54 protein-coding genes (2 of these 54 running past the window's edge) are annotated in these 56,302 nt (G+C 72.0%); 25 read left to right on the top strand and 29 right to left on the bottom strand.

Translation table 11 applies throughout. From position 1 onward, the window contains the following. From Adu01nite_RS08265 to Adu01nite_RS08255, 3 genes are all read left to right on the top strand, one after another. Positions 1–369: the end of a cellulase family glycosylhydrolase gene (locus Adu01nite_RS08265; protein ID WP_203725932.1), read on the top strand. It extends 1,086 nt beyond the left edge of the window; 369 of the gene's 1,455 nt are visible here — the last part of the coding sequence; the start codon falls outside the window, past its left edge; it ends in the stop codon at positions 367–369. Positions 370–417: 48 nt separating this feature from the next. Then, positions 418–954 (top strand): hypothetical protein, encoded by a 537-nt coding sequence (locus Adu01nite_RS08260; RefSeq protein ID WP_239132229.1) that lies wholly within the window; start codon positions 418–420, stop codon positions 952–954. Positions 955–1,029: 75 nt separating this feature from the next. After that, positions 1,030–2,451 carry a sigma-70 family RNA polymerase sigma factor gene (locus Adu01nite_RS08255; protein ID WP_239132228.1) on the top strand — a complete coding sequence of 474 codons (1,422 nt, stop codon included), beginning with the start codon at positions 1,030–1,032 and terminating at the stop codon, positions 2,449–2,451. Between the two features lie 61 nt (positions 2,452–2,512). On the opposite strand, the gene Adu01nite_RS08250 is transcribed toward Adu01nite_RS08255, so the two are convergent. Next, a complete protein-coding gene (locus Adu01nite_RS08250; protein ID WP_239132238.1) occupies positions 2,513–3,955 on the bottom strand; it encodes a non-reducing end alpha-L-arabinofuranosidase family hydrolase in 1,443 nt (480 codons plus the stop codon). Positions 3,956–4,135: 180 nt separating this feature from the next. Here Adu01nite_RS08250 and Adu01nite_RS08245 point away from each other — a divergent pair, with 180 nt between their 5' ends. Both Adu01nite_RS08245 and Adu01nite_RS08240 read left to right on the top strand, forming a co-directional pair. Continuing rightward, positions 4,136–4,612 (top strand): GNAT family N-acetyltransferase, encoded by a 477-nt coding sequence (locus tag Adu01nite_RS08245; protein ID WP_203725930.1) that lies wholly within the window; start codon positions 4,136–4,138, stop codon positions 4,610–4,612. A gap of 92 nt (positions 4,613–4,704) precedes the next feature. Continuing rightward, positions 4,705–5,187, top strand: a complete 483-nt coding sequence (locus Adu01nite_RS08240; RefSeq protein WP_203725929.1) for an NADPH-dependent FMN reductase — start codon at positions 4,705–4,707, stop codon at positions 5,185–5,187. Positions 5,188–5,477: 290 nt separating this feature from the next. On the opposite strand, the gene Adu01nite_RS08235 is transcribed toward Adu01nite_RS08240, so the two are convergent. The 5 genes from Adu01nite_RS08235 to Adu01nite_RS47655 all read right to left on the bottom strand — a co-directional run bounded on the left by Adu01nite_RS08235 (position 5,478) and on the right by Adu01nite_RS47655 (position 8,304). Further along, positions 5,478–5,990 (bottom strand): hypothetical protein, encoded by a 513-nt coding sequence (locus Adu01nite_RS08235; protein WP_203725928.1) that lies wholly within the window; start codon positions 5,988–5,990, stop codon positions 5,478–5,480. A 123-nt stretch (positions 5,991–6,113) separates the two neighbouring features. Further along, entirely contained in the window at positions 6,114–6,506 is a 393-nt protein-coding gene (locus Adu01nite_RS08230) for a hypothetical protein (RefSeq protein WP_203725927.1), read from the bottom strand. Then, positions 6,503–7,072, bottom strand: a complete 570-nt coding sequence (locus Adu01nite_RS08225; RefSeq protein ID WP_203725926.1) for a SigE family RNA polymerase sigma factor — start codon at positions 7,070–7,072, stop codon at positions 6,503–6,505. The genes Adu01nite_RS08230 and Adu01nite_RS08225 overlap by 4 nt, the downstream gene beginning before the upstream one ends. Positions 7,073–7,140: 68 nt before the next feature. Continuing rightward, the gene (locus Adu01nite_RS08220) at positions 7,141–7,488 is read right to left on the bottom strand and encodes a hypothetical protein (protein WP_203725925.1); all 348 of its coding nucleotides are present in this window, start codon (positions 7,486–7,488) and stop codon (positions 7,141–7,143) included. Between the two features lie 87 nt (positions 7,489–7,575). Continuing rightward, positions 7,576–8,304 carry a ricin-type beta-trefoil lectin domain protein gene (locus Adu01nite_RS47655; protein WP_307836590.1) on the bottom strand — a complete coding sequence of 243 codons (729 nt, stop codon included), beginning with the start codon at positions 8,302–8,304 and terminating at the stop codon, positions 7,576–7,578. Between the two features lie 130 nt (positions 8,305–8,434). Here Adu01nite_RS47655 and Adu01nite_RS08210 point away from each other — a divergent pair, with 130 nt between their 5' ends. After that, positions 8,435–9,124 (top strand): hypothetical protein, encoded by a 690-nt coding sequence (locus tag Adu01nite_RS08210; RefSeq protein WP_239132227.1) that lies wholly within the window; start codon positions 8,435–8,437, stop codon positions 9,122–9,124. Here Adu01nite_RS08210 and Adu01nite_RS08205 read toward each other — a convergent pair. From Adu01nite_RS08205 to Adu01nite_RS08195, 3 genes are read right to left on the bottom strand one after another with little or no spacing between them, the layout of a single operon-like run. Then, positions 9,111–9,902 (bottom strand): DUF2705 family protein, encoded by a 792-nt coding sequence (locus tag Adu01nite_RS08205; RefSeq protein WP_203725922.1) that lies wholly within the window; start codon positions 9,900–9,902, stop codon positions 9,111–9,113. The two genes, Adu01nite_RS08210 and Adu01nite_RS08205, sit on opposite strands and share 14 nt — an antisense overlap. Beyond that, on the bottom strand, positions 9,902–10,795 hold the full coding sequence (locus tag Adu01nite_RS08200; RefSeq protein WP_203725921.1) for an ABC transporter ATP-binding protein: 894 nt from the start codon (positions 10,793–10,795) through the stop codon (positions 9,902–9,904). Before Adu01nite_RS08200 ends, Adu01nite_RS08205 begins: the two co-directional genes overlap by 1 nt. 21 nt (positions 10,796–10,816) lie before the next feature. Further along, a complete protein-coding gene (locus Adu01nite_RS08195; RefSeq protein ID WP_203725920.1) occupies positions 10,817–11,272 on the bottom strand; it encodes a GbsR/MarR family transcriptional regulator in 456 nt (151 codons plus the stop codon). Positions 11,273–11,482: 210 nt separating this feature from the next. Between Adu01nite_RS08195 and Adu01nite_RS08190 the strand changes: the two genes are divergently transcribed. Together Adu01nite_RS08190 and Adu01nite_RS08185 are read left to right on the top strand one after the other, a co-directional pair. Beyond that, positions 11,483–12,070, top strand: coding sequence for an FKBP-type peptidyl-prolyl cis-trans isomerase (locus Adu01nite_RS08190; protein WP_239132226.1), 588 nt, complete (start codon positions 11,483–11,485; stop codon positions 12,068–12,070). Between the two features lie 181 nt (positions 12,071–12,251). Further along, a complete protein-coding gene (locus Adu01nite_RS08185) occupies positions 12,252–15,785 on the top strand; it encodes a beta strand repeat-containing protein (protein WP_203725918.1) in 3,534 nt (1,177 codons plus the stop codon). 57 nt (positions 15,786–15,842) lie between these two features. On the opposite strand, the gene Adu01nite_RS08180 is transcribed toward Adu01nite_RS08185, so the two are convergent. Together Adu01nite_RS08180 and Adu01nite_RS08175 are read right to left on the bottom strand one after the other, a co-directional pair. After that, complete coding sequence (locus Adu01nite_RS08180) at positions 15,843–17,675, bottom strand: M36 family metallopeptidase (protein WP_203725917.1); 1,833 nt, start codon at positions 17,673–17,675, stop codon at positions 15,843–15,845. 39 nt (positions 17,676–17,714) lie between these two features. Next, positions 17,715–18,635, bottom strand: a complete 921-nt coding sequence (locus Adu01nite_RS08175; protein ID WP_203725916.1) for a pyridoxamine 5'-phosphate oxidase family protein — start codon at positions 18,633–18,635, stop codon at positions 17,715–17,717. 198 nt (positions 18,636–18,833) lie between these two features. Here Adu01nite_RS08175 and Adu01nite_RS08170 point away from each other — a divergent pair, with 198 nt between their 5' ends. From Adu01nite_RS08170 to Adu01nite_RS08150, 5 genes are all read left to right on the top strand, one after another. Then, entirely contained in the window at positions 18,834–21,677 is a 2,844-nt protein-coding gene (locus tag Adu01nite_RS08170) for an AfsR/SARP family transcriptional regulator (RefSeq protein WP_275414625.1), read from the top strand. A gap of 33 nt (positions 21,678–21,710) precedes the next feature. Then, positions 21,711–23,261: an alpha/beta fold hydrolase gene (locus tag Adu01nite_RS08165; RefSeq protein ID WP_203725915.1), complete on the top strand. Its 1,551-nt coding sequence runs from the start codon at positions 21,711–21,713 to the stop codon at positions 23,259–23,261. Beyond that, positions 23,258–24,004: a GNAT family N-acetyltransferase gene (locus tag Adu01nite_RS08160; protein WP_239132225.1), complete on the top strand. Its 747-nt coding sequence runs from the start codon at positions 23,258–23,260 to the stop codon at positions 24,002–24,004. Before Adu01nite_RS08165 ends, Adu01nite_RS08160 begins: the two co-directional genes overlap by 4 nt. A gap of 65 nt (positions 24,005–24,069) precedes the next feature. Further along, positions 24,070–24,207 carry a hypothetical protein gene (locus Adu01nite_RS08155; RefSeq protein ID WP_203725914.1) on the top strand — a complete coding sequence of 46 codons (138 nt, stop codon included), beginning with the start codon at positions 24,070–24,072 and terminating at the stop codon, positions 24,205–24,207. A 133-nt stretch (positions 24,208–24,340) separates the two neighbouring features. Continuing rightward, positions 24,341–24,862: a hypothetical protein gene (locus Adu01nite_RS08150; protein WP_239132224.1), complete on the top strand. Its 522-nt coding sequence runs from the start codon at positions 24,341–24,343 to the stop codon at positions 24,860–24,862. A gap of 100 nt (positions 24,863–24,962) precedes the next feature. Here Adu01nite_RS08150 and Adu01nite_RS08145 read toward each other — a convergent pair whose 3' ends face one another. The 3 genes from Adu01nite_RS08145 to Adu01nite_RS08135 all read right to left on the bottom strand — a co-directional run bounded on the left by Adu01nite_RS08145 (position 24,963) and on the right by Adu01nite_RS08135 (position 28,818). After that, positions 24,963–25,568 (bottom strand): response regulator transcription factor, encoded by a 606-nt coding sequence (locus Adu01nite_RS08145; RefSeq protein WP_203725912.1) that lies wholly within the window; start codon positions 25,566–25,568, stop codon positions 24,963–24,965. Between the two features lie 82 nt (positions 25,569–25,650). Continuing rightward, positions 25,651–26,658, bottom strand: coding sequence for a hypothetical protein (locus Adu01nite_RS08140; RefSeq protein ID WP_203725911.1), 1,008 nt, complete (start codon positions 26,656–26,658; stop codon positions 25,651–25,653). A 204-nt stretch (positions 26,659–26,862) separates the two neighbouring features. Continuing rightward, positions 26,863–28,818, bottom strand: a complete 1,956-nt coding sequence (locus tag Adu01nite_RS08135; protein WP_203725910.1) for a putative bifunctional diguanylate cyclase/phosphodiesterase — start codon at positions 28,816–28,818, stop codon at positions 26,863–26,865. 100 nt (positions 28,819–28,918) lie between these two features. Here Adu01nite_RS08135 and Adu01nite_RS08130 point away from each other — a divergent pair, with 100 nt between their 5' ends. Beyond that, positions 28,919–29,968, top strand: coding sequence for a sugar ABC transporter substrate-binding protein (locus Adu01nite_RS08130; protein WP_203725909.1), 1,050 nt, complete (start codon positions 28,919–28,921; stop codon positions 29,966–29,968). Here the strand turns inward: Adu01nite_RS08130 and Adu01nite_RS08125 are convergent. Beyond that, on the bottom strand, positions 29,961–31,034 hold the full coding sequence (locus tag Adu01nite_RS08125) for an FAD-dependent oxidoreductase (RefSeq protein WP_203725908.1): 1,074 nt from the start codon (positions 31,032–31,034) through the stop codon (positions 29,961–29,963). The genes Adu01nite_RS08130 and Adu01nite_RS08125 overlap by 8 nt on opposite strands. A gap of 86 nt (positions 31,035–31,120) precedes the next feature. On the opposite strand from Adu01nite_RS08125, the gene Adu01nite_RS08120 reads away from it, so the two are divergent. Next, entirely contained in the window at positions 31,121–31,756 is a 636-nt protein-coding gene (locus Adu01nite_RS08120) for a TetR/AcrR family transcriptional regulator (RefSeq protein ID WP_239132223.1), read from the top strand. Here Adu01nite_RS08120 and larB read toward each other — a convergent pair. The 3 genes from larB to Adu01nite_RS08105 form a co-directional block, all read right to left on the bottom strand. Next, positions 31,749–32,426, bottom strand: a complete 678-nt coding sequence (gene larB / locus Adu01nite_RS08115) for a nickel pincer cofactor biosynthesis protein LarB (RefSeq protein ID WP_203725906.1) — start codon at positions 32,424–32,426, stop codon at positions 31,749–31,751. The genes Adu01nite_RS08120 and larB overlap by 8 nt on opposite strands. Further along, a complete protein-coding gene (gene larE, locus Adu01nite_RS08110) occupies positions 32,419–33,270 on the bottom strand; it encodes an ATP-dependent sacrificial sulfur transferase LarE (RefSeq protein WP_203725905.1) in 852 nt (283 codons plus the stop codon). Before larE ends, larB begins: the two co-directional genes overlap by 8 nt. A gap of 77 nt (positions 33,271–33,347) precedes the next feature. After that, positions 33,348–33,887, bottom strand: a complete 540-nt coding sequence (locus Adu01nite_RS08105; RefSeq protein WP_203725904.1) for a glucuronate isomerase — start codon at positions 33,885–33,887, stop codon at positions 33,348–33,350. A gap of 75 nt (positions 33,888–33,962) precedes the next feature. On the opposite strand from Adu01nite_RS08105, the gene Adu01nite_RS08100 reads away from it, so the two are divergent. The 4 genes from Adu01nite_RS08100 to Adu01nite_RS08085 all read left to right on the top strand — a co-directional run bounded on the left by Adu01nite_RS08100 (position 33,963) and on the right by Adu01nite_RS08085 (position 38,866). Further along, the gene (locus tag Adu01nite_RS08100) at positions 33,963–35,237 is read left to right on the top strand and encodes a lactate racemase domain-containing protein (RefSeq protein ID WP_203725903.1); all 1,275 of its coding nucleotides are present in this window, start codon (positions 33,963–33,965) and stop codon (positions 35,235–35,237) included. Positions 35,238–35,322: 85 nt separating this feature from the next. Then, the gene (uidA, locus tag Adu01nite_RS08095; protein ID WP_203725902.1) at positions 35,323–37,104 is read left to right on the top strand and encodes a beta-glucuronidase; all 1,782 of its coding nucleotides are present in this window, start codon (positions 35,323–35,325) and stop codon (positions 37,102–37,104) included. Beyond that, on the top strand, positions 37,101–38,372 hold the full coding sequence (gene larC / locus Adu01nite_RS08090) for a nickel pincer cofactor biosynthesis protein LarC (protein ID WP_203725901.1): 1,272 nt from the start codon (positions 37,101–37,103) through the stop codon (positions 38,370–38,372). The genes uidA and larC overlap by 4 nt, the downstream gene beginning before the upstream one ends. Continuing rightward, a complete protein-coding gene (locus tag Adu01nite_RS08085; RefSeq protein ID WP_203725900.1) occupies positions 38,369–38,866 on the top strand; it encodes a hypothetical protein in 498 nt (165 codons plus the stop codon). The genes larC and Adu01nite_RS08085 overlap by 4 nt, the downstream gene beginning before the upstream one ends. Positions 38,867–38,889: 23 nt before the next feature. Here Adu01nite_RS08085 and Adu01nite_RS08080 read toward each other — a convergent pair whose 3' ends face one another. Next, positions 38,890–41,406 carry a tetratricopeptide repeat protein gene (locus tag Adu01nite_RS08080; protein WP_203725899.1) on the bottom strand — a complete coding sequence of 839 codons (2,517 nt, stop codon included), beginning with the start codon at positions 41,404–41,406 and terminating at the stop codon, positions 38,890–38,892. A 105-nt stretch (positions 41,407–41,511) separates the two neighbouring features. On the opposite strand from Adu01nite_RS08080, the gene Adu01nite_RS08075 reads away from it, so the two are divergent. Beyond that, on the top strand, positions 41,512–42,267 hold the full coding sequence (locus tag Adu01nite_RS08075; RefSeq protein WP_203725898.1) for a helix-turn-helix transcriptional regulator: 756 nt from the start codon (positions 41,512–41,514) through the stop codon (positions 42,265–42,267). Between the two features lie 39 nt (positions 42,268–42,306). Then, complete coding sequence (locus tag Adu01nite_RS08070; protein ID WP_203725897.1) at positions 42,307–43,455, top strand: 4-hydroxybenzoate 3-monooxygenase; 1,149 nt, start codon at positions 42,307–42,309, stop codon at positions 43,453–43,455. Here Adu01nite_RS08070 and Adu01nite_RS08065 read toward each other — a convergent pair. From Adu01nite_RS08065 to Adu01nite_RS08040, 6 genes are all read right to left on the bottom strand, one after another. Next, positions 43,405–44,109, bottom strand: coding sequence for an HAD family hydrolase (locus tag Adu01nite_RS08065; protein ID WP_203725896.1), 705 nt, complete (start codon positions 44,107–44,109; stop codon positions 43,405–43,407). The genes Adu01nite_RS08070 and Adu01nite_RS08065 overlap by 51 nt on opposite strands. Positions 44,110–44,119: 10 nt before the next feature. Then, complete coding sequence (locus tag Adu01nite_RS08060; protein WP_203725895.1) at positions 44,120–44,344, bottom strand: MmyB family transcriptional regulator; 225 nt, start codon at positions 44,342–44,344, stop codon at positions 44,120–44,122. A gap of 120 nt (positions 44,345–44,464) precedes the next feature. Beyond that, a complete protein-coding gene (locus Adu01nite_RS08055; protein ID WP_203725894.1) occupies positions 44,465–46,021 on the bottom strand; it encodes a DHA2 family efflux MFS transporter permease subunit in 1,557 nt (518 codons plus the stop codon). Between the two features lie 97 nt (positions 46,022–46,118). After that, positions 46,119–48,233: a (Fe-S)-binding protein gene (locus tag Adu01nite_RS08050; protein WP_203725893.1), complete on the bottom strand. Its 2,115-nt coding sequence runs from the start codon at positions 48,231–48,233 to the stop codon at positions 46,119–46,121. A gap of 1 nt (position 48,234) precedes the next feature. Continuing rightward, positions 48,235–49,215: an electron transfer flavoprotein subunit alpha/FixB family protein gene (locus tag Adu01nite_RS08045; protein WP_203725892.1), complete on the bottom strand. Its 981-nt coding sequence runs from the start codon at positions 49,213–49,215 to the stop codon at positions 48,235–48,237. Between the two features lie 15 nt (positions 49,216–49,230). Beyond that, positions 49,231–50,022 (bottom strand): electron transfer flavoprotein subunit beta/FixA family protein, encoded by a 792-nt coding sequence (locus Adu01nite_RS08040; RefSeq protein ID WP_203725891.1) that lies wholly within the window; start codon positions 50,020–50,022, stop codon positions 49,231–49,233. Positions 50,023–50,206: 184 nt separating this feature from the next. Here Adu01nite_RS08040 and Adu01nite_RS08035 point away from each other — a divergent pair, with 184 nt between their 5' ends. The 3 genes from Adu01nite_RS08035 to Adu01nite_RS08025 all read left to right on the top strand — a co-directional run bounded on the left by Adu01nite_RS08035 (position 50,207) and on the right by Adu01nite_RS08025 (position 52,138). Continuing rightward, complete coding sequence (locus Adu01nite_RS08035; RefSeq protein WP_203725890.1) at positions 50,207–51,127, top strand: universal stress protein; 921 nt, start codon at positions 50,207–50,209, stop codon at positions 51,125–51,127. A gap of 16 nt (positions 51,128–51,143) precedes the next feature. After that, positions 51,144–51,665, top strand: coding sequence for a flavodoxin domain-containing protein (locus Adu01nite_RS08030; RefSeq protein WP_203725889.1), 522 nt, complete (start codon positions 51,144–51,146; stop codon positions 51,663–51,665). Between the two features lie 89 nt (positions 51,666–51,754). Beyond that, a complete protein-coding gene (locus tag Adu01nite_RS08025; protein ID WP_239132222.1) occupies positions 51,755–52,138 on the top strand; it encodes an Hsp20/alpha crystallin family protein in 384 nt (127 codons plus the stop codon). A 98-nt stretch (positions 52,139–52,236) separates the two neighbouring features. On the opposite strand, the gene Adu01nite_RS08020 is transcribed toward Adu01nite_RS08025, so the two are convergent. Continuing rightward, positions 52,237–54,702, bottom strand: coding sequence for a cation-translocating P-type ATPase (locus Adu01nite_RS08020; RefSeq protein ID WP_203725887.1), 2,466 nt, complete (start codon positions 54,700–54,702; stop codon positions 52,237–52,239). Between the two features lie 2 nt (positions 54,703–54,704). Then, a complete protein-coding gene (locus Adu01nite_RS08015) occupies positions 54,705–54,944 on the bottom strand; it encodes an SHOCT domain-containing protein (RefSeq protein ID WP_239132221.1) in 240 nt (79 codons plus the stop codon). Positions 54,945–55,110: 166 nt separating this feature from the next. Here Adu01nite_RS08015 and Adu01nite_RS08010 point away from each other — a divergent pair, with 166 nt between their 5' ends. Beyond that, a complete protein-coding gene (locus tag Adu01nite_RS08010) occupies positions 55,111–55,755 on the top strand; it encodes a response regulator (protein WP_203725886.1) in 645 nt (214 codons plus the stop codon). Positions 55,756–55,775: 20 nt separating this feature from the next. On the opposite strand, the gene Adu01nite_RS08005 is transcribed toward Adu01nite_RS08010, so the two are convergent. Then, positions 55,776–56,123, bottom strand: a complete 348-nt coding sequence (locus Adu01nite_RS08005) for a hypothetical protein (RefSeq protein WP_203725885.1) — start codon at positions 56,121–56,123, stop codon at positions 55,776–55,778. Positions 56,124–56,133: 10 nt separating this feature from the next. Beyond that, positions 56,134–56,302: the 3' portion of a pyruvate, phosphate dikinase gene (gene ppdK, locus Adu01nite_RS08000; protein WP_203725884.1), read on the bottom strand. 2,492 nt of this gene lie beyond the right edge of the window; 169 of the gene's 2,661 nt are visible here — the last part of the coding sequence; the start codon falls outside the window, past its right edge; it ends in the stop codon at positions 56,134–56,136.

The raw sequence follows: 56,302 nt of genomic DNA, 5'->3' as shown, positions 1-56,302 counted from the left end.
ACCACCGAGACCGCCCGCACCGGCACCCAGTCGGCCCGGTTCACCGGCACCACCCGCACCACCAGCGGGCTGCCGTCCCTGCTCACCTCGCCGATCACACCGGTCCAGGCCGGGGCGTCGTGGCACGCCGAGGTCTACGCCAAGGGCACCGCCGCCACCGGGACCACCGAGCTGGCGCTGAGCTGGTTCGACATCAACGGCACCTGGATCAGCCAGAACACCTCCAACCGCCTGCCGGCCGGCACGTCCACCTGGACGAAGCTCTTCGTCGACGCGGTCGCGCCGACCGGGGCGGCTAGCGTCCAGCTGCACCTCAAGTCCGGCGACAACACCGGCAGCGTGTGGTTCGACGACGTGACGGTGTCCTGACCGGGGCAAACACCCACCAGGCCGCGCCAACCCCGATACGCTGACCGGGTGCACTCCATCGTCCAGGTCGGCAGTCGGCTGGAGCAGTATGCCGACTATCCGGAGGGCGCCGCCCTCACGATGTTCGCGGGCGAGCCGGTGCAGTTGATGCTCTTCCTCAGCCGCCCGCACGAGCTGGAGGTCGAGGCCGTCACGGCGGCCCCGACCCGGTTCGCGTGGGTCGACGGGGAACACACCGGCATCCTGGCCTACCGGCTCGGCCCGATCCTGTCGTGGTCGCAGATCCCGTACAACCCGCACCTCTACGAGCACGAGGACGGCTTGCCGGGCGTCGACGCCGATCCGATCGTCCGGATCGTCCTGGTCGACCGGGACGACCACACCGTCAAGGCGATGCACGAGGTGCGCTGGCCGGAGGAGTTCGCCGCGACCGTCCGGGCCTCCATCGCCCACATGCGCGACCTCCCTTACAACCGCGTTGCGTACGACCATGTCCTCGCCGGGCTGCATCGCCGTTACCCGACCCCGGAAGACCTGGTGCTCGACCGCGCCGACGCGCACTGCACGGCCACCCCGGTCACCTGAGGCGTACTCGTTGAAAGTTTCAATGCGCTCTCGTAACATGCGGGACACATTGAGAACGTTCACAGGGGTCTTTGGTTGACGGGCAGGCTCGCGATCTCGCCGCGGGCGCGACGGGACCGCGAGTCCGACGACGCGCTCGCCGTCGCCGCGCGGGCCGGTGACCGCGAAGCCCTGGATGCGCTGGTCCGCCGGCACCTGCCGATGATCTACAACATCGTCCGGCAGGCGCTCGGCGCCCACCCGGACGTCGACGACGTCGTGCAGGACATTATTTTGCGTACGCTGCGGCAACTGCCCCGGCTGCGCCGGCCGGAGAGCTTCCGGCCGTGGCTGGCGGCGATCACCGTCCGCCAGGTCGGCACCTACCTGACCCGCACCGGCCGCACCGCCGGGCACCTCGCCACCCTCGAGGAGGCGGCCTGGCAGCGGGACCCCGCGGCCGAGCTGGAAGGCCCGGCGCTGCTGCGGGTCGAGATCGCCGCCCAGCGCCGCCAGGTGCGGCACGCCGGGCGGTGGCTGTCCACCGAGGAGCGGGCGGTGCTGTCGCTGTGGTGGCTGGAGACGGCCGGCGAGCTCTCCCGGGCCGAGGTGGCCGGGGCGCTCGGGCTCACCGCCGGCCACGTCGGCGTGCGCCTGCAGCGGATGCGCGATCAGCTCGACCTCGGCCGGACGATCGTGGCGGCGCTGGACGCCGTGCCCGGTTGCCCCGGGCTGGCCGAGGTGGTGGCCGACTGGAACGGGGTGCCGAACCCGTTCTGGCGCAAGCGGATCGCCCGGCACACCCGATCCTGCGCGGCCTGCACCGAGGCTGCCGCCGGCCGCATCCCGGCCGAGCGCCTGCTCCCCGGCTTCGTGCTGCTCCCGGTGCCGGCGGCGGTCGAGGCGGCGACCGCGCACACCGTCGCCACCGGCACGATTCCGTCGATCCTCGACCGCATTCCGCGGGCGTGGGCCGTTTCCGCCGCGGTCGCGGCCCTGGCCGCGGCCGGCCTCTGGGCGACGGCCGATCGGTCCGCCCATCCGCCACCGGCCACCCCGGCGATCGCGGCACCGTCCGCCGCGGTCCCGGTGATCCGGGCCGGGCGGCTGTCGCTGGAGGCGGCCAACGCGCGCGGCCGGTTCGTCGCCATCGACGGGAATCTGAGCCGGCTCGACACGGCCACCGGCAAAGCGGCCCGGGGCCGGGCGACCTTCGACGCGGGCCCGGGCCTGGCCGATGCGGGCTGCTTCACGTTCCGGGCCGCGGACGGCCGGCACCTGCGCCACCAGGAATGGCGGCTGCGGGTGAGCGGGGACGGCCAGACCTCGCTGGACCGGGGGGACGCGACGTTCTGCGTGCGGGCCGGCGAGCCCACCGGTTCGGTGGCGCTGGAGTCGGCCAACTATCCCGGCTTCTTCCTGCGGCACGTGGGCACCGAGCTCTGGGTCGATCAGGACGACGGTTCCGCGACCTTCCGCGCGGACAGCTCGTTCCTGGTCCGCGCGCCGCTGGCTTAGCGTGCCGGGTCAGGCCACCGATGGGCGGGCCCGGCGCATGCCGGACCCGCCCGTTTCGCGGTTAGCGCTGCCGGGTCAGCAGGCCCGGGCGGTACGGCAGGAGGCCGTAGTCGCCGCCGGAGCTGGGGGAGCGGCCCTGGTAGAGCAGTTGCAGGTTGCAGGGGTCGACGGTGAAGGTCTGGTCGGCGGTGGTGCGGATCAGCTCGCCGTGGCTGATGTCATTCGTCCACGTCGCGCCGCTGTTGGCCTTGCCGGCGAACGGGTTGCTCTCGGTGGCGGCCTGGGCCGTCCAGGAGCCGCCGAGGCTGGTGGCGGTGAACGAGCGGAAGTAGCGGCCGTTCGCGCCGATCGCCTCGACGATCATCAGGTACTGGTTCTGGCCGGCCACCTTGTAGACCTGCGGCGCCTCGAACAGGTTGTTCGTGGTGTCGCTCATGACGGTCGTGTAGGAGGAGCCGAAGCTGCCGGGGAAGTTGCCGATCGGCATGCTCGCCCGGTAGATCTTGCCGTTGTCGCCGGCGAAGAACAGGTACATGGTGGTGCCGTCGGCGATCAGGGTCTGGTCGATCGGCCCGGTGCCGGAGCCGGTGATGCTGCCGGAGAACAGCGGCTGGGCCGCCGACCAGCCGTTGGCGTTGGTGGGGTCGGTGGAGGTGCGGTAGGAGAACGCGGTCGCGCCCCACTGATAGGTGAGTACCCAGATGTTCTTCGGCGCGAAGTAGAACAGCGTGGGTGCGACGGTGCCGGACGACATGCCGTTCTGCGCGGCCGAGGCCATGTCCGACCAGTTGGTGAACGGGGTGAAGTTCATCGAGCCCCAGGTCGACCCGGTGTCGTGGGTGGTCGCGTAGACGAGCTGCTTGCCGTTGTAGGGCACGACCGTGAAGTCCTTGAGCGACACCCAGCCCGACTTCGGGGTGGCCAGCGCGCCGGTCGACGACCAGCGGTAGGACGAGGGAAGGGTGCACGCGGCGGAACTGCCGACCGGGACGAGCTGCCACTGCTGATTGGTGCCGTTCCAGTCGGCGTACTGGACGATGTTTCCGCCGTCGGCGGTGGCCGCGCCCTGCACCTCGACGGCTTTGCCGCTGTTGCGGTTCAACAGCTGGATGTAACCGTCGACGTCCTGAATGCTGAATTGCTGGTTGGTGGAGTTGTTGTCGGTCCACTGCACGATCGAGCCGCCGTCGGCGGTCGAGAAGTTGTAGACGTCGAGCACCTTGCCGGACAGCTTGGACTTGAGCCGGTAGTAGCCGCCGCCGGAGTCGACGAACTGCCACTGCTGCTGCGACTGGTCGTTACGGGTCCACTGGGTGATCCGGGCGCCGTCGGTGGTGGCCAGGTTGTAGACGTCGAGGGCCTTGCCGCTGTTGCGGTTGACCAGCACATACGACGCGCTGGTGTCGATCGTGGCGGCGGCCGCCGGGCCGGCGGCGAGCGCGACGACGACACCGCCGGCGGCGAGCGTCACCACCGCGACGGCGGCACGCCAGGCCTTACTCATGACAGTCATGGGGATGCTCCTGCGGGACGGAGAACGCTTACATTGAATCGCGTGAATCGCATATTGCCAGGGTGTTTCCTTCGACATCAATAGAAGTGGACCGCGAATTCGGCGCGACTCGCGTGCATTTCCCGGCGTAACACTTTTTCATCATTCGACTTTTCGTTATAGGGTTCGGGGATGCGTGAAGCGAGAATCGATGACGTCGGTTCGATCGCCGGCATCTGGCATCAGGGCTGGCGCGACGGCCATCTGGGGCACGTGCCCGCGGCGCTCGCCGACGAGCGCACACCCGAGACGTTCCGCACCCGGGCGGCCGATCGCCTGCCGGACACGACCGTGGCCGTCGTCGACGGTGAGGTGGCCGGCTTCGTCATGGTGGCCGGCGACGAGGTCGAGCAGGTGTACGTGGCGGCGGCGCACCGCGGCACCGGCACGGCCGCGGCCCTGCTGGCCGAGGCCGAGCGCCGGGTCGCCGCGGCCGGCTTCGCGGCGGCCTGGCTGGCGGTGGTCCCGGGCAATGCCCGGGCGCGGCGGTTCTACGAGCGGCAGGGCTGGCGCGACGCCGGCGGATTCGAGTATGCGGCGAGCGCCGGCACCGGCACCATCGCCGTCCCGTGCCGCCGATACACGAAGGCCGTCCGCCGCGGGGAGTAGTGACGCAGCGTAATTGTCGAGTGCACGGATAGCTTTGGCGGCTTTCTGGCGTGATGATGGCGTGAGATCGAAGCGATCGGAGGGTAGGCCGTATGTCGGACGTGGTTGTGGTTTCCGGCCATCCCGATCCCGGATCGAGGACGTTGCAGCTGGCCACGGCGGTCGGCGAACGGTTCGCGATGAGCCGGGGTGACACCACCGTGGTGGTGGTCGACGTTTCCCAGTTGGGTCCGGGTCTGCTGGTCTCCGGCGATGGCGCCACCGGCGAGGCCCTGTTGGCATTGCAGGACGCCACCCTGTTGATCGTGGCGACCCCGACGTACCGCAGCAGCTACTCGGGCGTGCTCAAGGTGCTTCTCGACCAGTTGCCGGCCAATGCCCTCGCCGGGGTGCTCGCCATTCCGGTCGTCACCGCGGACATGCAGGCGCAGGCCGACCTGGCCGAGGCGTTCCTGGCGCGGCTGCTGAGCGACCTGGGCGCGGACGTCGTCGACTTCGGCCTGACCGCGATCGGGCCCGAACTCGCCGACCCGGCCTCGGTCGCCGAGCTGTACGCGGACGCGCTGATCAGCTGAGCCCGCCGCCGGCTGGTCAACGTGGACCGGCCGGCCTGCCGGATCGCCACCTCGCGCAGGCCCAGGGCCGCGCGTAGGGTCGGCGCGCCCGCGGCCGGTTCCGGCAGCCACCGGCGCAGCGCCGTGACCACACGGATCCCGACGCGTACGAAAGCGGCTGGTTCGCCGTCCGCACCGTGGCCAGCCATTTCCATCTCCGGGACTTCACGGTCTGGCGTCCACCGGCCGGTTAGGAGGGTTTCGGCTCCGGCGACCGCCCGGGCCCGCGAAAGCCGGCCCGGGCGGAGGGATCACTGGACGGTCAGGGTGCCCGCCGCCGGCTGGCCGGCGTCCGGGGTGCAGGCGAGCTTGACCGAGCCGATCAGCTGGACGTCGGCGGTGATGTCCACCGCGCCGCCGGTGAGGGTGTCTGTGCCGGCCACCGACGGGGTCCAGCTGCCGGTCAGCTCGCCGGTGATCGGGTCGCCGGCCGGGATCGCGCCGCCGCTGCCGGCCAGCGTGAACGAGCCGGTCTCGGCCCCGCTGACCTGCAGGACGGCGGTGCCGCTCCACGACTTGATCCGCAGCGGGGCGGTGAGGCCGAGGTCGGTCACGGTCAGGTCGAACGCGACCGGGGAGCCGGCCGCGGCCGGGTTCGGGGTGGCGACGAGCTCGCCGGTGATGGTCACCGCGTCGGTGCCCAGGATGCTGGTGCACGTGTACGGCGCGGACACCGGGTCGGCCAGGGCGGGCAGCGGTGCGGCGAGAACTCCGACGGGTAGGGCCGCGGCGATGACGGCCCAGCGGGCTGCGGAGACGGTCATGGAACGCTCCTTTGCGCTTGTTACCGGGGAGTTCCATTGTATTTACGAACGTCGATGTCTTGAACGGCGTGGGCGACACAGTTGGGCGCTCCGGTTGTCGCCGCCGCACAACGCCGCGCCGCGCTACGGCGTGGCGCGGGTGACCGGACCCGTGCTCGCGGGGCTTGCCGTCTCCGGCTTGGCCGACGCCGACGCCGAAGCCGAGGCCGAGGTCGACGGGATCGGGCCGGCCTGGCTCGACGTCGCGGTCGGGGTGGGGGTGGGGCGCGAGCTCGCGGCCGGCGCCGGCGAGGAACCCGGCATCACCGGTGGCGCGACCGGGGCGGGCGGGCGTAGCAGGGCGAACACCAGGATCGACACGGCCGCGGCGGCGAGCCCGGCGGACAGCGGCAGCCACCAGCGGCGTGTTTCGGCGCGCGCCGGGTCGGCCGCGGGCCGCACGCCCTGGCCGGTGACGGCGGCCGCCCGGGCGGCCAGGGCCCGGCGTACCCGCTGCTCCAGGTCGGTGTCGCTCATTTCTCCCCCAACTGGGCCCGCAGCACCCGCAGGGCGTGGTGCGCGGTCGACTTCACGGTTCCGGCCGAGATGCGCAGGGCGGTGGCGATCTCCCGCTCGGACAGGTCCGACCAGTAGCGCAGCACGATGATCTGCCGCTGCCGCGCGGTCAGCCGGCCCAGGGCCCGGATCACCTCGAGGTTGTCCGCGCCGAGCAGGGCCTGGTCCTCGGCGGCCGGCACCGGGTCCCGCCGCGGCGGCAGGTAGGCCCGGGCGATCCGGCGGCGGCGCAGCACCGAGCGGGCCGCGTTCATCACCCCGGAGATCAGATAGGCGTACGGGTCGGCCACCGCGCTCAGGTCGTCGCGGTGCCGGCGGTAGAGCCGGGTGAAGACGTCCTGCACGATGTCCTCGGCCGTCGGCTGGTCGTCGACCATGAGCACGGCCATCCGGATCAGCGGCAGCCGGCGTTCCCGGTACAGCGCGCTGATCGCCGGGGCGTCGGCGGGCGCCGCGACGGCGGGGCCGGACATCGCCCCGCGCATCCAGCGAAGCAGCGATGTCGGCATCGGCAGTGCAAAGGTCACGCAGGGCCTCGTCGGTGTGGGTGGTGGTAAGGGCGGTCGCGGGCCGGCGGGGCCGGCCCGCGATGCGCTCAGGAGGTGGCGCGGGTCGAGGCGGTCGGCGCCGGCGTGGTGATCCGCGTCGGCTTGGCGGTCTCCGCCGGCGCAGAGGCCGACGGGCGCGTCCTCGGGGCGGCCGTCGCGCTGGGAACCGGCGAGACCGGTGCGGCGGTGGCGGTGGCGGCCGGGTGACTCCGGGACGCGGTCGTCGCCGGCGTGGAGCCGGACGTGGCCGGCGACGGGGCCGCCGATGCGGTCGCCGAGGGCGCCGGCGCGGGGGTCGCGTCGTCGGCGAACGCCGCCGCCGTGGTCACCCCGCCGATGGCGACGACGGCAACGGCGCCGGCGGCGACCGCGAGGGCACGAGTGGGTTTGCGCATCAGAAGCTCCAGTACGGTCAGTGGTGCACTGTCGCATGGAGGGACGCGCGAGACCCGGATAGGTTGGCTCCACGGCGGTGATTCAGTTCACAGGCCCATGTCGGTGCGCAGCGCGGCCACCAGCTTCACGTTCCGGATGTAGTCGTCGGCCGACGTCGCCTCGGCGGCCTGGTTGAGCCCGTACGGCCAGAAGTGCTGGGTGTCGGCGTAGAGCACGGCCGACGCGTTCCCGGTCACCGACCGTAGTTTGGCGATGGCGGCGCTGCCGGTCCACTGGCCGCCGGACACGTGCGCCGACCAGGTGCTGTAGGTGCCGACGCCGAGGGTGTGCGCGATCTCGTGCTGGGCGGTCGCCTGGTTCATGTAGCCACGGCTGCTGCCGAACCGGATCGTGCCGTTGTAGTTGCCGTCGGCCGTCGCCACGCTGGTGTCGTACGTGACGTAAAGGGCTTTGGCCGTACCCAGATAGCAGTTGTACTCGGCGACGGCGAGATTCATCGCCGTGGTGATCTGGGTGTAGGCGTCGGTCTGGTCGGCCGTCGGCGACGAGGCCCGGGCGAGGGTCCAGGTCAGTCCGCCGGAAGCCGGGCAGCCCGCCGACCCCACGGTGACGTTCCATTTCTGGTTGCCGCCGCCGTTGCAGGTGTAGAGGTCGAGCAGCGTGCCGTTGGCGGTGCCGGCGCTGAGCGCGTCCAGGCAGAGCCCCGACGCGGCGCCGCGGACGGCGCCGATCGCGGCGGAGGCCGGCCCGGCCGAGACGACGGCGAGGGCGGCACCGGCAAGGACGGTGACGGCGAGCGCAGCGACGCGTTTCATGACCGAAGAACGTACGCATCCACGCCTGTCGATGCAATCTTTACTCTTTTCGATGGATGCTGATCCGTTGAGTGACGGGATCCGTATCAGAGGATGACCTTGTCGCGACGGAGAGTAAAAGGTGGTCATCGTGGGGGCGCCGCAGCAGACCTGGCCCACGGTCGCATTGATCGGACATCCGGCGTACCTTCTCGAACCCGCGGCGAGGCGGTGGGTCCACCGGGAATTGGTGCGGGCCGCGGTCCGGCTGCGCGACACCAACGGCATGACCCGCGGCCTCTCCGGGATGTCCCGCGGCCCCGGCCTGTGGTGGGCCGACGCGGTGCTGCGCGCGCACGTCGATCTGGGGCTCCACCTGCCGTTTCTCCGCCAGGCGGACAGCTGGCCGGACGCCGACCGGGTGGAATGGATGCGGCTGATGGGCCGGGCCGGCCGGGCGCCGCTGGTCTACGGCGCGACGCCGCAGCCACGCTCCCTGATCGCCTGCCATCGCGCGATGATCGACGAGGCCGACGAACTGCTGGTGGTCTGGCAGCCGGGCGCCCGGGGCCAGGTCTGCGACGCGGTGCGCTACGCGCTGGCCCAGGGCCGCTGCCCGGTCTGGATCGACCCGGAGCAGCAGTGGATCCACCGGCCGGCCGCCGACGAATGGCCCACGTTTCTCCCCAGCCCGGCCGAGGCGGCGGTCAGCGCGCAGGCGGAGATGCGCTCGGTGCGCAACCGGCGGGACGGCCAGCCCGGCACCGGCCAGCCCGGCACCGGCCGGGTCGCCAACACCGGTTCGTACCATGCGGCTTCCCGCCCGGTCAGGAAGAACTGAGGTCGCGCCGGTTGAAGCGCCAGGTGCCGGCGGCGACGAACAGGACGGCGAAGCCGAGCAGCAGGCCGGCGTGGCCCCACTGCACGCCGTGCTTCAACGGTTCGCCGCCCAGGTACCAGTCGAAGGGGGAGAGCCTCTCCGTCCACTTCAGACCGTTGATCTGGGTGAAGAACGAATCGGCCAGATAGCCGAGCACGGCGACGACCGCGCTCACGGCGAGCGCCTGGGCGCGGCGTCCGGTCCAGGCGCCGACCCCGTAGGCGAGCGCGGCGAACAGCAGTCCGAACAGGGCCAGCTGCAGGCAGATCGCGACCAGCCGGCCGGGGGGCAGGGCGGTGAACCGGCCCGGGCCGCGCAGCGCGATGACGACCAGGCACATGACCGCGGCCGCGGCGACCATCGCCGCGGCGACGGCCAGGAAGCGTTGCAGGGCGAGCGAGACCCGGCCGACCGGCTGGGCCAGGACCAGGTCGAGGGTGCCCGCCTCCTCGTCGCCGGCCACCGCCTTCACCCCGGCCGCGATGGCGAAGACCGCGACCAGGATCGGCACCAGCAACCCGAAGACGCTGGCCGCGAAGTAGTTCGCCGGCTGCGTGTAGTCCTGCAGGTGGAAGGCCTCCTTGAGGGCCTGCGGGAACGAATTGAGGGCGTCGGTCATCGCCGGGTTGTCGATGCTGCGGTAGAACGACGCGTACATCGCGGCGACCGCGGTGAGCGCCACGATCCAGCCGAGCCACGCGCGGCGGTTGTCCCGCACCGCCTTCCGGAAGACGCGCATCACGCCTCCTCATGCCGGTAGTAGGTGAAGAAGAGCTCCTCGAGCTCGGGTTCCTCGCTGATCAGATCGACCACGTGGTGCCGGGCCAGTGCCTTCACGAACGCGTCGGCGTCGCCGGCGAGCTTGCCCCGCAGCACTGTGCCGTCCACCACCACGTCGGAGAGGCCGGCCGCCTCGACGACCGGTGCGTCGGTGTCGAAGTGCACCTCAATCTTGCGGAGGGCCCGTTTCCGCAGGTCGTCGATGTGCTCGACGGCGACCAGGGTGCCGGCCCGGATGATGCCGACCCGGTCGCAGGTCTGCTGCACCTCGCTCATCACGTGCGACGACATGAAGACGGTCTGCCCGCGCCGGGCGGCGGCCTGGACCTCGGCGACGAACTGCTGCTGCAGGAACGGATCGAGGCCGCTGGTCGGCTCGTCCAGGATGAGCAGCGGCGGCTCGTGCATGAAGGCCTGCAGCACACCGATCTTCTGCCGGTTGCCCTTGGACAGGCTGCCGATCCGCTTGCCGAGGTCGAGGTCCCACCGGGCCGCGAACTCGTCGATGCGCCGGGCGGGGACGCCGCCGCGCAGGTCGCCGAGGTAGGTGAGCAGTTCGCGGCCGGTCTGCCGGGCGTCCGCGACGAAGTCGCCGGCCAGGTAGCCGATCCGGGAGCGAAGGGCGGGGTCAGAGCGTGGATCGGCGCCGAGGACCCGGACCGTGCCGGTGGTGGGCCGGATCAGATCGAGCAGGATGCGGATCGTGGTGCTCTTGCCGGCGCCGTTGGGGCCGAGGAAGCCGAACACCTCGCCGGGGGAGACGGTGAGGTCGAGGCCCTTGAGCGCGGTCGTGCCCCGGGGGCCGTAGCGCTTGACCAGGGCTTCGGTCTGGATGGCCGGGATGTCCGCCATCATGCGTCCTTTCGTTGGTTCCTAGGTGAGTCCTTCTCGTCGCGCGAACTCGTCGATCAGCTGGGGGATCCGCTCGGCCATGAAGGCGTAGAAGTCGCGGCTCACCCGCAGCCGTTGCGCCCGCGGCAGGCTCTCGTCGCCGCCGAGCAGGTCGATGCCGTTCTGCATCAGGGCGTGGATGGCCAGGTAGACGCGCCGGGCGTCGACCGTGCGGACCAGCGCGTCGGGCAGCATCTCGTACACGTGGCCGCGGCCCGCGCCGGGCACCCGCCGCACCATGCCGACCTGCTCCAGCGCGCGCATGCCGGTGCTGACCGAGCCCTTGGAGAGGCCGAGCGACCGGGCGAGCTGGGCGCTGCTCTGCTGCGGCGGATCGCAGATGAGCAGCCGGCCCATCAGCTTGCCGAACGCAGCCGGCAAGCCTATCCCGGACAGCACGACGCCCACCTCTTCGGCGAACCGCCGTTCCTCATCCACCCGATTCTCCTAACATTCAAAACCTTCTGAACGATACAGCGTCCGTACGGGGTGGGCCACCACAGAAGAGTGTCGTATTGTCGGCCCGTGCCGGAATCTGTGACTAGCCGCGGGACTGCGGCTACCAAGCGTGCTGCTGCTGGTCCCTCGCGTAAAGGCCCTGGTGGGCCGCCGCTCAAGACGAAAGCGGAGAAGCGGGCCGAGGCCAAGGTGGCCAAGGCGCGCGCCCGGGCGAAGCAGAAGCGCCGCCAGGCGCTGACCGTCGGCGGCTCGGCGGTCGTCGTGCTGGCGCTGCTCGTCGGGCTCGTCGTGTGGATCACCCAGACGTCGTCGGACAAGAGCCCGGCCGCCGCGAGCGCGAGTGCGGAGGCCACGCCCAGCGCGGCCGCGTCCAGTGCGGCGTTCCCGCCGGTTCCGGCCGGGGCCGACCCGGCCCTGTCGACGAAGCCGACCGCGACCGCGGGCACCGGCACGGTCGCCAAGCTCAAGACGACGACCCTCATCGCGGGCACCGGCGCGGCGGTCCAGTCCGGTCAGACGATCGAGGTGAACTACGTCGGCGTCGGCTACTCCGACGGCAAGGAGTTCGACTCGTCGTGGAGCCGGTCGGAGGCGTTCAGCTTCCAGATCGGGTCCGGCGGCGTCATCAAGGGCTGGGACCAGGGGCTGCTCGGGGTGAAGGTGGGCAGCCGGGTGCAGCTCGACATCCCGTCCGACCTGGCCTACGGCGACAACCCGACCGGCGGCCAGCCGGCCGGCGCCCTGCGCTTCGTGGTCGACGTCCTCTCCGCGTCCTAGCCGCATCGGCCCCATCAATATCCCCTGAAACGGCAAAACGGCCAAATCGCAGGTCAGTGGGCTTTAAAGTCATAAAACCCACCGTGACCTCGGGGGCCTAGTGGCTGTTGGCAAGGGAGTGCGTGCGGTGGGGGATCGCGGGTCGGTAAAGCGTCGTGCGTGGGCAGGGATTCTTGGTCTGTTGGCCGCGTGGGTGATGCTGCCGACCGCCGCTGCCCAGGCCGGCTACGCCACGAAGGTTGCGTACCCGACCGGGAGCTTCCCGATCGGAGTGGCCGCCGGGGATTTCAACGGCGACAACAGGCCCGATGTCGCCGTGGTCAACGTCAACTCCGACAACGTGTCGGTACTGCTGGCCACCGGCGGCGGTGCCTTCGCCAACAAGGTCGATTACAGCACCCTGGTCGCGCCGATCGGGGTGGCCACCGGAGACTTCAACGGCGACAACAAACTCGATCTCGCGGTGACGAGCAATGGCGCCAGCATGGTGTCGGTGCTGTTGGGCGTCGGTGACGGTACCTTCGGCACCAGGGTCAACTACGCCGTCGCATCCGCCTCGGTCGGGGTGGTGGTCGGCGATTTCAACAACGACACCAAACTCGATCTCGCCGTGGCCGCGAGTAGTGCGGTCGTGGTGTCGGTGCTGCTGGGCGCCGGTGACGGCACCTTCGGGACCAGCGTCAACTACACCGCCGGGTCCTCCCCGTACGCGCTGGCTGTCGGCGATTTCAACCAGGACGGAAAGCCTGACCTCGTGGTGACCAACGGCGGCACCAATTCCGTGTCGGTGCTGTTGGGAAACGGCAACGGTACCTTCGCCGCCAAGGTCGACTACACCACCGGAAACTACCCGTTCGCCGTGCAGGTCGGGGATTTCGACCAGGACGGAAAGCCCGACCTCGCGGTGAGCAACCTCAACTCCGCCACGGTGTCGGTGCTGCTGGGCAACGGCAACGGGACCTTCGCCGCCAAGGTCGACTACACCACCGGGACCAACCCGTCCGGGATGGCACTGGACGACTTCAACAGCGACGGCAAGCTCGACATTGTCGTGGCGAACCGTAACGCCAATACGGTGTCGGTGCTGTCGGGCAACGGTGCCGGCGCCTTCGCCGCCAAGGCCGACTCGCCGGCCGGGATGTTCCCCTGGGGGATCGCCGTGGCGGATTTCGACCAGGACGGAAAGCCCGACTTCGCGGTCAGCAACTTCATCTCCAACACGCTGTCGATCATTCCGAACACGCCGACTCCGGTGTCGACGGTGACCTCCTCGGCCAACCCCTCGGCCGCGGGGAACTCGGTGACCTTCACCGATACCGTCTGCGGACTCGGCGCGACCCCCACCGGAACGGTCACCTTCAAGGACGGTGCTACCTCGCTCGGCCCGGGGACTCTTGTCGCCGGCGGTGGAACGAACTGCGCGCAGGCCACCGTGAGCACGTCCGCGCTGAGCGCCGGTTCGCGCTCGATCACCGGCGTCTACGGCGGTGACGTCACGTTCGGTCCCAGCACCTCCAACACCCTGACCCAGGTCGTCAACGGGCCGCCGGTAACGCATTTCGTGGTGTCCGCTCCGGCGTCGGCGACGGCGGGCACTGCCGTGAACGTGACCGTGACGGCGAAGGACGCCGGTGAGAACACGGTGACCGGCTACGGCGGGACGCTGACGTGGACGTCGTCGGACCCGTCGGCGGTGCTGCCGTCGAGCTCGACCAGCCTGACCAACGGTGTGGGAGTCGAGCCGGTCACGTTCAGCACTGCCGGCAGCCGGACCGTGACCGTCACCGACGGCAGCTCGATCACCGGCACCAGCGGGGGCGTCACGGTCGAACCGGGGGCGGTGACGCACTTTGCGGTGTCCGCCCCGGCGTCGGCGACGGCCGGCACGCCGGTGACCGCGACCGTGACGGCGCTCGACGCCGCCGGGAACACGGTCACCAACTACTCCGGCTCGGTGGCGTGGTCGTCGACCGACTCGGCGGCGGTGCTGCCGCCGACCGCGACCAGCCTGACCAACGGGGTGACCAGCAAGCAGATCACGTTCAGGACGAGCGGCAGCCAGACCGTCACGGTGACCGACATCGTCGCGAACACCGGCACCAGTGGCAGCGTCGCGGTCGATCCGGGGGCGGTGACGCACTTCGCGGTGTCGGCGCCCGCTTCGACGACATCGGGCACGCCGGAGACGGTGACCGTGACCGCGATGGACGCCGCCGGCAACACGGTCACCAGCTATGCCGGCTCGGTGACGTGGGCGTCGACCGACTCGGCGGCGGTGCTGCCATCCAGCCCGACCAGCTTGACCGGCGGCGCCGGCACCGAACAGATCACCTTCACCACCAGCGGCAGTCAGACCGTGACCGCCACGGACGGCTCGATCAGCGGAACCAGCAACAGCGTCGCGGTCGATCCGGGGGCGGCGGACCATTTCGTGGTCGCGGCCCCGGCGTCGGCGACGGTGGACAAGGCGGTGACCGCGACCGTGACGGCGAAGGACGCCGCCGAGAACACGGTCACCGGCTATGCCGGATCGGTGGCGTGGACGTCGACGGACTCGGCGGCGGTTTTGCCGTCGAGCCCGACCATCCTCACCAACGGCGTCGGCACCGACTCGATCACATTCCACACCAAGGGCAGCTGGACCGTGACGGCGACCGACTTCTTCGCGATCACCGGAACCAGCAACAACGTCACGGTCAAACCGGCGGGCGTCACCTTCATCCCGGTGACGGTGACCCACTTCGCGGTGACGGCTCCCGCGTCGGCGACGGCCGGCACGACGGTGACGGTGACCGTGACGGCGAAGGACGCCGGGGACAACACCGTCACCAGCTACGACGGCACGGTGGCGTGGACCTCCACCGACGCGGCGGCGGTGCTGCCGTCGAGCCCGACCAGCATCAGCAACGGCGTGGGCACGGCCCGGGTCACGTTCGGCACCAGCGGCGGCCGGACGGTGACCGCCACCGACACCGGGTCGATCACCGGGACCAGCAACAACGTCCAGGTCAGCCCGCGGGCGGTGACCGGGGTCCAGGCACGCGGCGGAGTCGCGTCGATCATCGCGTCGTGGGCCGCGGTGACGGGCGCGTCCGGCTACACCGCGACCGCCGACCCCGGCCCGTCCTCATGCAGCACCACGACCGCGACGAGTTGCGTGCTGGGCGGGGTCGCGGGAACGGCGTACACCGTAAGGGTTGTCGCCCATCTGCAAGATGGTGGCGATTCCGCGGCGAGCGCGCCGTCGAACATGGTGATCCCGACGCAACCCAAGGCGCCGGACACCGCACCCGATTCCGGGAACGCGGGTCTGACCACGGACAAGGGTGACGTCCCGGCGGCGCAGCCCGGCGACACGTTCACCGTGATCGGGGCCGGGTTCGCGGCCAACTCCACGGTGCGGATCACCGTCTACTCCGCACCGCGGATGCTGGCGACCGGGGTCACCGACCGGTCCGGGAAGCTGCGGCTGCCGGTCACCCTGCCGGCCGACCTGGCGCCGGGGAAGCACACCGTGCTGGCGTACGGCGTCGCTCCCGATGGCAGCACCCGCCGCCTGACGCTGACCGTGACGGTCGCCGCCAAGGCTGACGATGGTGGGCTGCCGACGACCGGGGTGAACGCTTTGAGCACCGCGCTGCTGGGCGTCCTGTTCACCGCGGCCGGTCTGGCGCTGGCCATCCGGCCGCTGCGGCGGCGGTCGGCCCGCTCGTAGCTCGACGTTGATCAGGGCGAGGACGCGACCGGCGGTCGCATCCTCGCCCTGATCGGTCTACACCTTCGGCGGGACCGTGAAGTCCTCGGCCGGCGAGGTGTCGGTGGCGCCGTCGGTGCCGGCGTTCACGCCCATGCCGCGGGCGGCGAACACCTGCCAGATCCGGTCCTGGCCGCGGCCGTGGTCGACCACCCGGTCGGCGAGCAGGATCGCGTTGCGCATGTCGAGGTAGGACGGATCGGCCGGGGCCAGCTCCATCGCCCGGGTCACCAGCGAGCGGGCCTTCCAGCTGCCGATCGTCGTCCGCAGGTCCCAGAGCGTCTGCGCCCAGATCTCCCCGTCGGCGTGGATCTCCGGGCCGCCCGCCGAGCGGATCCGGCCGTAGTCGCCGTAGGTGTAGCCACCGGCGCCCGCGGCCGGAGTGCCCGCGCAGACCGGCTCGGTGCTGCCGACCGGGCAGTCGATCGGCTCGCTGCGGACCGCGCGCCCGTTCAGGATGTAGTCGCCCTCGCGGACGTCGCCGTCGATCGTGTCGTCCTGCTCGTACCCCTTGTCGACCAGGTAGTCCAGGCCGTACCAGTCGCCCCAGGCCTCGCCCATCGCCCGCGCCTGATCGCCGGTCATCGTGCCGTTGCCGGCGGCGTCCACGACCAGTCGCTCGGACAGCCCGTGGGTGTACTCGTGGAAGACGATGTCGGCCGCGTCCCCGGAGTTCCCGGCCAGGACCGATGCCGACCGCTGGAACAGGTACATCTGCATGCGCGGCGCGGTGCCGTCCGGGCCGGTCGTCATGTTGGCGTTGTTGTCGTGGTCGGCGTCGGGCAGGCCGTCCGCGGTGTCCGCGCCGTCCATCGCCTGGCCGTCGACCGCGTCGCCGTCGACCGCCTCGAAGTTGCCGGCCTGCCGGGTGAAGCCGATCGGGGCGGCGTTGAGGTGGTCGTGCCAGGTGTTCAGGTAGGCGAAGAGCTGGGTCGCGTTCTGCGCCCGGTTGACCTGCCAGGAGTTCGGCACGGCCGGGTTCCACGAGCATTGCCGCTGCGCCGAGCACGGGGCGCCGACCTGGGCGGAGAAGTCGGTGAACGGGAAGTCGAAGCTGGTGGTAGCGCCCGGCCGGACCTCCTCCGACTCCTGCGCGGCGTCGTCGTCGTTGACGTCCGAGTAGACGTGCGCCGCGTTGCCGGTCAGCGTCGGCGAGCCGGCCGGCAGCCATCGGCCGAGGTCGACGGTGTGCTGGGTGCCGCCGGACGGCGCGCCCGGGTAGTTCTCCCAGGTCGTCGCGTGGTCGTTGGCGACGAGGCTCCGGCGGGACAGCAGCGTGCCGTCGGCCGCGTCCACCACGCTCAGGTAGCCCTCGTCCATGTCGATCACCTCCCGGGCCGGCCGGGGTCCGTCGGCGGTGCCGAAAACGACCTGGCGGCCCGGACCACCGTCGGTGAACGTCGCGGTTCTCAGAGAGGCGGGCAGGCCGGCCAGCGGGGAGCCGTCGACCGAGATGATCCGTCCGTCCCCGGTGACGTGCACCTTGACGCCGCTGCCGACGACCTCCACGCCACCGACGTTCTGGGTGAAGCTCAGGTGGTGGGTGCCCTCGATGTCGACGTAGTCCTTGCGGAGCCGGAGACCGGCCAGCCCGGCCGCCGCGGCACCGAAGACGGCCCGGTGCGCGGCGAGGTAGCCGCGGGCGATCTTCTCCGGCGCGGCCGTGCTGGTCGCGGTGAGGAAGCCGTCGAGGGCGGCGATCTGCCGGACGGCGCCGGTGCCGGCGTCGATCGCGACGACGCCGGGCACCGCGCGCGATTCCCCGGCCTGCACGCTCGCCGGCAGCAGGGCCGACACCAGGACCGCCGCCGCGGCCGCCGCCACCGCATGTCGTACGTGGATAATTCTCATGCCGAGGACGGTATTGATCCCCAGTGGACGCTCACGTACTCATGACTTGACGGGCGGGTTGTGCGGGTAAGAGCGGTGCGCGACCTCGTGCAGCGGCAGGCCGTGCACGGCGACCACCTGCTCGGGTTGGAAGCGGACGACACGGCCGGTGTGCCCGTCGTCACCGGGGCGGCCGGCCTCGCCCCACTCGATCCGGGCGGTCCCGGACAGGTGCAGGGCGCCGCCGGTGGCGAAGTCGGGGAACAACAGCGCCGCCTCCGGGCTCACCGCCAGGTTGCCGAGGCTGTTGAACATGTTGTTGCCGGGATAGTCCGGCCACCACAGCCCGCGTTCGTCGACCCGGACGAAGCCGGGCGGCCCGCCGCGGTGGGACGCGTCGGCGCCCTGGTCCGGGTTCGCGGTGCCGAGGAAGAAGGCGTCGGCCGAGCGGATCAGCGCGATGTCGTCCGGTTCGAGCGCGGTGCCGCGGCGCGCGTCCCCGCCGGCCGCCGGCTGCCCGGCGCTGTCCGGCTCCAGCAGGCGCGGCTGGATGAACTGCGGGCAATTTCCGTACGCCTGCTCGACCTCGACCACCAGCACATGCTCGGTGGCCACGGTGAGGAGGCCGTTGATCCGCACCCGGCGCTGCCGGGCGAAGTCGACGCTCGACGTGCCCACCTTCTGCCCGGTGGCGATCCCGGACAGCGGGTCGCCGGCGGCGAACCCGGCGTGCACGGCCAGCTCGTGGCCGGACCGGACCTGCAGAAGGCCGGGCGGCCCGGCGAGCGGCGAGGTCCAGAGCCGGCCGGTCGCGTCCCGGCCGGTGAGGGCCAGGAAGGTCCGCTCGGCCAGGAACCGCGCGACGCCGCCGGACAACTCGGCCGGGTCGAGCATGCGGGCGAGCCGGGCGGCCTCGTTCCGTACGCCGGCCTGGCGCTGCACGGCCAGCTCACCGGGGTGGAATCCCGTGTCGGCACGCATCAGAGGATGACCTCCAGGGAAGGCGGAAGGCGCTGGGGTTGCTCGTGGTGAACCCCAGCGCCCTCGCCGGTATGCCGGCCGGAGGTGTGGCCTGGCCGACATGGCCCGGCCGGCCCGCTCGCGATCCAGTTGGATTTCACAAGTCCTCCACTCGCGCCGACTACCGTGAAACCTCCATCAACTTCGAAGGATTATTCGTTGACCTCTCCTGACTCGGTGCGCCTGCAGGTCATGGGCTCGTTGCGGGTCTGGCGGGGCGGCGTCGAAATCGATCCGGGCCCGCGCCAGCAGCGTTGCCTGCTGGCCGTGATGGCGGCCCAGGTGGACCGGCCGATCGGCATGGGTGACCTGATCGACCTGATCTGGGGCGCCGATCCGCCGGGCAGCGCGGTCAACGTCATCCACAAGTACGTCGGTGCCCTGCGCCGCCTTCTCGAACCGGGCCTGCCGCTGCGATCCGGCGGGTCCTTCATCACCCGCCGCGACAGCGGATACCGCTTCGCGGCCGGGCCGGAGTCGCTCGACCTGGTGGCGTTCCGCGACCGGGTGGCCCTGGCCCGGAAGGAGCCGGACCAGGCGCTCGACCACTACGTGGCGGCCCTGAGCCGGTGCGAGGGCCCGGCCGGTGGCAGCCTCGCCGACAGTGCGGGCGCCACCGCCGTGTTCACCGGCATCGACGGGGAGTTCCTCGACGCGGCCGTCGCGGCCGCCGAGGTCGCCGTCCGGGAGGGCCGGCCGGCCGCCGTGCTCGCCGCGCTGCGGCTCGCCGCGCGGATCGGCCGGCTGCACGAGCCGGTGCAGGCCGCGCTGATGACGACCCTCGCGGCCGGCGGGTATCAGGCCGAGGCGCTCGAAACGTACCGGGTCATCCGGGAACGCCTGGCCGAGGAGCTCGGCCTCGACCCGGGGCGCGAGCTGCAGGACGCGCATCAGCAGGTGCTGACCCAGGCGCCGGCACCGGCCACCGACCCGCGGCCGGTGCCGGCCGACGCGCCGCTGTTGCGCCCCGCGCAGCTGCCGCCCGACCAGCCGATGTTCGTGGGCCGGACGGTCGAGCTGGGCGTCCTGCACGACCTGGTCGACTCGATGCGCGACACCCGGCGGACCAGCCCGATGGTGGTCGCGGTCGACGGCATGGGCGGCGTCGGCAAGTCGACCGTGGTCACCCACTTCGCCCATCAGGTCGCCGCCGACTTCACCGACGGCCAGCTCTTCCTCGACCTGCGCGGGCACGAGGGCGAGGACGGCAGCGTGCTCGCCGCCGAGGCACTGCGATCCTTGCTGTACGGCCTGGGGCTGCGCGCGGACGACGTCCCGGACACCTTCGACGCCCTGGTCGGGGCGTATCGCAGCCGGACCGCCGGGAAGCGGATCCTGGTGATGCTCGACGACGCGCGGGACGCCTCCCAGGTGCGGCCGCTGCTGCCGAACTCGGTCGACAGCCTGGTGCTGATCACCAGCCGCCGCCCGCTGGTCGGGCTGTCCGCCTCCGACGGTGCGCGCCTCTACCGCGCCTACGTCCCGGATCTCGCCGACGCCCGGCAGATCCTCACCAGCCGGCTCGCCTACCTGCGCAATCCGGGGCCGATCGGGGTCGAGCCGGCGGTCATCGACGAGATCATCGAGCTGTGCGGGCGACTGCCGCTCGCGCTGGCGATCTTGGCCGCGCGATTGAGCGTACGCCCGAAATTGTCCCTGGCGACGGTGGCCGCCGAACTGCGCGACGGTGCGCAGCGGCTGGCCGCCTTCCCGGAGGGCCGTGGCGTGACCGATCCGCGGACCGCGTTCTCCTGGTCCTACCGGCAGCTCAGCCCGGGCGCGGCGCGGCTGTTCCGGCTGCTGTCGGTGGCGCTGACGCCGGGCATCACGCTCGAGGCCGGCGCGAGCCTCGCTGGGCAGGACGTGCACCGGGTCCGGGCCGAGATCGAGGAGTTGACCGAGGCGGCGCTGACGGTCGAGCACGAGAGCGGCTGCTTCACCTCGCACGTGCTGGTGCGGGCCTACGCCGACGAGCTCTTCCGCTCGGTCGACCCGGTCGCCGCCCAGCGGGCCGCGGTCACCCGGCTGCTGCAGTTCTACCTGCACAGCAGCTATCACGCCCAGGTCGTGCTGGAGCCGAACCGCACGCCGATCGCCCCCGAGCCGGCGGCGCCGGGCGTGGTGCCGTATCGGCCGGCGTCCTACCGGGAGGCGATCGACTGGTTCGCCGGGCAGCGCGAGGTGCTCAAGGAGGCGGTCCGGGTCGCGGCCGACCTCGGCCACGGCATCGTGCCCTGGCAGCTGGCCATCACCATGCAGCAGTACTTCGAGTGGTTCGGGCACTTCCAGGACTGGGAGGACGTGATGCGGTTCGCGCTGCGGGCCGCCCGCGAGAACCGGGATGTGCTCGGCGAGGCGCACGTATTGCGGAGTCTGGCCGGCGCTCGGTGGTTCCTCAACGCGTACGAGGAATCGCTGTCCTTGCTTTCCGCTGCTCTTCAGGTTTTCGTCGATCGGGGGATGCTGCTCGAACAGGCGCTGACCCACATCAACTTCCATTCGGCGCACACCGCGCTCGGCGAACACGAGACGGCCCTGGAACACGCGCGGATCGCGGTCGAGCTGTGCCGGGCGGCCGGCAACGAGAAGTCGGAGATGCGGTGCCTCGACTGCATGGGGCGGTCGCTGACCCACCTCGGTCAGTACGCGAAGGCGGCCGTCGAGCTGCGGCAGGCCCTCGACCTCAACCTCGCGGTCGGCCGCCGGCACGAGGAAGCGATGATCCGGGTGTCGATCGCGCACAACCTGATCGAGCTCGGGCGCACCGCCGACGCGGTGGCGGAGCTGCGCCGGGCGGTCGAGGCGGCCAGGTCGGTGGGGCAGGGGCCGTACCATTTCGAGGCCTTCCGCAGCCTCGCCGAGCTGCTCATCGAGACCGGCGACGTGCCCGCCGCCCGGGAGGCGTTCGACCGGGCGAGCGGGGTGCTCCAGTCGTTCCAGGGCGGCGGCCCCCGGCACATGCAGGCCGAGCTGCGCCGCCTGGCGGCGAAACTGCCGTCATAAGGGAGAGTTCCGTTCGCACGAGGGAGTTGCCGCTTGGGCACGCACAGTCTCATCCACGCCGGTACCCGGCAGGTCTACCACGTCGCCGGCGCCGGCCCGATGCTGATCACCCACTCCGGCGGCCCTGGCGTCGACTACGCCTACCTGCGCTCGCCGGAGCTGGAGAAGCACTTCACGATGGTCTACCCGGAGCCGGTCGGCACCGGCGGATCCGGGCCGCTTCCGGCCGGGGCGACCTTTGTGGACACGTACGCCGAGTTCCTGGCCGCCCTGATCGATCACCTGGCGGTGCCCCGGGTGTACCTGCTCGGTCACTCGCACGGCGGCCTGGTGACCCTGCGCTACGCCATCGACCACCCCGATCGGGTCGCCGGTCTCGCCCTCTACAGCGCGACCCCGACCACCGATCCGGAGTTCTGGGCGGCCGAAACGGCGGCGGCGCTCGCCTACGCGCAGCGGCATCCGGACGTGCCGGAGGCGGCCGACGTGGTGACGGCGCTGCAGGCGTTCGACGTCGCGACGACCGACGCGGAGGCCACCGAGGTTCTCCGCCTGGGCCTGCCGCTCTACTTCGCCGACTACTGGGGCCGGCAAGCCGAATTTCAAGAGCTTCGTTCCAGCGTACGGGCGTGGCCCGCGCCGTTCCCGTCGAGGAACGTGGACCTGCGCCCCGAACTGCCGTCGATCGCCGCCCCGGCCGTGATCTTCACCGGCCGGCAAGACTTCATCTGCGGCCCGGTCTGGGCGGAGATGATCCACCGGGGCATCCCCGGCTCCCGCCTGGTGATCCTGGAGAACAGCGGCCATTTCGCCCAGTACGAGGAGCCGGACGCGTACGTCGAGGTGGTGACCTCGCTGCTGCCGGACACCGACGGCAGCCTGCGGACCGTCTTCCGGCAGGGCGACAACGAACAGGCGGCCCGGATGGCGCAGGCCGAGATCGAGCGGGCCCGCGCGGCCGGCGACCCGGCCGGCGAGGTGGAGGGCCTGTACACCCTGGCCCGGGTGTCGCTGCGCGGCGACGACCTGCCGCGGGCCGCGGAGTTGGCCGGGACGGCGCTGTCGGTCGCGCTGGAAGCCGGTGACCGGCGGCTGGAGGAGCGGCCCCGGCACGTGCTCGCCGCGATCGCCCGCCTCGCCGGCGACTACCCCCGGGCGCTCGGCCTCTACCGGGCGAGCATCGAGCTCAACGAGGAACTGGGCCAGCCCGAACTGGTCAACGCCGAATACCACAACCTGGCCTTCACCGAGCTCCACCTCGGTCACCTCGACCGGGCCCGCGAGCTGTTCGTGGCCGGCCGCGACCGGGTGTTCCGGGAGGGCTACGACGACTTCGTGCCCTACCTCGGGGTCGCGGCCGCGGCGCTGGCCTCGGCCGAGGGTGACCACCCGCGGGCCGCCCGGATGATCGGGTTCGCCGACCGTGCCTACGCCGCCCTCGGCCAGGTGCCCGACCCGGACGACGCCCAGGAGCTGTCGAACGCCCGCGCCGCCGCGGTGGCCGCCCTCGGCGAGGATCGGTTCGACCGGGAGTACGGCCGACCGGCGACCGCGCTCGAATACACCGCGGGGGAGGCGGCGTGAACGCCGACCGGATGGCGGCCGCCTACTTCGCGTCGCTGGCGACACTGTCCCGGAACACCCCGGACGGCTGGTACGCCGAACGCGGCACCTCGCGCGCGGCCACCAGCGGCTCGGCGATCGCGGCGCTGAACGGCGCCTACAGCGTCGCCCTCGACCCGGACCCCGCTTCGCTGGACACGATGGCGGTCGCGGTCCGCGCGCGGGACGTGCCCTGGTCGATCACCGTCCGCGGCGCGGCGAGCTACGCGGTGGCCGGGCTGGCCGCCCGGCACGGCCGGACCGTGCGCGCCGACACGACGGTGCTCGCCTGCGCGGCCGCCGACGTGGCGTTCCGCGATCCGGAGGCGGTCATCCGGCGGGTCGGGGCGGCCGAGTCCGGCACCTACACCGCGATCCTGGCCGAGGCCTTCGAGGCTCCGGTCGCGGTCTTCGGCTCGATGATGGCCGGCGGCGTGCTCGATCATGCCGCGTTCAGCGGCTACCTGGCCATCGAGTCCGGCCGGCCGGTCGGCACCGCGCTGGGGATGCGGGCGGGCGACGTGATCGGCGTGTTCAACGTCGGCGTGGTCCCGTCCCACCGGCGGCGCGGCCTGGGCCGGGCGCTCACCGAGCGGATCCTGGCCGACGCCTTCGCCGGCGGCGCCGACGCGGCCTACCTGCACACCTCGGCGATGGGCCGGCCGCTCTACGCGTCGATGGGCTTCCGCCATGTGGAGACCCGGACCGTCTTCACCGCCGGCTGAGTAGGTCGTCAGGCGGGTCCGTCCGCGTTCGGATCCTCGGCCCGCTGCACCTGCGGGTCGCCGACGTGCTGGAGGGCCTCGACGCGAGCGACGAGTCGGTGGTCCGGGCCGCGGCGCAGGAGGCCCGCCGGCTGTCTGCCGAGCGGGAGGCCCACCTGTTCGCCCGCCGGGCCGACGAGTTCCTGGCCGCCCTCGAAACATGACAAACGTCAGCTGTTCCGCTGACTCCGCTCACTGCGCCGAGCCCGCCCCGGCCGCAAGGCTTGTCCAGGTACACCGAAGCGGGACGGATCAGGATCAGAGGAGTTAACGATGACGCATCGCCAACGACTAACGATGATCGCCGTAACAGTGATCGCGGCCTTGGGACTCGGCTTCGCCGGGGCCGGCCCGGCCAGTGCCGCCCCCAGAGCCGCGGCCGCCGCGCCGCCGGTGACCGCCCTGGCCACGCCGGTCACCGGCACGGCCGACAACGGCTCCTTCGCCGGCACCTTCACGCCGACGACCTTCACGACGCAGGGTGACAAGGTCCTCGCCACGGGCGTGCTGACCGGTACGGTGAGCGACGTGTCCGGTGCACCGATCGGTGAGGTCACCCGCACCGTCAGCATGCCGGTGACCGTCGCCGCGGTCACCTGCCAGGTGCTCAACCTGGTGCTCGGGCCACTGCACCTCGACCTGCTCGGCCTGGTCGTCGACCTCAACCAGGTGCACCTCGTGATCACCGCGGTGCAGGCGGCCGGCAACCTGCTCGGCAACCTGCTGTGCGCGATCACCCACCTGCTCGACGGCACCCCCACCGCCGGTGGACTGGCCGCCCTCCTGAACGCCATCCTCGCACTGCTCGGCCAGCTCTGACCCGAGTCAGCTCTCTGGCTGGTAACGCCCGCGCAGCCGCACCCCGCCAGGTGCGGCTGCGCGGCCGTCATCTCGGCCGGGTGCGGCTGCGCGGCCGTTGTTACAGCCAGCCGGCGCCTTCGGCGAGGCGGACCGCCTCCAGCCGGTTGCGGGCGCCGGTCTTGCGGAGGATCGCCGAGATGTAGTTGCGGACCGTGCCGGTGCTCAGGTGCAGCTCGGCGGCCACCTCGGTGGACGGAACGCCGGAGGCGGCCACGCTCAGCACGTTGAGCTCGCGCGGCGACAGCGGACTGCGCGGGGCCGCCACCATCGCGACCGCCAGGCTCGCGTCGATGACCCGCTCGCCGCGGACCAGCCGGCGGATGCCGCGGATCAGCTCGCACGGCGCGGCCTGGGTGCCGACGACGCCGTCGATGCGCAGGTCGAGGGCCCGGTTGAGCAGGGCCGGGTCGTCCGGGCCGGCCAGCAGCAGGGTGGCGCAGCCGGGCTGCTCGGCGGTGAGCCGGGCGATCGTGGCCAGGCCGTCGCCGGCCAGCAGCGCGGCGCCGATCACGGCCACGTCCGGCGGCACCGCGCGGGCCATGGCCGGCGCCTGGTCGAGGGTGGCCAGCTCGGCCACCACCTCGAGGTCTTCCTCCATGGACATCATCGCGGCGAGGGCGCCACGGAGCAGATTCATCTCTTCGACAAGCAGAATGCGGATCACGATTGGCCTCCCAGCCAGGGTCAAAGCTTCGGGGACGGCCGGACGTAGACCGGCCGGTTTCCGGATCCCTGCGGGAGGTTGTTCAGCTGGGTGGGCCCGCGTAGCGCACGGTGCGCCCGCGGACGATCAGATCGGTGGCCAGGAGCCGGCCGGTGGCCGTCACCTCGGGCCGCCAGGGCGACGCAACGGTGCCCATCGCCGGCGCGCTGCCGCCCCCGGCGTCGCGTGCCTGTCCGGGGGTGGTCGACGGGTCGGCCGGCTGCCGCGGCGGCGCCGGGGGCGGCGCGGTCCGGGTCGCCGGCGGCTTCACCACGCCGGACAGTCCGGTTGCCGGCGCACGGAACGACGGCTGCTGAAGCGGACCCGCCTGCGCGGACAACGCCGGCGTCAGCGACGGGCGCGGCGTGGATGCGCTAGGCGACACCGGCGTCGTGACCTGCGACAGGCCGGGCAGTTGCGGCACCGCGGAAAGCTGCGGCCCGACGACGAGCTGAGGCCACGACGGCAGTTGGGTCCACGACGGCAGCGGAGGTAATGACGGCAGCTGGAGCTGGGCCGGGAGTTCCACCCTCGGCAGGCCGGGCAACTTGACCAGCTCGGGCACGGAAGGGAGCCGGATGGCTGCTGCCCGGACCGGGGCCACCGTCGAATGGACGGCATCGGACGTGGCCTGACCGACCTTCGACGTCCGGACCTGCACCCGCCGGACCGTCTCGCCGACCCGGGCGCTCGACGCCTTGGCCTTCTTCAGCGCCGGAGCTTTCGGCGCCTGGACCTTGGGCGTCTGAACCTTGGGCGCCTGGACCTTGGGCGGCTTGATCGTCGGCCGGTGGGTCCGTTCGGTGTGGACCTTCGGTGCGGCCGCCTCAGGAATGATCGACTTCGGCTCGGTGGCGGCCTTCGTGGCGATGGTCTTGACCGCGGCGACCGGATCCGTTGCGCCGAGGTCGCCGATCGACCCCGTGTCGGCCCGCGCGCCATGATCGAGAAGGCAGAGCGCGAGATAGGCCGCGAAAGCGAGGCTGAGCAGCACGAACAGGCGAACCACACGCCGGGTCACCCCGGGCGCACCGTCCTCTCCGCTCGCCACTCCATTCAGCATCCACACGGGAATACCCCGTCCCGGCACATCGACACCTCGTGGGATCGTTGCTGGTGGATGTCTGTTCTCGCCGGGAGTGCTGTGCTTGAGGTGCGTCTGCTGGGACCGGTCGAACCCTGGGCCGGCCGCCGTCAGCTGCCGATCGGGGAGCCGCGTCAGCGCGCGGTGATCCTCGCGCTGACCTGGGGCCGGTCAGGAATTGACCGGCACGCCGACCCGGCCGGCCGCCCAGGTGAGCACGTCGCCGGCCGGTAGCGGCCGGGACATGTGGTAGCCCTGCGCGAACGGGCAGCCCATCGTTTCGAGGAGGGCCAAGGCGTCCGCGCTCTCCACGCCCTCGGCCACCACCTTGAGGCCGAGCGCCCGGGCCAGCTCCAGGATCGCCCGCACGATCGCCTCGTCGCTCGGCGACTCGTGCACGCTGCCGATGAACCGGCGGTCGATCTTCAGCTCGGTCAGCGGCATGGTCTGCAGGTACGCCATCGACGAGTAGCCGGTGCCGAAGTCGTCGATGGACAGCTTCACGCCGAGGTCGCGTAGCCGGTCCAGGATCGTCTGCACCTCGGCCGGGTCGGTGATGATCGACGTCTCGGTGATCTCCAGGGTGAGCATCGCGCCGGGCACCTCGTGCCGGGCCAGCGCCGCCGCGACCCGGTCCGGGAACGCGTTGTCGTAGAGGCCGCCGGCCGCGATGTTGACCGCCACCGGCAGTTCGACGCCGGCGTCCCGCCAGGTCCGGTGCTGGACCAGCGCCATCTCCAGGATGGCGTCGGTGAGCGCCACGATGATCTCGTCGTCCTCGGCCTGCGGGATGAACTCGCCCGGCGGCAGCAGCCCGCGGACCGGGTGCTGCCAGCGGACCAGGGCCTCGACCCCGACCAGCTCGCCGGTGCCGGTCGCGACCTTGGGCTGGTAGTGCAGCACCAGCTCGTCGCCGGCGATCGCCCGGTGCAGCTCGCCGATCACGCCGAGCTGCTCCGAGCTGTGGCTGTCCGCCTCGGCGTCGTACATCGCGGTGCCGGAGCGGTTCCGCTTGGCGGTGTACATCGCGATGTCGGCGTGCTGGAGCAGCTCGGCCGAGTTCGCGCTCTGCAGCGGATAGACGGCGCCGCCGATGCTGCCGCTGATGTCGACCCGCACCCCGTCCAGCTCGGCCGGCCCCTGCACCGCGTCGAGCACCCGGCGGGCCAGTTCCAGGCAGGCGTCGGTCGAGCCGACCCGGGGCAACAGCACGGCGAACTCGTCACCGCCGAGCCGGGCCACGGTGTCCGATTCGCGGACGGCGTCGGCCAGCCGGTTCGCCACCTCGATCAGCAGCAGGTCGCCGGCGTGGTGGCCGAGGGTGTCGTTGACCTCTTTGAACTTGTTGAGGTCGAGCAGCAGCAGGCCGACCGGGTCGCCGCCGCGGGCCGCCTGGGCCAGGGTCCGGTCCACGTGCTCGGCCAGCAGCGAGCGGTTGGCCAGCCCGGTGAGCCCGTCGTGGCCGGCGCGGTACTTGCTCTCCTGCGCCTGCCGTTCGATCCGCCGCTGGTGGCCGATCATGAGCGACGCGCACAGGACCAGCAGCACGACGTCGACCGCGACGATCGCCCCCGCCGCCACCAGCGTCTTGTTGTTCCGCTCGTCCACCGCGAGGAGGTATTGGTCCATGTCCAGGCGCTTGCGGGCGACCTGGGCGATGCCGCTCTTGCGCAGGGTCGACGCGGCCAGGCTGGCCTGCAGGGCGAGGGAGTCCACGGCCTCCCGCTCGCCCAGGGCGTCCGCGTCCACCAGCTCGTGCAGGGTCTGGGTGTAGGCGGCGTACGAGTCGGCGACGTCGGCCGCCTGCTCCTGGTCGGTCTCGTCGCCGTTCTTGGCCAGCCACGCGATGTTGCCGGTGGCCGAGCCCATCGCGGACAGCAGCGGCTGCCGGCCGACGTCGGTGCTGGCCCGCAGGTAGTCGCCGAGCATCTCGTACTCGATGCTGACGTTCAGGGTGAGGGCACCCCACTGGTCGCTCTGCATGCCGGTTTCCCGGACGTGCCGGGTGGTGTCGACGTTGCCGTTGATGCTGTAGCCGGCCAGTGAGGCGAGGGCGGTGACGCCCAGGGACAGTCCGATGACGGCGGTGCGCGCCATCACCTTGCTGCGGACTGCCTTGCTGATCACCTCGTACCCCCTCTTCCGCCCGGCTTGAATCGGCCGGGCGGTGGCCGGATTGAGAATTCGCGAGCAGCGACGCTCGGGTCGCTCTAATAATGAGGCTGCCATGAGAAAACCTCTTATTTGCGTCTTTGTCGTCGTTCTGCTTGCCCTGTTCCCGGCCGGCTGCGGCAAGAACGACGGCAGTGGCAGCGGCGGCACCCCGCACGTGGCGTTCGTGGTGGCCAACACCCAGCTGAGCTTCGCCCTGCAGATGGGCGCGGGCTTCACCGCCGGCGTGGCCCACGTCGGCGGGGTCACCGGCGAGGTGGTCGGCCCGGACATCGTCGACGGCCAGGGTGAGCTGAAGATGTTCCAGGACCTCAAGACCCGGGTGAAGGACGGGATCTCGGTCTTCACCCTGTCGCCGGAGATCTTCAGCCAGCCGATGGCCGACGCGGTGCGCAACGACATCCCGCTCATCGCGGTGGACAACCCGCCGCTGGCCGCGTCGAACGTCAAGCTGTTCGTCGGCAACGACAACTACCTGCTCGGCAAGATGCTGGCCGACGAGGCGATCGCGAAGCTGCCGGCCGGCGCCACCGGCAAGATCATCCTCGGGACGTCGGCGCCGGGCGTGAAGGTGCTGGACCGCCGGGCCAAGGGCATCCGGGACGAGCTGAAGGCGAAACTGCCCGGCGTGACCGTGATCGGGCCGTTCGACACCAAGCAGGAGACCACCGCCAACCTGGCCGCCTGGCAGACCCTCACCGAGGTGAACAAGGGCGCGATCGCGTTCCTCGGCACCGGCGACGCCGACGGCTGGAACCTGGCCGCGATCAAGACCAAGACCAAGGCGACCTGGACGGCCGGGGCGTTCGACCTCGACCCGAAGTCCCTCGCGGCGGTGAAGGCCGGCCAGCTGGTGCTGGTGTCGCCCGAGCACTTCGTGAAGGGCGCGGTGGCCGGCCGGCTGCAGGCCCAGCACGCGAAGGACGGCAAGGCGCTGCCGGAGGGCTGGTACTACACGCCCGGCCTGGCGGTGAACGAGAGCAACATCGACGCGGTCATCGCCCGCCAGGCCAGCACCGACGCCACCGCCGCCGCGGTCGCCGGCACGGTCGACACCGTCCTCACCGACGGCACCTACTTCCGGACGTTGTCCGACGTCAGCTGAACAGGCTGACCAGGCCGTGCGGTGCGCTCGCGCCGAAGATCAGGTCGACGGTCTCGCGGGCGGCGATCGCCTCCGCCTCGGCGCGGCGGAACATGACCTCCTCGTACGCTGCAAAGGCCGTTGACGGGTCGGCGGCGATCGCCTCGCCCAGCTCGGCGCCGTCGAGCATCGCGATGTTCGCGCCCTCGCCGCCGGGCACGGTCACGTGGGCCGCGTCGCCGAGCAGGGTGACGCCCGGGGTCCGCGGCCAGCGATGCCGGTCGGGGAGCTGGTAGATGCTGCGCACGACCGGCGCGGTCTCGCCGTCGGTGATCAGCGAGATCAGCTCGGGTGCCCATCCCGCGAACTCGGCCGCGATCCGCTGCCTTCCACCGTCGAACCAGTCGATCGGGCGGTGGAGGACGACGTACACGTGGATGATGTTCCCGGCTTCCCGGTGGGCGAGGAGGCCCTTGCCGGGGACGAGGGCATACATGGCGCCGTCCCCGACCGCCTTGGCCGCCGCCGGGTGGCGTTCGTCGACATCGTGCAGGTAGGTGTCGACGTAGCTCATGCCCGCGTAGACGGGCTTCTCGCCGGACACCAGGGCCCGGACCTTCGACCACGTGCCGTCGGCGCCCACCAGCAGCTCGGACATGGCCGTCGTGCCGTCCGCGAAGGTCAGTTCGTGACGTCCGCGGCCCGCCGCCGAGATCAACTTCTTGCCCCATCGCACGGTCCCGGGCGGCAGTGATTCCAGGAGGATCCGCCGAATGTCGCCCCGAAGCGCCTCGGGCCGGGCCATCGAGCCGTCGTCGTCGACCTCGGCGAGCACCGTGCCGTGCTGGTCGAGGACCCGCTGCGCGCCGCCGCCCCGGTGGATGATCGCGCGGAACTCAGCCGTGAGCCCGGCCATCTCCAGGGCGAGCTGACCGTGCTCGTGCAGGTCGAGCTGCCCGCCCTGGGTGCGGGCCGCGGCCGAGGGATCCGCGTCGTAGACGGTGACCGGATGGCCGTGGAGGTGCAGGACCCGGGCGAGGGTGAGGCCGCCGAGTCCGGCGCCGATCACCGTGACGGGAGTGGTCATGGGGTTCCCCTTGTCGGAATTTTGGACCGGCGGTCCATTGCTTTCGAGTATTGGACCGCCGGTCCAAACGTGTCAAGATGATCCGCATGACCAGCCGGCGCAGCGACGCGCTCTCCCGGGAGCGCATCGTCGACGCGACCATCGAGATCCTCGACGCCGCGGGCGAGGACGGCCTGACCCTCCGGGCGGTCACGGCCCACCTCGCGACCGGCCGGGGCGCGATCTACCACCACGTCGCCAACAAGGACGAGCTGCTCGCCGCGGCGGCCGACGGGGTGCTCGCGGGATTGGCCGGCGACGGCGACCCGCGGGAGTCGATCCGTGCGCTGGCGCTGGGGATCTTCGACGCGATCGACCGGCACCCGTGGGTCGGCGCCCAGCTGTCCCGCGACCCGTTCCAGCCCGCCGTCCGCCGGATCTGGACGGGCATCGGTGCGTCGCTGCACCGTCTCGGCCTCACCGGAAAAGCCCGGTCCGACGCCGGGTCGGCGTTGGTCAACTACGTGCTCGGCGCGGCCGCCCAGCACGCCTCCGGCGCCCGGCAGGCCCCGGACGACGCCGCCCGCCGGGCCTACCTCGACGCCCTCGCGGCGGACTGGGCCGAGCAGGACGACGATCCGCTCGCGCGGGAGTCGGCGGCGCTGCTGCGCGAGCACGACGACCGCGCACAGTTCCTGGCCGGGGTGGACATCTTCCTGGCCGGCATCTCAAGCCTTAATTGACCGGCGCCGCGATCTGGGCCGCGAGGTGCCCGGCGCCGTAGCCGTTGTCGATGTTGACCACGGCCACACCGGGTGCGCACGCGTTGAGCATGGTCAGCAGCGCGGCGATGCCGCCGAACGCGGCGCCGTAGCCGACCGAGGTCGGCACCGCGACCACCGGCACCGCGATCAGCCCGGCGACCACCCCGGGCAGCGCACCATCCATCCCCGCCACCACCACGACCGCGCGCGCTTCGCGCAGCAGCTCCAGGCGGGCGACGAGCCGGTGCAGCCCGGCCACGCCGACGTCGACGACGAGCTGGGTACGCCGGCCGAGGTAGCCGGCGGTGAGCTCGGCCTCCCGGGCGACCGGCCGGTCGGACGTGCCCGCGGCGACCACGACGACCAGCCCACCGGCCGCTGGAGGCGCTTCCGGTGGCCAGGCGAGCAACCGGGCCTCCGGATCGTGAAAGGCGCCGGGGAGTTCGGCCCGCACCGCCTCGGCCTGCTCGGGCGTGGCCCTGGTGAACAGGGTAGCGCCGTCGCGGATGGCGCGGGCGATCGTCCGGACCTGGTCGACCGACTTGCCCTCGCAGTAGACCGCCTCGGGATAGCCGCGCCGGTGGGCGCGGTCGTGGTCGAGGTCGGCCAGCTCGTGCAGCGGCCGGGGCGGCACCCAGCCGTCAGCCATGCCGGGTGGCCAGCAGCGGCAGGGTGAAGGCGCCGGACTGGATGCCGGCCAGATCGATCGCGACGAACCGGAACCCGGCCTCGCGCACGCCGGCCAGGATCAGCTCGCGGAGCGGATCGGACACCGCCCGGGGCAGGTCGGCCGGGAGCAGCTCGACCCGGGCGACGTCGCCGTGATGCCGGACCCGGGAGTCGGTGAAGCCCAGCCCGCGCAGAGCGGCCTCGGCGTCCTCGATCTGCCGCAACTTGCCCGGGTCGACGGTGATCGAGTGCGGGATCCGGGAGGCCAGGCACGGCGCGGCCGGCTTGTCCGCGCACGGCAGCCGCATCGCCCTGGCCAGCCGGCGGACGTCGGCCTTGCCCAGCCCGGCCTCGGCGAGCGGCCGCCGGACGCCGTGCTCGGCCGCGGCCTGCGACCCGGGCCGGTCGGGCCGGCGGGCGTCGTCGGCGTTCTCCCCGTACGCGACGGCGTCCAGGCCGTGCCGCTCGGCGAGGTCGGCGTCGATCCGGGTGAAGAGCTCGTCCTTGCAGTGGTAGCAGCGGTCCGGCCCGTTGGCCACATAGGCCGGCCGGTCGGCCTCGCGGGTGTGCACCTCGACGACCGGAACGCCGATGAACGCCGCCACCTGGTGCGCGCCGGTGCGTTCGGCGGCGGCCAGGCTGGCCGAGACGCCGAGCACGGCCAGGACCCGGTCGACGCCGAGGGTGCGCGCGGCCAGCGCGAGCAGGACGGCCGAGTCGACGCCGCCGGAGAAGGCGACGCCCAGCCGCCGGACACCGGCCAGCGACGCCCCGACCTGGCCGGCCGCCTCGGTGAGCTCGCCGAGATCAGCGTTCAGATCCATCGAACTTCCTCTCGTAGCTGCGGGTCTCCGCCCGATCATCGCGCGTACGCTGACTCGATGGCGGACGGCCCGACCATCTATGGCGTGGCACGTGAGGCCGGATTCAGGTCGTCGGCCGGGTCGTCGGTGGTCGCGAGGAACGTGATCCGGAAGCGGTCCATCAGCGCGCGGGGCCGGAACTCGGGCCGGGTCAGCGCGTCGGCGACCTGGTCGTAGATCGCGTCGGCGGTGTCCGCCGAGGGCCGCTCGGCCACCCCGAACACCTCGGCGAGCACGCTCCGCATCCAGAACCGGACCGGCGTTCCGCGGAAGGCCGGCCACTGCTCGCAGAACAGCCGCCAGGCGCGGCGGGATCCGGCGGCGTCGAGCGGGTGGCCGCCGACGCCGAGCTGCTCCAGCGGGACGCCCTGCGCGTGCAGCATCCGGAACACGTAGTGGTCGGGGGAGATGAGCAGGGACGCCGGGTCGCCGAACGGCACGTCGTCGGCGAGCCATCGGGCCGGGACATGACCGTGCGGTGAGATGATCGGCGCGGTGGCGGTGGCGGCGTAGAGCCGGCGGGCGATCGCCCGGACCTGCGGATCCGCCGGGAGCAAACGGTCGGGGGAGAGCGTCATGAGCACATGCTGGGCGCGGCCCGCCCCGGCGGACCACGAGTTGCCGCCAGTTGCCCTCGGCGGGAGATTGGTTCCATGACGACAGTTCACGGCACCCGGCCCGCCGTTCGGGTCGGCGGCGCCACCGGGGTGCTCACCGACGACGAGGTGCGGGCCTTCATCCGGGGCAGGCTGGACGCCGTCGACCTCGACGGCCGCAGCGTCTGCATCCTGGTCCCGGACGGCACCCGCACCTGTCCGCTCCCGCTGCTCCTCGGCGCCGTGCACGCGGCCCTGGCCGGCCGGGTCACCCGGATGACCACCTTGATCGCGCTCGGCACCCACCAGCCGATGAGCGACGCGGCGATCGCCCGGCACCTGGGCTTCGCCGAGGGCGCGCTGGAGGCGACCTATCCCGGCATGACCGTGCTCAACCACGAATGGTGGCGGCCGGAGAGCTTCGCCGATCTGGGCACGATCCCGGCGGCGCGGCTGGCCGAGCTGTCCGAGGGCCGGCTCACCATGGACGTCCCCGTGCTGCTCAACCGGGCGGTGGTCGAGCACGACGTGGCGCTGGTGGTGGGGCCGGTGCTGCCGCACGAGGTGGTCGGCATCTCCGGCGGCAACAAGTACTTCTTCCCCGGCGTCGCCGGGCCGGAGATCATCGACGTCTCGCACTGGATCGGCGCGCTGATCACCTCGGCCGAGATCATCGGCACCACCGCGGTCACCCCGGTCCGGGCGCTGATCAACGAGGGCGCGGCCCTGGTGCCGGCGGAGAAGCTGTCGTTCTGCGCGGTCGGCGAGGCCGGCAGCCTCAACCTGCACTCGATCTCGTTCGGCGACACGATCTCGGCCTGGGCCGACGCCGCCGAGGTCTGCGCGGCCACCCACGTGCACTACCTCGACGAGCCGGTGCACCGGGTGATCTCGCTGGTCCCGGCGATGTACGACGACATCTGGACCGGCGCCAAGGGCTTCTACAAGCTCGAGCCGGCGGTGGCCGACGGCGGCGAGGTCATCCTCTACGCACCGCACATCACCGAGATCTCCACCAGCCACCCGGAGATCGTCGAGATCGGTTACCACTGCCGCGACTACTTCGTGAAGCAGTGGGACCGCTTCAAGCACCACCACTGGGGCACCCTGGCCCACTCCACCCACCTGCGCGGCGCCGGCACCTACGACCTTTCGACGAACGAAGAGCATTTCCGGGTACGGGTGACCCTCGCGACCGGGATCCCCGAAGAGATCTGCCACGCCGCCAACCTCGGTTACCTGGACCCGGCCACGATCGACCTGGACGCCGAACGGGCCGCCGGGAGCTTCGTGGTACCCAACGCCGGTGAGGTCCTGTTCCGGTTGCGCTGAGGCCCGGGCAACTCGTGGCAATCGCTGCGGCACCGGCCGGCTCGGGTGGCTCAATGGGGACACCACCGACGCGAAAGGCCCGATCATGCTCCGTCCGCAGGACACCGCGACCCGGGAGACAAAACGACTCGACGGCCTCTGGTCCTTCCGGCTCGACCCGGACTCGGCCGGCCGCGACGCGGGCTGGTTCCGGCAGCCCCTCACCGGCGCCCGGGAGATGGCCGTCCCGGCCAGCTTCAACGACCTCGCCGCCGACGCCGCGGTCCGCGACCACATCGGCGACGTCTGGTACCAGCGGGTCGTCCGGGTGCCGAAGGGCTGGGCCGGCGAGCGCATCGTGCTGCACTTCGAGTCGGCCACCCACCGGGCGACCGTCTGGGTGAACGACACCGAGGTGATGAGCCACGAGGGCGGCTACACGCCGTTCGCCGCCGACATCACCGGCCTCGCCGTGCCGGGCCAGGAGTTGCGGGTCACCGCGCTGGTCGACAACACCCTGTCGTTCCAGTCGATCCCGCCGGGCGTGATCGAGCAGACGCCGACCGGGCCGGCCCAGATCTACTGGCACGACTTCTTCAACTTCGCCGGCCTGCACCGCTCGGTCTGGCTGGCCGCCACCCCGCCCGCGTACGTCGACGACGTCACCGTCGTGACCGGACTCGCCGGCCGCACCGGCACCGTCGACTACACCACCGTGGCGGCCGGGGCCGAGAGCCTGGGCACCCGGGTGGTGCTGCGCGACGCCGACGGCGCCGAGGTGGCCACCGCGACCGGTGCCGCCGGGCACCTCGACGTCCCCGGCGTGACCGCCTGGGCTCCGGGCGCGCCCTACCTCTACGACCTCGAGGTGCAGCTCGTCGACGAGGCCGGCGGCGTGCGGGACTCCTACCACCAGAGCGTCGGCATCCGGACCGTCGAGGTGCAGGGCACCCAGTTCCTGATCAACGGCGAACCCTTCTACTTCAAGGGGTTCGGCATGCACGAGGACCACGCGACGATCGGCAAGGGACACAGCGACGCCCACCTCGTGCACGACTTCGAGCTGCTGCACTGGATCGGCGCGAACTCGTTCCGGACCTCGCACTACCCGTACTCCGAGGAGGTGCTGGACTACGCCGACCGGCACGGCGTCGTGCTCATCGACGAGGTCGCAGCCGTGGGTCTCAACATGGGCCTCGGCGGCGGCATCTTCGGCGGTCAGGGCTACCCCACGTTCTCACCCGGCACGATCAACGACGCGACCCGGCAGGTGCACGCCCAGGCGATCCGGGAGCTCGTCGCCCGCGACAAGAACCACCCGAGCGTCGTGCTCTGGTCGATCGCGAACGAGCCCGAGTCCGACACCGCGGGCGCGGAGGAGTATTTCCGGCCGCTGTTCGACGTCGCCCGCGCGGCCGACCCGACCCGCCCGGTCGGCTTCGTGAACGTCATGCTCGCCCCGCACGGCGCCTGCCGCGTCAGCCAGTTCGCCGACGTGCTCATGCTCAACCGCTACTACGGCTGGTACGTCAACACCGGCGACCTGGCCGGCGCCGAGGAGGCCTGGACCCGGGAGATCACCGCCTGGGCCGGCGACGGCAAGCCGATCATCATCACCGAGTACGGAGCCGACACCATGTCCGGACTGCACTCGCTCACCCCGCAACCGTGGAGCGAGGAATACCAGGTCGCCTACCTCGACATGAACCACCGGGTCTTCGACGCCTGCGACGCCGTCGTCGGCGAGCAGGTGTGGAACTTCGCCGACTTCGCCACCAAGTCCGGCATCATGCGGGTCGGCGGCAACAAGAAGGGCGTCTTCACTCGCGACCGCGAGCCCAAGTCCGCGGCGTTCGCGCTGCGCCGCCGCTGGCGCGCCAAGGCATGACCGTAACGGCCTGGGTGGACGTATCCGCCGGAGTCGCCGGCGACATGCTGCTCGGCGCCCTGCTCGACGCCGGTGCCGCGCTGCCGGTCGTGCAGGCCGCGGTCGACGCCGTCCTGCCCGGGACCGCCCGGCTGTCGGTCGAACCGGTCGTCCGGGCCGGGCTGCGGGCGGTCGAGCTGTCGGTCGAGGTGTCCGGGGAGCAGCAGCCGCACCGGCGCTGGCGTGACCTTCGCGGGAGCATCGAGCGGGCGGACCTGGCCGCACCGGTCCGCCGGGATGTCCTCGCCGTGTTCGGTGCGCTGGCCCGTGCCGAGGCCCGGGTGCACGGCATCGCCGCCGAGGACGTCCACTTCCACGAGGTCGGCGCGGTGGATTCGGTCGCCGACGTGGTCGGTGTCTGCGCGGCCGTCCACGACCTGAAGCTCGCCGGGCTCGTCAGCGGCCCGGTGGCGCTCGGGTCCGGCCACGTCCGTACTCAACATGGGCTTTTGGCTGTTCCCGTCCCGGCCGTGCTGGAGCTCGCGCACGGCTGGGTGGTCGCCGGCGACGGCCGCGGGGAGCTCGCCACGCCGACCGGGATGGCGCTGATCACCACCCTGACCCGGCAGGTCCCGGCGATGCCGGCCATCCGGATCGGCGCGGTGGGCATCGGTGCCGGAACCCGCGACCCGGCCGAACGGGCCAATGTGGTCCGGGTCGTCCTGGGCGAGCCGATGACGGACGCCGATGAGGTGGTGATCGAGGCCAACATCGACGACCTGGACCCGCGGGTGTGGCCGTCCGTGCTCGCCGAGCTGCTGCGGGCCGGCGCCGCCGACGCCTGGCTGACCCCGATCCTGATGAAGAAGGGCCGCCCGGCGCACACCCTGCACGCGCTCACGCCCTCCGATCATGCCGCCGAGGTCCGCGAAACGATCATCAAACACACGAGCACGATTGGCGTACGGCAATATCCGGTGACCAAGTACGCCCTTCCGCGCGCCTGGGTGCCGGTCGAGATCGACGGCACGACCGTACGCATCAAGATCGCCTTTCAGGACGGTGTGATCCGGCAGGCCACCCCCGAGTTCCGCGACGTCGAGGCGCTCGCGCACGCCGCCGGCCGGCCCGTCCAGGACGTGCTGCGCCAGGCCGTCGCCGCGGCGCAGGCGTCCGGTCTGACCCCGGGCAGCCCGCATCCGGATTCATCCGGGAAACCCTCGCCCGGCCGTGCCACCCCGGACAGTCATGGGGCATACCGGCACACACACGAGGGGGAACATTCATGATCACCAGAAAGCGGGCGATCGGCGCGGGGGCAGCCGTCGCCTTCGTCGCCGCCATCGCCGGCGCGGTCACCACCGTCGCGGCGAGCCCGGCCGCGGCCATCCCGGCGTCGCAGTCGATCTGCTCGATGCCGGGCTTCGAGTTCTTCTCCGACGCCAGCTGGATCACCATGTTGCCGTCCCGGTCGGTCACGACCACCGGTGCGACCACGCTCAAGGTGTCGGCGACCGCGGACATCGGCGTCGAGGCCGCCAACAACGCCGAGGTCCGGCTCGGCTGGTCGGTCAACGGCGCCGCACCGGTCGAGGGCGTCTTCGGCCCGGCCAACTTCGCCAGCCACGCCAACTCGTGGGAGACCCGGACGTCCTGGGCACTCATCAACGTCGGCGCCGGCACCACCACCGTGCAGCCCTACATCCGGCTCAGCGCACCGCTGCTGTCGCCGAGTGCGCACATCCTCCACCGGTGCTTCACGATCGAAGCCACCACCGCCTGACCGCGCTCATGTGAGTGCGGCGCTTAGTTGAGTGCGGCCAGGTCCGCCCGGGCCCGGTCGGCCTCCGGCATGCCGAGCTCGGCGTAGAGCGTCGCGGCATGCCGGAGGTGCCGGCGGGCGGGTACGGTCCGGCCGAGGGCGCGGTGCGCGGCGCCCAGGCCGGCGTGCGCCCGCGCCTGCTGGTCCAGGTCGCCGATGTCGGCCGCGATGGTCTGCGCGGCCTGATGATGGGTGAGTGCCTCGTCGAGCCGGCCGTCGAGGCAGGCGGCCTCGCCGAGTCCGTTGAGCGCCCACACCTCGCCCTCGCGCTGCCCGATGGCGGTGACGATGGCCAGCGCCTGCCGGTGGAAGTCGGTGGCCAGGCCGGGCTGGCCGAGCCGGGCGTGCAGGGTGCCCAGTTCGTCCAGCGCGCACGCTTCACCGGCCCGGTTGCCGAGCCGCCGGTACGCCGACAGGGCCTGCCGCAGATGCCGGGCGGCCACCTGGTGGTGGCCCAGCCGCGCGGTGGCGGCGCCCAGGTTGGTCAGCGCGCCGGCCGTACCGACGTCGTCGCCGCCGGCGCGGTTCAGCGCCAGGGCCTGGGCGTGCCGCTCGGCGGCCCGCTCGTGGTCGCCCAGCCGTGATTCGAGGAAACCGAGATTGCTCAGGACCGCCGATTCGGCCGTGCGGTCGCCGGCGAGCCGGCTCAGTTCGAGCGCACGTTCGTAGTGCTCGGCGGCGGGCCGGAGGCGGCCGCGCCGCTCCTCGACGGCGCCGAGGTTGGTCAGCGCCCGCGCCTCGCCCTCCGCGTCGCCGACCTGCCGGAACAGGCCGCGGGCCCGCTGCAGAAGATCGGCGGCCTGGTCGTAGTGGCCGAGCCGGCGATAGGTGACGCCGAGGCTGCCGAGGGCCAGGGCCGCGCCGTTGGGGTCGCCGGCCGCCCGGGCGGCCCGGTGCGCGTGGCCGTGCACGGCGAGGGCGTCGGCCGAGTGGCCGCCGCCGGCCAGATAGCGGAACAGGATCGGGGACAGCCGGGTGGCGTGGCCGGGCCAGCCCCGGGTCGCGGCGTGCGCGGCCACCGCGACCAGGGTGGGCCGTTGAGCGTCCAGCCAGGCGAGCGCCGCGGGCGGGTCGGCCATCGGCGGCAGCGGCGTGCCGGGCGCGGCGACGGACGGCCGCCGGTGTGCTTCGGCCGGGTGCTGGATGTCGGCCGCCGCGGCGGCACCGGCCAGGTAGAGGTCGAACACCCGGGTCAGCGCGGCCCGGCGGTCGGCGGGCGGATCCTCGTCCCGGGACCGCTGGGCGGCGAACGCCCGGACCAGGTCGTGGAACGTGTAGCGGCCGGCCGCGGCCCGCAGCAGCAGATGGTCGGCGCACAGGTCATCGAGGGCCGCGTCGGCATCGGCGCCGGTCAGGGCGGCCGCCGCGTACGCATCGAAATCCGGCCCCGGATGGGCCGCCGCCAGGCGCAGCAGCCGGCGCCGGTCGGCCGGCAGCCGCCGGTAGGACAGGTCGAGGGCGAGCTGCACGCCGGCGTCCAGCCGCCGTTCCCGGTGCCGTTCGTCGAGGCGGGCGGCGTGGTCGGTCAGGGTCCAGCCGGCGGTGCCGCGGATGTGGCCGGCCACCAGGCCGAGGGCCAGCGGCAGATGCCCGCAGCGCTCGGCGATCCGCTCGGCCGCCGCCGGGTCGGCGCCCACCGGCACCCCGGCCGCGGCCCGGGCCAGCAGGCTCGCCGCCTCGGCCGGGGTGAACACCTCGACCGGCACGCGGGCCGCGCCCGGCAGGCCGTCGAGCGTGCGCCGGCTGGTGACCAGCACCGGGCAGCCCGGCGTCGCCGGCAGCAGCGGCCGGACGGTGTCCTCGTCGGCCGCGTTGTCCAGCACGACCAGGGTCCGGGTGCCGGCCAGCCGCTCCCGGTAGGCGGCGGTCCGGGCCGCCAGCTCGTGCGGCACGTGATGGCCGGGGACGCCGAGCAGGCGCAGGAATCCGTCGAGGACGGCGGCCGGATCCACCGGCGGCTGGGCGGGGTCGGGATGGAATCCGCGCAGGTTGACGAAGAGCACCCGCTCGGCGCGGAGGCGGCCGGCGGCGTGCACGGCGAGCTGGGTCTTGCCGACCCCGGCCATCCCGGAGATGACCACCGGGCCGTCGCCGCTCAGCGCCGCGTGCAGCCTCGCCAGCTCGGCGGCGCGGCCGGTGAACGACTCCAGTTCCGCCGGCAGCGCGTCCTGGACCCGGACCTGGGTCGCCGCCCGGGCCTGGCCCTCGATCACCTGCAGCGCCTGCCGCCACTGCGACACATACCCCTGGTCGGGGTGCAGCGCGTGCACCACCGCGGCGACCAGGTCGGCGTTGACCCGCCGCCGCCCGGTCCGGAAGCAGTCCGCGACCGTGCTCTTGCCGGCCAGCTCGCCGACCGGGCGCCCGGCCTCGGCCCACGCCGCGTTGACCCGGCCGGTGATCGCCTCGTACGAGGGGTCGCCGGCCCAGATCTTCAGCGACCGCAGCCGCTCGGCGAGATCGTCGAGCGTGCCGGCCTCCCCGGGGTCGGGCAGCGTCATCCGAACCTCCTCAGTGGACGCTCCGACGGTAGTGCTCGATCAGCCGGCGGGCAGTCGGCGTCATGACAGCAACCGGGGCTTGATCGACCGGTAGGCTGGCGCGCGATGCCGGAGAACACGCCCAGCGGCGCCGGGCGGCTTCCGCACGGCTTCCGGATGGAGATGCACGCCCACCCCGAGGGCCAGTTGGTGTTCGCGGCGGCCGGCGCCCTCGCCACCACGACCGAACGCGGCACGTGGGTCGCGCCCGCCAACCGGCTGACCTGGACGCCGCCGGGATTCCAGCACGCGCACCGCTTCTACGCCGAGACCGACGTCCGCCTCGTCGCGATCCCGGTCGACCGGTGCGCCGAGCTGCCTCCGCACCCGAGCGTGTTCGCGGTCAGCCCGCTGCTGCGCGAGGTCCTGCTGGCGCTCACCGACCGGCCCGAGAGCCGCCCCGGCGCGTCCGACCGGCTCCGCGCCGTGCTGGTCGACGAGCTGATCGAGACGCCCGAGCAGTCCCTGCACCTGCCCGAACCGGCCGACGACCGGCTGCGCACCGTCACCGACCTGCTGCACGCCGACCCCGGCCGCCCCGCCACCCTGGCCGAGCTGGGCCGGGCGGCCGGCGCGAGCGAGCGCACCCTGAGCCGCCTGTTCCACACCGAGCTCGGGATGAGCTTCCACCGCTGGCGGACCGTCCTGCGGATCCACCACGGCCTGATCCATCTCAGCAACGGCCGGTCGGTCACCGAGACCGCGATCGCGTGCGGCTGGTCGAACCCGACGAGCTTCATCGAGGCGTTCACCGAGGTCGTCGGCCAGACCCCGGGCCGCTACGCCAGCTTGGCGGGTTTCCGGTATCCGAAGTCCATTTGACGGTGGGTGCCATCGTCCGGCGGCTGCAGAGTGGTCGGCATGGTTGAGAACACCACTATCGTCATCGTCGGAGCCGGGGTCGCCGGCCTGACCCTCGGTAATTTCCTGCTGCGCCACGGCATCGGCTGCGTCGTGCTGGAGCGCCATAGCCGCGAGTACGTCGAACGGCGGCAGCGGGCCGGCACCGTCGACGCCCGCGGGGTGCGGATGTACCGGGCGTGGGGGCTCGGCGAGGTGCTGGCGGGCGATCCGCTGCCCGAGGTGGCCGGCGGCTTCTGGATCGACGGCGAGGAACTGCCGATCGACCTCGACGACGAGGACAACGCCGACAGCATCCTCTGCCCGCAGCAGGTCCTGGTCCGCAACCTCACCGACGTGTTCCTGCGCGACGGCGGCGACCTCCGGTTCGAGGCGGCCGACGTGAGCCTGGGCGACGTCGTGCGCTACCGGGACACCGGCGGTGCGGTGCGGGCGATCCGCGGCGACTTCGTCGCGGGCTGCGACGGCGACCGCGGGGTCAGCCGGGCGTCGATCCCCGACGGGGTCCTGACCCGCTACGCCCACGAGTACGGGTACGCCTGGCTGAGCGTCCTCGCCGCGGTGCCGGGCACCTCGTCCGGGATGGCCATCCACTCCCGGGGGCTGGCCGGCCTGATCCCGCGGGGCGCGCACGCCAGCCGCATCTACCTGCAGATCCCGCTGACCGACACCGTCGAGCAGTGGCCGGACGAGCGCATCTGGCGCGAGCTGGACGCCCGATACGGCAGCCCGCGGCAGTCCGGCCCGATCACCGACAAGCGGATCGTCCCGCTGCGCAGCGTGGTCTACGACCCGATGAGCTACGGCAACCTGTACCTGCTCGGCGACGCCGCGCACATCGTCCCGCCGATGAGCGCGAAGGGCATCAACCTCGCCCTCAACGACGCCGAGACGTTCGCCCGCGCCGTGATCCTGCAGGCCGAGAAGGGCGACCCGAGCCTGCTGGACAGCTACTCGGCGGACTGCCTGCGGCACGTCTGGAACTACCAGGCGTTCGCCGCGTGGATCACCGACCTCATGCACGACGCCGGCGACACCACGTATGCGGGCGAGTTCCGCCAGCAGATCGCCCGCGCCGAGTTGCAGCGCCAGTTCACCTCACCGGCCGCGAACCGCCTGTTCAGCGAGCTGACCTCCGGCGTGAACTAGCCCGGGAAGCTCGGCCATCGTCGTGAAGATGTGGGTGGCGCCGGCGCCGAGCAGCGCCGCCGGCGGGTGGTGGGCCGGGCTGTCCGGCGGGCAGAAGCCGAAGACGGTCGCGCCGGCCGCCACCCCCGCGGTCACGCCCGGGACGGTGTCCTCGACCACGGCGGCCCGGCCCGGGTCGATGCCCAGGTGCGCGGCGGCGGCCAGGTAGACGTCCGGGGCCGGTTTGCTGTGCGGCTGGTCCATGCCGCTGAACATCTTCCCGGCGAAGACCCGGTCGAGGCCGACCTTGCGCAGCTGCAACTGCACCTTGCCGAGGTCGGCGCCGCTGGCACAGGCGATCATGCCGCCCAGCCGGGAGTCGATCTCGTGGACCGCCGCCACCGCCCCCGGGACAGCCTCCAGCGAGGCGGTCAGGGCCACGTTGCGACGGTCCCGGAAGTCGTCCAGCCAGTCGTCGGTGACGACGAAGCCGGTGTGCGCGGTGATGATCGCGGTCTCGTCCCGCAGCGCCCGCCCGACGAAGAGCCGGAAACAGTCGTCCGGGCTGATCGCCCAGCCGAGCTCGTGCAGCATCACCCGGAGAACCCCGTTGGTGATGCTCTCCGAGTCCACCAGGACCCCGTCGCAGTCGAACAGAACAGCGTCGAAGGTCATGACCGCGACCCTACCGGCCGACCAGCTGGGCCAGCAGCGTGAGCGCCTCGGCGGACGGGGAACCGGCCGGCGCGGTGTACGTCACCAGGCGCTGGCCGATCGTGTCGGCCGTGCTCAGGGCCTGCTCGGTCACGGTCAACCGGCCGACCAGGCGGCCCAGGCGGTCACCCCGATCGCCTCGGTGCAGAACCTCTACAACCTCACCAACCGTGCGGCCGAGGACGTGCTGAACCACGCCGAGCAGGAGAAGATCGCCTTCCTGCCGTGGTACCCGCTGGCCGGCACCGGCATGGCCGACACCGTCGCGCTCCGGTCCGGTGCCGGGGGTGACCGAAAGTCGCCCCCGGCCCGGACATCAGTGCACGATCACCGGCGCCGCGTCGGCCGGCGCGTCGTCCGCCGGCTGCGCGTCCGAGCGTTTGCGGGGCAGGAACAGCGCCGCCACCACGGTCACCGCGACCAGCGAGAACGCCACCCAGTAGGTGTGCCCGAAGGCGACCGCGGCCTCCGCCAGGCCCTGCTTGACGCCGGCCGGGCCGCCGATCTGCGCGGCGATCGCCGGGTCCTGCCGGGACGCGATCGCCGGGCCGGCCAGCTTCGCGTCCTTCAGGCCGTTGGTCAGGATCACCGACATGATCGCCACGCCGACCGAACTGGCGATCTGCTGGGTGATGTTGAGCAGCGTCGACCCGCGGGCGACCTCGGCATTCCGCAGGGTCTTGAGCGCCGACGTCATGATCGGCATCATCGTGCCGCCCATCCCCAGACCCATCACGAACAGGGTCAGGATCAGCCAGGTGTACGACGTCGTCGAGGTGATCTGGGTCAGGCTCGCCATCCCGGCCAGGATGAACAGCAGGCCGAACGGCACGATCCGGCCGACCGGCAGCTTGTCGCTCAGCATGCCGGCGATCGGCATCGTCAGCATGGCGCCGAGGCCCTGCGGGGCCACCAGCAGGCCGGCGTGCAGCACCGACTCGCCGCGGATCTGCTGGAAGTAGGTCGGCACGAGCAGCAGGCCGCCGAAGAACGCCACCGCGAACAGGAACATCGTGAGGATGCTGATCGCGAGGTTGCGGTTGCGGAACAGCCGCAGGTCGAGCAGCGGGTGCGCCGGTTTGAACGAGTAGACGACGAAGCCGAGCACCAGGGCGAGCCCGACCAGCCCGGGGATGAGGACCTCGGCCGAGGCGAGCGTGCCGGTGCGGGGGACCGACGAGACGCCGTAGAGGAACAGCGCCAGGCCGGGCGACATCATCAGCATGCCGACGACGTCGAGCTTCTCCGACGGGTGCGGTGCATCCTTGGGCAGGACCACGAACGCGTAGATCAGCGCGATGGCGCCGATCGGCAGGTTGATCAGGAAGATCCAGTGCCAGCTCGCGGTGTCGATCAGCCAGCCGCCGAGGATCGGGCCACCGATCGGGCCGAGCAGCATCGGCACACCCAGGATGGCCATCAGCCGGCCCATCCGCTTCGGACCCGCGGCCCTGGTCATGATGGTCATGCCGAGCGGCATCAGCATGCCGCCGCCGAGGCCCTGCAGCACCCGGAAGGCGATCAGCATGTTGATGTCGCTCGCCATCGCGCACAGCGCCGAACCGATCGTGAACAGCGTGACCGCCGTCATGTACAGCCGTTTGGTGCCGAACCGGTCGGCCGCCCAGCCGGTCAGCGGGATCACGGTGGCCAGCGCCAGGGTGTAGCCGGTGACGGCCCAGGCGACGGTCGAGTAGGCGAGCGGGTGGCCGGCCGTACCGAAGGTGGTCTGGAACGTCGGCAGGGCGACATTGACCACCGTGATGTCGAGAATCGACATGATGGCGCCGAGGACGACGACCCCGGCGACTTTCAGGATGTCGCCGGTGATCCGTTGATCGTCCGCGGCGGCGGGGTTGGCAACCTCTGTCATCGAGTCCTTCTTCGAAGAAGTTCAGCTCTCGACCCGAGTGTGCACCCACCCCCTGACATGTTCCGCACACGACGCTGACACGGCCGGATTCGTCCGATCAGTCCTGCGCGGGGTCGCGCAGCGAGCGGAGCAGAACCCGGGAGACGTCGATGACCTCCAGCCCCTCGGGCGCCTTCCCCTGCTGCTTGCGGACGGCGGTGCCGTCGGTGAGCATCACGATGCAGAACGGGCAGGCGGCGGCGATCAGGTCGGCGCCGGTCTCGATCGCCTCGTCGGTGCGGGTCTCGTTGATGCGGACGCCGATCGTCTCCTCCATCCACATCCGGGCCCCGCCGGCGCCGCAGCAGAAGGACGTCTCGCGGTTGCGCGGCATCTCGGTCAGCCGGACGCCGGGGACGCCGCCGAGGATCTCCCGCGGCGGCGTGAAGACCCGGTTGTGCCGGCCCAGGTAGCACGGGTCGTGGTAAGTGATCGCCGCGTCGACCGGGTGTACCGGCACCAGCTTCTGCTCGGCGACCAGCCGGGACAGCAGCTGGGTGTGGTGCAGCACCTGATAGTCGCCGCCGAGCTGCTTGTACTCGTTGCTGAGGGTGTTGAAGCAGTGCGCGCAGGTGACCACGATCCGTTTCACGCCGGCCGCGTCGAGCGTCTCCACGTTCTGCTTGGCGAGCTCCTGGAAGAGCAGCTCCTGGCCGAGCCGGCGGGCGGAGTCGCCGGTGCAGGTCTCGGCGCCGCCGAGCACCATGAACTCGACGCCGGCCTCGGTCAGCAGCTCGGCCACCGCGCGGGTGGTCTTCTTGGCGTTCTCGTCGAGCGCGCCGGCGCAGCCGACCCACAGCAGGTAGTCGACGTCGTCGGGCAGGCGCTGCCCCTCGTCGAGCACCCGCACCTCGAACGGGAGCCCGGTCATCCACTCCAGCCGCGCCTGCGCGCCCCGGCCCCACGGGTCGCCGCTGCGTTCCAGGTTGCGCAGCAGCGTGTGCGCCTCCTTCGGGAACTGCGCCTCGATCAGCACCTGGTAGCGCCGCATGTCGACGATGTGGTCGACGTGCTCGATGTCGACCGGGCACTGCTCGACGCAGGCGCCGCAGGTGACGCAGGACCACAGGACGTCGGGATCGATCACCCCGCCCGCGTCGACCGGCCCGACGAGCGAGCGTTCGGCCTCGGCCAGCACGTCCTTGGGCAGCGCCGCCCGCTCTTCGTCGGAGGTGGCGAGCAGGTACGGCGCCTTGGCGGCGGCGTGATCGCGCAACGCCATGATCAGCAGCTTGGGGGAGAGCGGCTTCTCGGTGTTCCAGGCCGGGCACTGCGACTGGCAGCGGCCGCACTCGGTGCAGGAGCCGAAGTCGAGCATGCCCTTCCAGGTGAAGTCCTCGATGGCCCCGCGGCCGATCTTGTCGTCCTCGCCCGGGTCCTCGAAGTCGACCTCCTTCCCACCGGAGTAGACCGGGAGAAGCGGGCCGAGCGCGCGCGGGCGGCGGGAGAACGCCACGTTCAGCGGCGCGAGGAAGATGTGCAGGTGCTTCGAGTAGAGAACGAGCACGAGGAAACCCAGCACGACGCCGAGCGAGGCGAGAAGGCCTGCGGTTTCGAAAACATCATTTGCCGTACGACCGGCCGGGGCCAGCAGGCGCGCGACCGCCTCGGAGGCGAACGCTCCCGACGCGTACGGGAAATTGCCGGTGTTGATCTGTGCCCCTCGATAGAGAAGCAGGGTCCACATCACGTTGAAGATCATGAATAGGACGAGCCATGCCGGGCCCAGGTGCGAGCCGAAGAACCGCGATCGGCGGCCCTCGCGCTCGGGGCTCTGCACCAGGCGGAGCACACCGAAGACGGCCAGGCCGCAGAGCACCGCCACGATGAAGAAGTCCTCCAGGAAGCCGAGCCATGCCTGCTTGCCGATCAGCGGGATGGCGAAGTCACGCTGGAACAACGCGCCGAAGCCCTCGACGATGGTGGCGAGCAGGATGGTGAAGCCCCAGAACACCGCGGCGTGCGCGGCGCCGGGCACGCTCCACTGCAGAAGCTTGCGCTGCCCGACGACCTCGGTGGTCACCGCCAGCAGGCGTTTCCCCGCGCCACGGGTGCGGTCCGGCTCGACCGGCTGCCCGATCCGCCCGATCCGGTAGAGCATGAACGCACGCCGACCGGCCACGGCGAACGCGGCCAGCGCGATCACCAGGCCCAGGACGAGTCGCAGGACCACGTCATTCCTCCGGTTCCGGGGTTGGGGAGCGGCGCCGTTCGATCTCGGCGAGCAGTTCCGGGACGACCCGGTGCACGTCGCCGACCGCGCCGAGGTCGGCCAGTTCGAAGATCGGGGCCTGCGGGTCGCTGTCGACGGCGACGATCGTCCCGGCGCCGTGCATGCCGGTGCGGTGCCGCATCGAGCCGGAGACCCCGAGGGCCAGGTAGAGGCTGGGGTGGACGATCGTGCCGACCTGGTCGACCTGCATCTCCGCCGGGCACCAGCCCTGCTCGGCCGCGGCGTGAGTGCCGGCCGGAACGCCGTCGAGCGCCGCGGCCAGCCGCCGGACCAGGTCGAACCCGGCCCGGGAGCCGACCCCGCGGCCGCCGGCGACGACCACCGCGGCGGTCGAGAGTTCGGTCGGTTCGACCCGGTCCCGCCCGACCTGCCGGACGGCGCGGACCCGGCCCGGGAAGGTCATCCGGACCGGGCTGACCACCGCCGTCACCGGCGCGGGCGCCACCGTGATGTGCTCGGTGCGGACCGCGAGGATCGGGGTGCCCCGCACCACGACGGACTCCACCCGGTAGGCGCCGTGCTGCACCGACTGGGCGGCGACCGGTCCGTCCGGGCCGGCCGTCACGTCGACCACGTCGCTGAGGATCCCGGAGTCCAGGCGTACCGCGACCCGCCCGGCGATCTCCAGGCCCTCGCGTCCGGAGGCGACCAGGATCGCGGCCGGTGGCCGGCGGCCGGCGAGCTGAACCAGCGCCTCGACCCGGGCCGACACCGGATGGTCGGTCATCTCGGGGGCCGGCACCGAGTAGACGGTCGCGGCGCCGAACCGCCCGAGCGCGGCGAGGCTCGCCGGCTCGACCGGACCGCCCAGCACCGCGGCGGGCGTGCCGAGCCGGCGCGCGACGGTGAGCAGAGCGCAGGTGGCGCGGCGCACTCTGTTCCGTTCCGCACTTCGTTCCGCGAGAACCAGGACTTCCGCCACCGCGTGCCTCCCGGCCTAGAGGAATTGGCGCTCGGCCAGGAAGTCGGCGACCCGGACGGCCACGCTCGCCGGGTCACCCATGGCGAGCACGTCGCAGTCGGGGCGGCGCCCTCGGCGCGGCGTCGCCGAGCGGACGGCGCACGCCGAGCCGGCCAGGCCGACCTCGGCCGGGTCGATGCCGAGTGTTGCCAGAGTCCACACCTGGATCGGTTTGTCCCGGGCGTCGTGCCGGGTCACGAACCTCGGGTAGGGCGGCTCGCCGCATCGCTCGGTCACCGAGACCACCAGCGGCGGCGTGGCAGCAAGAACCCGCCGGTCACCGCACCCGTCGTCCCGGTGGATCTCCACCGTCCGGTCGCGCACCTCGAGCCGATCGGCGAAGCAGAGCGCCGGCACCCGCAGCCGTTCCGCGATCATGGCGGGCACCGCCGACATCCCCGAGTCGGCCGTCGCCGAGCCGCACAGCACCAGGTCGAACCCGAGCCGGTCGACCGCCGCGGCGAGCACCCGCGAGGTGGCCAGGGCGTCCGACCCGTGCAGGGCGTCGTCCCGGATGTGCACGGCCGAGCGGGCACCGAGCACCAGCGCGGTACGCAGGGCGTCCACCGCGCCGGCCGGCCCCATGGTGACCGCGGTGATCTCGGCGTCCGGCTGCTGCCCGGCGATCTGCAGGCTCTGATCGACGGCATACCAGTCGGCGGTGTTGAGCCCCGCCGGCCCGGCGTCTCGGATGACGGTGAGGTCGGGCGCGAAGGCAAGGCGGGTATCGGTGGACGGCACCTGCTTGACGAGTACCACGATCCGCATCGCGTGGACCTCCCGGCCGGCCCCCTGCGGGGCTGAACGCGAGTTTAGGACGACGACTGTCGATCTGACCAGAGCTCCGTCCGCTTGACGTCGGACGGCCGGTGGGGACCATCGGCCCTTCCCGGTTGAGCTCCGCGGGGCTGTGCTTGATGGAGAGAAGCGGAACGGTCCAGGGAGGCCGGCCATGAGTGATCTCGACAGACTCCGTATCGAGCGCGAAGCACGCCACGACCACGCGGATCGCGGGAACCCCGGTCGGTACGGCGCGGCGATCAACCGGTACCTGGGCGCCGTTGGCTATCGTCCGGATGAACCGGCCCGGCCGGCGCCCCGGCCCGCCTCGTCGCCCAGCAGCGCGACCTCGGGTCTCGTGCTCGTCGGGGTGGATGAGAACCCCCCGAGCTACACCGCCGTGGACCATGCCGCGATCGAGGCCGAATTGCGAGGCTGGGACCTGCGGATCGTGCACGTGCAGAGGACCGGCGGTATCCGCCCGTCCGCGCAGGAGGGCGGTGCCTCCCTGCTGGAACGCCTTACCGACCGGGTCCGCGCCTACTCTCCCACGGTGGCGGTGACCAGCCGGCTGCTCGTCGGCTCGGCCGCGCCACTCCTGCTGGCCGAGGCGCGCGACGCCGGTCTGGTCGTGGTCGGTCATCAGCACGGTGCCGTCGGCGCGGCATTCGGTGTCAGCGTCGGTGACCGGGTCGCCGTGGACCACACCGGTGTGGTGCTGGTCGTGCGCGTCCCCGGCTGGCCGGCCGGTCCGGGATTCGGTACCCGCCCGGTCGTGGTCGGGGTGGACCGGGACGACAGCCCGGCCATCGGGTTCGCTCGCCGCGAGGCTCTTCTTCGGGGCAGCGATCTGGTGGTCCTGCACGCGGACACGACGCCCAGGGCCGCTCGGGTGGAGACGGTCGGCGGTGTCCGGATACATCGGCGGTTCGTCGCCGAGGACCCGGCCGTCGCTCTTGTCGAGGCGTCGAACGAAGCCGCCGCGTTGGTGATCGGCCGGCACGGCCCGGGCGGAATTCCGGCCGGGTTGCTCGGTTCGGTGAGCCGGTCGGTGGTGCAGCGTGCGCACTGTCCCGTCTTCCTGGTGGGCTGACACCGAAGGAGTCGTCATGGTGGTTCTGGTGGCTTACGGAAGCACCGGGGGCGGCACCGGCGAGATCGCCGCGTGGATCGCCGAGGAACTTCAAGCGGCCGGTTTCGCCGTGCAACTCACGCCGGCGGGTGAGGTGACCGGCGTCGCCGGGTACGACGCGGTCGTTCTCGGGTCTGCGCTGTATGCGTTCGGCTGGCACGCGGACGTCCGTCGCTTCGTGCAACGTTTCTCGCACGTGCTCCGCGGTCGCCCGGTGTGGCTGTTCAGCAGCGGGCCGCTGGACAGTTCCGCGGACGCCGGCGCACTGGAGCCGGTGCCGCACGCGGCGTCGGCGCTGCGTGACCTCACGGCTCGGGCGCATGTGACATTCGGCGGCCGGATGACCACCGATGCACATGGCTGGCTCGGTCACGTAGCCCAACAGCTCGCCCGGGAAGGGCACGTGGGTGACTTCCGCAACCCGGTCCGGGTGCGGGCCTGGGCACGAGGCGTGGCCGGTGAGATCGCCGCCGCCCGCCGCATGCCCGAACAGATCTGACATCCGGCCGTCCGGCCCTGACCGGACGCTGACAGCCGAGACCGGATGCAGGAGCAGGGCCAAGGAAGGGAGGAGAAATGAGTGGAACGATGACGCGATGGCTGGGTGACATGACCGACTGGTTCGAGGTCGATCTGCCGCGTCCGCTGCTGCCCGCGATCCGCTTCGAGGACAAGATCAGCGCAGAGGAGTACGTCCTCCGCGCCGAGCTGCCCGGGTTGGACCCCGAGAAGGACGTCCAGATCACCGCGCTGCACGGCGTGCTGACCGTCAAGGCCGAGCGCCATGAGGAGGAGGCGAGCCGGCACCGCAGCGATTTCCGCTACGGATCCGTGCAGCGTTCGGTGCGTCTGCCGGCCAATGCCGACGAACCCCGGATCACCGCCTCCTACCGTAAGGGAATCCTCGAGATCACGGTGCCGTTGACCGCACCGCTCGACACCGGCACGACGATCACGGTCAGAACCGAATGATGAACGAATGTGCCGACGATCGGCCGGCGGCCCACGGGCCGCCGGCCTCATTGGTGCCCGCTCGGCTCACCACATGAGGCGTGGGGCGGTGCCGCCGGTCAGGCGCGGCCGTGGCGCAGCAGCCGAAGAGCTACGCCGGGAAGCACGGCGATCAGGGCGCAGCCGAGCAGCTCGAGGGCGGTGAGCGGCTCGGTACCCAGCAGGGTGCGCAGAGGTTCGGTGACCACCCCGGCTACCTGCAGCAGGCCGGACAGGGCGACTGCGGCCGGAAGCCATGGGTTGCGTTCGCCGCCGGACGTCGTCCTGGCGCGGACCGCGAGAGCGACGCCGAGCTGTGCCAGGCCGAGGACGACGAACATCACCGACTGCCACGGTCGACCGGCCTGGTCGGCGATCACACCGGCGGCCAGCACCACGGTCGCCACGGCGACGCCGCCGGCCAGCACACTGCCCAGCAGCCCGTCGCCGAGCACCGACTCCTGGGGTGAGCGTGGCGGCCGGCGCAGCACACCCTTCTCCGCGGGTTCGGCGCCGAGCGCTACCCCGGGCACCCCGTGCGTGAGCAGGTTGATCCAGAGCAGCTGGCCGGGCAGCAGAGCGAGCGGCATGCCCAGCAGCGGCCCGGCCAGCATCACGACAAGTTCGGCGATACCGCCGGCGAGCGCGTAGCGCAGGAAGCGGCGGATGTTGTCATAGATGCGCCGGCCTTCGCCGATCGCGTCCGCCACGGTGGCCAGGTTGTCGTCGACAAGGACCAGGTCGGCAGCCTGCCGGGCCACCTCGGTGCCGCTGCCCATGGCGACCCCGATATCGGCACGGCGCAGTGCCGGCGCGTCGTTCACGCCGTCGCCGGTCATCGCGACGACCTCGCCCTGCTGTTGCAGGGCCGCGACGATGTCGAGCTTGCGGTCGGGCTGGGTGCGTGCGTACACCCGGATGCCGGCGACGTCGGCCGCGGTCAGCGGCCCGTCGTCGCCGCGGGCGACGCGGTCGCCCGGGCCGAGAATGCCCAGGTGGGAACCGATGGCCGCGGCGGTCGCGGGGTGATCTCCAGTGATCATCAGGAGGCGTACGCCGGAGGCCTCGAATGCGGTGGCGGTGGCGGCGGCCTGCTCGCGCAGCGGATCGCCGATGCCGACCAGTCCGGCCGGGCGCAGCGGAGCCGCGATGTCGGGCCGTGCGGAGTGGGCGGCGGCGACGGCCAGCACCCGCAGCCCGTCGGCGGCGAATTCCCGGGCCGCCGCGAAAAGATCGCTGTCGGCCTCCGGATCCAGGATTGCTTCCGGAGCGCCTTTGGCCACGATCAGGTATCCGCCGGTGTCCAGGTGGTGCGCGGTGGTCATGCGCAGCGCGGCGTGGTCGAACGGCTGCTCGGCGACGCGTGGCGCCTTCGCGCGTTCGGTGACCCAGTCGTAGCCGCACCGGCCGGCGAAGGCGAGCAGGGCTGCCTCCATCGGGTCGCCGGCCGGCGACCAGTCGGGCTTCACCAGGTCCGCGTCGTTGCACAGGAGACCGGCCAGGGCGAGCGGGCGGAGCTCGTCCACCCCGGCCGGCTGGATGGTTCCGGTCGGGGTGTATCCGGTGCCGGTGACGGTGTACCGCCCGCCGGTCGCGGTCACCGCGCGCTGGACGGACATCCGGTTCTCGGTGAGCGTGCCGGTCTTGTCGGCGGCGATCACGGTGACCGAGCCGAGCGTCTCGACGGCGTGCAGCCGCCGAGGGATGGCCCGGGTACGGGCCATCCGGCGGGCACCGAGGGCGAGTGCGAGCGTCACCACGGCGGGCAGGCTCTCCGGTACCGCGGCCACCACCAGGCTGACCGCGGTGATCGCCATCCGGACGACCGGCTGGCCGGCGAGCATCCCGAGTCCGAAGACGATCGCGGAGACGGCGACAGCGGCCGCGCCGAGGGTCCGCCCCAGCGCGGCGAGCCGGCGTTGCAGCGGGGTCAGGCCGGGGGCGGTGCGGGACACGAGGTCGGCGATGCGGCCGAGCGAACTGTCGGCGCCGACCCGGACCACGATGCCGGTGGCCCGGCCGGTGGTGAGTACGGTGCCGGAACCGGACTCCTCGCCGGGGCCACGATGCACCGGGACGGACTCGCCGGTCAGCGACGACTCGTCGAACGCCGCCCGCTCGGCGACGGCCAGCTCCAGATCGGCGGGCACGACGTCGCCGGCTTCGAGGCGCACGAGGTCGCCCCGGACCAGGTCAGCGGCCGGGACGATCCGGTCCTGGCCGTCGCGGACCACGCGCGCGGTCGGTGCGGCGAGGTCGTCCAAGGCGGCGATGGCCGCGTCGGCGCGTACCTCCTGCACGACGCCGATCACGGTATTGACGAACACGACCAGCGCGATGACCGCGGTGTCCGGCAGGTCGCCCAGAATCGCGGTCACCACGGCGGCGATCAGCAGCAACGCGACCAGCGGGTCAGCCAACTGGTGGCCGATCCGCCCGAGGAGATGGCGCTGCACCGGCTTGGCGACGACATTCGGCCCGTCGGCCCGGCGACGCTCGGCGACCTCGGCCGAGGTCAAGCCGGCGACAGCCGCGGTCCGATTCATCGCTACCGCCGGCCGGCCCGCAGCGTGCGCAGACGTTGTTCGTAGTCCTCCTGGTCGATCTCACCGCGCGCGAAGCGGCCGGCGAGGACACGCTCGGCGTCCGGCGCCGGCGACTCGGGTCCGCCCTGGCCCCAGTGGAACTGGGCGACCACGAGCCCGGCGAGCAGGAACAGGGTCGGTAGCACGATGGCGAAGCCGATGAGTGACCAGCCGACGCCCATGCCACTTCCGTGGTACATCATGGCGCCACCCCTTTCATGGGTCTCGATGCCATCGTCCGGCCGGAAGGGGCGGGGGAGCAGAGTCGATCGGCCCTATGGCGTTCCTCCTCGCGCCGTGGCGAAGTACCGGTGGATGCGGGACTTTCGACTCCTTGGCAGGCGGGGCCATTCAGGATAGGAAGAAGGGATGATCCGGGTATTCGTGCTTGACGACCATGAGGTGGTCCGACGCGGCCTGATCGACCTCCTCGAGAGCGACGGCGACATTCAGGTCGTGGGTGAATCGGGGTCGGCCCAGGAGGCGAGTCGCCGCATCCCGGCGTTCCGCCCGGATGTGATGATTCTCGATGCTCGCCTGCCCGACGGCAACGGCATCGACGTGTGCCGTGACGTGCGGGCGATCGACTCGTCGATCAAGGGGCTGATCCTCACCTCCTACGAGGACGACGAGGCCCTGTTCGCCGCGATCATGGCCGGCGCGTCGGGTTACGTGCTCAAGCAGATCCGCGGCACCGATCTGGTCGACGCGGTCCGCCGGGTCGCCGAAGGGCAGTCGCTGCTCGACCCGGCGATCACTCAGCGGGTGCTCGAGCGCATCCGTAACGGGGTGGAGGCGCCGCGTGAGCTGGCCGGGCTGACCGAGCAGGAGCGCCGGATCCTCGAGTTCATCGCCGAGGGCCTCACCAACCGGGAGATCGCGTCCAGGATGTTCCTGGCCGAGAAGACGGTGAAGAACTACGTGTCGCACCTGCTTGCCAAGCTCGGCCTGGAGCGGCGCACGCAAGCGGCGGTCCTGGCCACCCGCCTGCTCGGCGAGCACCCGCACGGGTAACCGGTTCGGCCGTTGCGCCGTCAGCCCCCGGCCGTCAGCCGGTGTGCGCCGATCAGGCGCGCCCACCAGGGGCGCGCCGAGTCCGGGCCGAGCGGTGGGCAGACCGCGTTCTTGACGCTCACCCAGCCACCCGGCCCCATCGTGACGGCGCCGATGGCGGGACGCCGGCGGGTGGCCGCGACGATCGCCGTGCCGGCGATCGCCACCGCGGCGGCGGTGGCCAGGACGGTGCCGGTAAGCCTGGTGACATCGACGACCGGCCGGAAGGTGGCCGTCTCCGGGCCGGCGATCCAGGCGCCGACCGGACGGTCCCCGTCCATCACCGGTGTCACGGTGACCATCGGCCGGCCGTCGATCTCGGTGTGCACGATCGACCTCCTACCTGCTGTCCGAGCCGGCAGCGCCGGCCACGACGGCACGGCCGGCCTCGAGCCGGGCGATCGGCACCCGGAACGGGGAGCAGGACACGTAGTCGAGTCCGGCACCGTCGAAGAAGCGGACCGAGGCGGGGTCGCCGCCGTGCTCGCCGCAGACACCCACGGTCAGG

Origin of the sequence: Paractinoplanes durhamensis (assembly GCF_016862175.1) — a bacterium.
GTDB lineage: Bacteria > Actinomycetota > Actinomycetes > Mycobacteriales > Micromonosporaceae > Actinoplanes > Actinoplanes durhamensis.
This window is presented reverse-complemented; position numbering and strand designations above follow the sequence as displayed.

Coding starts and splice junctions, on each gene's coding strand:
- Adu01nite_RS08150 (WP_239132224.1), top strand. CDS start 24,341: ATGATCGCCGTAACAGTGATCGCGGCCTTGGGACTCGGCTTCGCCGGG.
- Adu01nite_RS08035 (WP_203725890.1), top strand. CDS start 50,207: ATGAGTGATCTCGACAGACTCCGTATCGAGCGCGAAGCACGCCACGAC.
- Adu01nite_RS08230 (WP_203725927.1), bottom strand. CDS start 6,506: ATGAGCGACACCGACCTGGAGCAGCGGGTACGCCGGGCCCTGGCCGCC.
- Adu01nite_RS08130 (WP_203725909.1), top strand. CDS start 28,919: ATGAGAAAACCTCTTATTTGCGTCTTTGTCGTCGTTCTGCTTGCCCTG.
- Adu01nite_RS08125 (WP_203725908.1), bottom strand. CDS start 31,034: ATGACCACTCCCGTCACGGTGATCGGCGCCGGACTCGGCGGCCTCACC.
- larC (WP_203725901.1), top strand. CDS start 37,101: ATGACCGTAACGGCCTGGGTGGACGTATCCGCCGGAGTCGCCGGCGAC.
- Adu01nite_RS08200 (WP_203725921.1), bottom strand. CDS start 10,795: ATGGCGGACATCCCGGCCATCCAGACCGAAGCCCTGGTCAAGCGCTAC.
- larB (WP_203725906.1), bottom strand. CDS start 32,426: ATGGCTGACGGCTGGGTGCCGCCCCGGCCGCTGCACGAGCTGGCCGAC.
- Adu01nite_RS08120 (WP_239132223.1), top strand. CDS start 31,121: ATGACCAGCCGGCGCAGCGACGCGCTCTCCCGGGAGCGCATCGTCGAC.
- Adu01nite_RS08075 (WP_203725898.1), top strand. CDS start 41,512: ATGCCGGAGAACACGCCCAGCGGCGCCGGGCGGCTTCCGCACGGCTTC.
- Adu01nite_RS08205 (WP_203725922.1), bottom strand. CDS start 9,902: ATGCGCGTCTTCCGGAAGGCGGTGCGGGACAACCGCCGCGCGTGGCTC.
- Adu01nite_RS08025 (WP_239132222.1), top strand. CDS start 51,755: ATGACGCGATGGCTGGGTGACATGACCGACTGGTTCGAGGTCGATCTG.
- Adu01nite_RS08065 (WP_203725896.1), bottom strand. CDS start 44,109: ATGACCTTCGACGCTGTTCTGTTCGACTGCGACGGGGTCCTGGTGGAC.
- larE (WP_203725905.1), bottom strand. CDS start 33,270: ATGGATCTGAACGCTGATCTCGGCGAGCTCACCGAGGCGGCCGGCCAG.
- Adu01nite_RS08180 (WP_203725917.1), bottom strand. CDS start 17,675: ATGAGAATTATCCACGTACGACATGCGGTGGCGGCGGCCGCGGCGGCG.
- Adu01nite_RS08245 (WP_203725930.1), top strand. CDS start 4,136: ATGCGTGAAGCGAGAATCGATGACGTCGGTTCGATCGCCGGCATCTGG.
- Adu01nite_RS08220 (WP_203725925.1), bottom strand. CDS start 7,488: ATGCGCAAACCCACTCGTGCCCTCGCGGTCGCCGCCGGCGCCGTTGCC.
- Adu01nite_RS08175 (WP_203725916.1), bottom strand. CDS start 18,635: ATGCGTGCCGACACGGGATTCCACCCCGGTGAGCTGGCCGTGCAGCGC.
- Adu01nite_RS08020 (WP_203725887.1), bottom strand. CDS start 54,702: ATGAATCGGACCGCGGCTGTCGCCGGCTTGACCTCGGCCGAGGTCGCC.
- Adu01nite_RS08055 (WP_203725894.1), bottom strand. CDS start 46,021: ATGACAGAGGTTGCCAACCCCGCCGCCGCGGACGATCAACGGATCACC.
- Adu01nite_RS08070 (WP_203725897.1), top strand. CDS start 42,307: ATGGTTGAGAACACCACTATCGTCATCGTCGGAGCCGGGGTCGCCGGC.
- Adu01nite_RS08015 (WP_239132221.1), bottom strand. CDS start 54,944: ATGATGTACCACGGAAGTGGCATGGGCGTCGGCTGGTCACTCATCGGC.
- Adu01nite_RS08085 (WP_203725900.1), top strand. CDS start 38,369: ATGATCACCAGAAAGCGGGCGATCGGCGCGGGGGCAGCCGTCGCCTTC.
- Adu01nite_RS08105 (WP_203725904.1), bottom strand. CDS start 33,887: ATGACGCTCTCCCCCGACCGTTTGCTCCCGGCGGATCCGCAGGTCCGG.
- uidA (WP_203725902.1), top strand. CDS start 35,323: ATGCTCCGTCCGCAGGACACCGCGACCCGGGAGACAAAACGACTCGAC.
- Adu01nite_RS08250 (WP_239132238.1), bottom strand. CDS start 3,955: ATGAGTAAGGCCTGGCGTGCCGCCGTCGCGGTGGTGACGCTCGCCGCC.
- Adu01nite_RS47655 (WP_307836590.1), bottom strand. CDS start 8,304: ATGAAACGCGTCGCTGCGCTCGCCGTCACCGTCCTTGCCGGTGCCGCC.
- Adu01nite_RS08010 (WP_203725886.1), top strand. CDS start 55,111: ATGATCCGGGTATTCGTGCTTGACGACCATGAGGTGGTCCGACGCGGC.
- Adu01nite_RS08040 (WP_203725891.1), bottom strand. CDS start 50,022: ATGCGGATCGTGGTACTCGTCAAGCAGGTGCCGTCCACCGATACCCGC.
- Adu01nite_RS08030 (WP_203725889.1), top strand. CDS start 51,144: ATGGTGGTTCTGGTGGCTTACGGAAGCACCGGGGGCGGCACCGGCGAG.
- Adu01nite_RS08080 (WP_203725899.1), bottom strand. CDS start 41,406: ATGACGCTGCCCGACCCCGGGGAGGCCGGCACGCTCGACGATCTCGCC.
- Adu01nite_RS08235 (WP_203725928.1), bottom strand. CDS start 5,990: ATGACCGTCTCCGCAGCCCGCTGGGCCGTCATCGCCGCGGCCCTACCC.
- Adu01nite_RS08100 (WP_203725903.1), top strand. CDS start 33,963: ATGACGACAGTTCACGGCACCCGGCCCGCCGTTCGGGTCGGCGGCGCC.
- Adu01nite_RS08240 (WP_203725929.1), top strand. CDS start 4,705: ATGTCGGACGTGGTTGTGGTTTCCGGCCATCCCGATCCCGGATCGAGG.